This is a genomic window from Sphingosinicella sp. CPCC 101087 (assembly GCF_004151485.1).
In the GTDB taxonomy this organism is placed as follows: domain Bacteria; phylum Pseudomonadota; class Alphaproteobacteria; order Sphingomonadales; family Sphingomonadaceae; genus Allosphingosinicella.
Genome location: NZ_SBFF01000003.1, coordinates 115,344 through 171,601, shown reverse-complemented (window position 1 = coordinate 171,601; position 56,258 = coordinate 115,344). Strand labels below are relative to the sequence as shown.

Sequence of the window (56,258 nt, the reverse complement as noted above, 5' to 3'; positions counted from 1 at the left end):
AGCGGGTCCGACCCGCTCCAGCGCCAGCGCCAGGGTGAACACCTTCGAGATGGACTGGATCGAGAAGGGAACGTCGCAATCGCCGGCGCCGTGCACCTCGCCCGTCCCATCGGCGAAGGCGATTCCGAAGCGGTTCGGATCGACGTCAGCCAGCGCCGGAATGTAGGTGGCGACGCGGCCGCTGCCGCGAAGAGGCGCCGTCGCCGCCAGCACTTCGGCCAGCAGGCGGTCCATGTCCTCCGCGCCGGCCATCTATATGCGCTTAGGGTAAATGGGTCGGATGTCCGTCGGGATGTGGGCGGTCGCGGCAAGCACCGCATTCGCCTCGGCGTCAAGCCGGGCATAGCGTTCGAAGAAAGCGCGCGTGCCCTCATAATCGCCATTGCCCTGAAGCCGGACGAGATCGGCGACCAGGTCCCTGATGCCGCTCTCCAGCCGGTCGTAATCGATCCGGAAGCGCCGGGCCGAAGCGTCCCAGGCGAAGCCGCCTTTCTCGCGCAGATAGGCATATTGGACGGCGGCGCCGCGGCCGTGCGCCTCCTCGGTTCCGAAGCGGACGGCGCGGAAGATCCCCGCCAGATAGGTGGCGAGCGCCTGCTCGCGCTCGGCGGCCGGAAGCTCGCCTCGCTCCATCATGTAGAGGATGTTGTAGACGCCCATGACGTCGGCCTTGGCTTCCTCGCTGGCCGAATAGACGTCGCGCAGACGTTCGTTGACCGTGGTCTGTCGCCCGTCGACGGTAATGGTCCCGGGCCCGAGGCTGTGCGACAGCTCGTGGAACAGGGTCTCCATCGTCATATATTCGCGGGTCACCAGCGGCGCCTGGTCGGCGACGAGCACGAACTCGGCCATCGGCGCCAGGATGCGATCATATTTGGCGCCGAGCACGTTGGCCAGGATCACCTTCTTCGCGCCCTTCGTCTCCCGCACCCTTTCGTCATTGGGCAGGTTGAAGGCGACGGTCTGCACACCGGGCACATTGTCGCCGCCGCCATGGACCTGATCGGCGACCAGGATCGGCGAATCGAACTGCCGGTTGAAATTCTTGTAGCGGTCCTCGACCGGGAGGTTGCGCTCCATGTCGGGGAGCAAGGCCTTGTAATGGTCGAGCGCGGCGCTCTCTTCGGGATCCTTGACGGTGATGAAGGCCTCGAACGCGGTCTTCGTGCCGTGCAGGCGGTCGGTATAGACCTCATAGGGTCCGATCACCGGCTCGATCGGCGTCCCGCTTAGGTCCATCCAGGCGAGTTCGGATTCATAATAATCGTTGGTGCGGAAGGCCTGGGCGCGGAGCTGGAGGAAGCGGCTCAGACTTTCGTTGCTCGTCGTCTGCGCCGCCTGTTCAAGCAGGCGCGCCGCCGGCTCGAGCCATTCGCGATAGGCCTCGCTATAGGGTATGGCGACCAGCCGGTCGCCGTCGCGCCGCACCACCGTATAGGGGCTGGTCAGCGCCTCGCGCTGGTCGGGATGCGCGGCGAGATAGGCCTCGAACGTCTCGCGGGTCACGTCCTCGGGATAGAAGCCGGCCCCGGGCGGCGCCGGTTCCGAACCCCAGAAGGGATGATGTTCGGCGAGCGTGTCCCAAGGCCCGAAATGAAGATCGAACATGGCGAGCAAGGCGTCGCGATCGGCGCGCCGGCTGCGCTCGATCGCGGAGCGGATCTCGGGATTGCGGGCATGGACCTGGCGCAGATAGATTTCGCTCATCAGGTCGGCCGCCTGGATGAGCAGGTTCACGACCTGCCTTTCCTCGGCGTTGAGGAAGGCCACGTCCGGCTCCATCCTGATGTCGGCGAAGCGCGCCCGCTGGGCCGCAAGATCGTAGCCGGCCTCGGCGGCAGCGGCGGGTGCCGGTCCGGCGGGCGGCTGGGTCTGGTTCATTGCGCAGGCCGCGCTCGAAACCGCCAGCAACGCGATGGTCACCTTACGCATCGTCTCTCCTCGAATGGGTGCCGACGCCATAGCCCGGCACGGCGGCGATGGGAATTGCGTGGCATGCGGCGCCTGCGCTGCAGGATCGCGCTCCGGCCCTCAGATGTCCCAGCGGAAGGCGAGGCTCGTGTCTCCGTCCGCCTCGCCGTCGCCGCGGTATTGGCGCTCCACGATGAGGCCCTCGCCCTGGTCGTCCACGGCGACGACCGTGCTGCAGCGTGTGCCGTACAGCGGATGGCGGATGAAGATGGATGAAAGCGGCGGCTCGTCAGGCACGTCCGAAGGCGCAATCTCGGTTGCGTCGGCTGGCAGGCTATCGTCGCGGAGAAGGGCGAGCAGCGCCTCGGTCCCGGCATGGGGTTCATCGAGCCAGGCGCTCAGCCCTTCCTTCAGCCGCAGCGTCTTCGGCCAGGGCGCGTCGAGGGGTCCGTTGGAAAGGCCGTAGACGCCAGGTTCCAGCCGGCGACGAAGGGGCTCGGGACGATTGGTCAGGAAATCGGCGCGATCGCCGTCGGCCACGATCAGGTTGAACGGGTTGAAGGCCGCGAGTTCGTCCGTCCGGAGCTCGGCGAAGCGGCCCCGGCCGGCGAGCGGATCGCTGACCAGCGCACCGCGCGAAACCCGCTTGGGCTGCGGCGGACCGTAGCCTCGCAAGTTGGTCACCACGGCAAAGCGTCCCTGCTCCGAAACGCCCATCCAGCTGCCGCCGGATTGCAGGTCGCGACCGGCGATGATCCCGCTGCCGTCGTCCCAGCGCCCGAGGGGCGCGGCGGGACGGGCATGAAGCTCGTCGCGATTGCCGGCGGCCACGAGGTGCCAGCGCGGATGGGCTCGCCAGGCGAAGGCCAGGACACACATGAGTCGGCGCTAGCGCGAGATAGGGGAGGCGTGAAGGCGAAAGACGTTGCGGCGGAAAGGGGGAAGGGTCTCGGTCGGTCCGGCGAACGGGCCGCACGGGTCGGCCGTGGAAGTCGCCGCACTTGCGAAAGGGCTCCCCGCCGGCCGCAAAGCTCCGAATATCGCCTTTCCGGCGGAGACGCCTTGCGGCTCATTCCCTCCGGGGCTGGCCGGGCCTGATCGTCCAGGCCGGATCGCTGCGCAGCCGGCCGCCTTCCAGGAAGGCAGCCGCGGCCTCGGCATCGCCCTTCAACCGCCAATCGAGCCAGTCCACGGCGATTCGGGCATAGGCCCCGCCGCGCGGCTGGCGATAGGTGCCGCCATGGCCGGAAGCGTCATATGCCAGGACGACGGGCACGTGCCGGATCCGGCTGACATCGTCGACCGCGTTGGGATGGGCCACGTCATCCGGTCCGCCGGTCACGTAGAGGATTGGCCCGTGAATCTGCTGAAGCGAGGCCTTGGTGACCTCCACGCCTTGCGGGTGCGTGCCATCGTTGAGGGCCCCGCTGTTCATGATCAGGCTCGTGGTCACGCGCGGATCGCGGCTGGCGTCGAGCGCGAGCAGCCCTCCGCAGCTGTGTCCGGCGACGGCGATGCGCGTGGGATCGATCCGGCCCCGATAGGGGCTGTCGGTCCGGCTGTTCTCGTCGAGCGCCCAGTCGATCGCGCGGATCATCGCCCTGGTGTCGGTCTGCGGCCGCCAGACACCGTCCGGATCGTGCGGACGAGGCGTTTCGGCAGATGCGGGACGGGGCGCCCTCGCCGGCGGAGAGCCGATCGGCCCGACGGCGACCACGAGATAGCCGTGGGATGCGATTTCGGTCAGGAACTCGGCGGCGCTGTTGCCCAGATTGACGCAGCCGCCATTGCCCCAGACGAGCAGAGGGAGGCGGTCGCCCCGATCGAGGTTCGCGGGGCGATAGACGGTATGGGTGGGGAGGGTCGCTTCGGACACCATGATGGCGGGCGTCGGCCCCGAGCCGGCGGACTGCGGCTCGCCAGCCACGAGCAGGAATGCGGCGATCAGACTCTTCATCGGCAAATCCTCTCGAATGCGCTGCAGGGGCGGAGCGGCGGCGGCGGGCGGAAGCGGGTGAAGCGTCCCTCGCCCTCCCCGACCTTCTCGGCCAGGTCGTTGAGCCGCTCCGGGGACGCCGGCCAGCGATCAATGGCTATCCTGGTCTCGAGCGCCTCCAGGGCGGCGAGATGCTCCGCCGCGGCGAAGCCGCAATGTCCCGCGCGCCTCACCCAGGCTGCACGGAACATGTCCTCGCGGCCGGCGCGACGGACGATATCCCGATAGGCGGTCTGAAGGCGGGCCGAAGTCGCTCCGTCGCCGATCTCATGATAGCTCAGCACCGGGATCCGGAGCTGCCCGCTGGGAACGTAATTGTCCCGCATATAGGCAACGGCCACCGGGTCGGCGGCGATGCGGGGAGCGGCATTGAGTCGGTCCAGATCCGCTTCCAGATCGAGACCGGCCTCGCGATAGAGGGCGCTGACATGCGCGTAGCGCTCGCTGGCCCGAAGCTGGGCGCGGTAGTCGATGCCGCTATTCCATGAAAAGATGCCCCCCGCCCTCTTCTCCTGGTCCACACGCGGCAGGAAGGTTCCGAAGACGAAGGCGGCCGCGGCCTGCCTCTGCTGCTCGGCATGATCACCCTCGGCGGGCTCGCTCGCCCGGGGATCCGTCCAGTGCGGCAGCCCCGCCAAGGCTGCGGCCAGCGCGATCCGCGCCCGCCCCGCGGGCGTTCGCTGCGCCGCCTCGAGCGCGGCGCGCACCCGCGCGGCGTTCACCCTGTCGTCGTCGACCTCGACCAGCCGGATGTCGCTTTCGGGCGCGAGCAGGGTCTTGAACGCGAAAGCGCCATCGAGCGCCATGTTCATCATTCCGATCGAGCCCCCGATGGATCCGCACGAACTGAGTGCCCCGACGAAGCGGTCGGGGTGCCGTTCAGCGAGCGCGATCGTGATCAGGCCACCCATGGAGGCGCCCCAGGCGATGACCCGCCTGGGCGGTCCGAACCGCTCGCTCACCGCCTTCAGCGTCGCGATCTGGTCGGGCACGGCTTCCTCGACTGCCCATCCCGAGGCGGAATATTCGGTCCCCGCAAGCGCATATCCCCGGCGCAGCAGCAGCTCGCGGGTCCCGCGCGGTGCGGTAGCGACGGTGTCGCTGCTGCCATAACCGCGGCTCCACAGGAGCAAGGTCCCGTTCCAGTTCGCCGGATATTCCGCAGCCCATCGGCCCCCTGCCGGCGTCCGGCCCTCGGCGGTCGCGCTCTCGGTAGCCGGTTGGCTTCCTGCCAGCGCCATCAGGGCGAGGAGGAGGATCTTCATCGCTCCGCCGCACCGTATCGGGTGAGCTGCGGGTCGGGCGCGCAGCGGAACGAGCCCGCTTCGCTCGGATCGCCGCTCCCGTCATAGCGGGCGCTTTGCGGAAAGCGGCAGAGCGGCCGGGCGAACCGGGTTCGGCCATCCTCAATCTTCCGCGCGACGATGGTGTCCGGCGGACGACCCTGCTCCACCCACGCGATCAGCGCCCACAATATGTCCCGCGAGGGATCTCCAGACGCCGTCTCCTGTCCCGACCCGCCGAACTGGTCGGCGCCGGGGCCGCCGCGGCAATGAAGCATGCCCGGCGCGAGGAACAGCCTGACGGCTTCGGCCAGCGCTTCGACTCCGCCATTGGCGGCGGCCAGCGCCTGATAATAGTCGATGGTCGGGCCCGCCACGACCGAGGGATCCTGCCAGCCCTGATAGATGATCGCCTTGCCGCCAGCGGCGATGAAGGGCGCGATGTCGGTGCGGTCGGCCCGCAGCTCGGGCATGGTCCGGTAGACGGCTTCGAGGTCGCGGGTGCGCTGGAAGCGGTCCTCGTCCCACTCGGGATCGTCGTACACGGCATCCGCCCACATCGCCCGCAGCAGCGGCGAAGGCGGTCCGGGCCGGGTCCTGACCCCTGGGAACAGCCCGTCGTCCATCGGCCGCCCCTTCTCGTCGGGCATCGGCGCGATGATCGCCTGGAGCATGGCGAGCTTCTGCGGCGTGAGACAGCCCCTGGTCTCCTCCTCCGGGCAGAGCAGGGTCGTGGTGTCGAAGCTGCAGGCCAGAGGGTTGCCGATGATCCCGTCGCTCAGGCCGTCGGTCATGTCGCAGGCGCGCGTCGCCGCCGACTCGTAGAGGGCCCAGTCCGAATCGTTCAGCGCTGCTTGCGGCTGCCACTTCTGGAGCAGCGAGAACCACATCATCCTGATCGAGTTCAGCGGCATGTTGGGTCCGGGGGCGCCCGAGACTATGCCGTGATAATCGTCCGGATAGTTCTGCATCTCCTTGAGGCCCTGCCGCCCACCGCCCGAGCAGCCCAGGAAGTAGCGCCGGGTCGCCTCCCGACCGTAAAAGCGACGAACGAGCTCGCGCGCCGCCACGGTGGTGAGGTGCGTCGCCCGATGCTCGTAATCGACCCGGGCCTGCGGGTCGGCCATCCAGCGGTCGTTCGACGCCTTGTGCCCGCTGTCGGTGCTGACCGTGGCGAACCCTTCATTCGCGCGCCGGCTCATGTCTCCATAGTTGAAGAAGCCGGCAGGCCCGCCCACCCCGGCGGCCAGCAGCCGTCCGTTCCAGCGCGCCGGCAAGGGTAGCCAGAGCTCGAAGCCGATATTCTCCTCGATCACGCCCTCGACCCGGCAGAGCGAAACCTGGACGGAGGGCCATCTTTGCTCCGCCGCCGGCACCGGGGTCCAGCCACCCGCAGCCTGCACCTCGCTCGCCCGCACCACGGTCACCGACCCAGGATGCCGGCCTTCGAGACGGGAGCAGTCCTGGGCGGCGGCCGGCTCAGCGGCCGAAGCGAGCGCCAGGCCCGCCGCTGCCAGGATCGTCCCCGCCTTGAACCCGCGCATCAGAACCGGACCCCAGCCGTGACCGAGATCAGACGCGGGACGGGGTTGGACGACTGGGGGTCGTATCCCGTCGCGCTGTCGACGAAGGGAGGATCCTCGTCGAACAGGTTGCGCACGTCGATCGAGAAGCGGAACCGTTCGCTTATGTCCCATCCAAGGAACAGGTCGACCGTGTCATAGTCGCCGACCTGCTGGACCGGATTCACCGTCGTGTTGCGGTAGCCTGCGAGATGGTTCCACGTCACGCGCCCCTGGAATTCTCCCCAGCGGACGCCGAGATCCGCTTGAGAGCGGAACTTCTGGCTGAAATTGATCGTGCCGAGCACGTCGGAGGCCCCGACCCCCGGGACGGGCTCGAACTTGTAGCGCGTGAAATAGGTGCCCTGGGCGCCCACATCGAAGCCGACATCGCCCCATTCCCATTGATAGGTGAGGCCGAAATCGACTCCGCTGACCAGTGACCGACCCAGATTCTGCCGGCGACCATCGACGATGAACTGCACCAGCGACGGGTTGATCGCCGAGTTGATCGGCAGGCCGGAGTCGAGCAGGGCCTGGACCTGCTCGGGCGTCGGGTTCAGGGTCACGAACGACGCGTAGAGCGGATTGGTGAGTATCCCGGGCGTCCCGCGGAGCGCCTGGATCTGGTCCTTATAGTCGATGTCGAAATAGGTGGCGGTCGCGACCAGCCCGAGTCCCCGCGGGGCGAACTCTGCCCCCACCGACCAGGTCGTCGCCGTCTCGGGCTGAAGGTCCGGATTTCCGCCCGCAATGCCGATTCCGGTCAGGTTGCCGGCCGTGAACGGAAGCGTGTCGTAATAGAGACCGGCCCCGCCGCCGACCGTCGAAACCTCGGTGAAGGTCGGCGCCCGGAACGAGGTTCCGTACGTGCCCCGAAGCGTCAGGCTGCGGAACGGCCGGTAGGTCAGGCCGAGTTTCGGATTGGTCGTGTCTCCGAAGTCGCTGTAATGCTCGTAGCGCGCCGCCAGCGACAAGGAGAGTTCCTGCAGCCCGGGCCGCGCATTGGCGCTCCCGACGATGGGCACGAAGAGCTCGCCGAACACCGCCTTCACGTTTCTGGAACCGCTGTCGGCCGTGCTCGTCTGCGAAGCGCTGCTGCCCGTGATCAGGTCGGTAAAGGTGTATTCCTTCCGATATTCTCCACCCACTGCGAGGCGCACCGCTCCGCCGGGCAGGTCTAAGACCGACCCGTCGAGCTGGAGGTTCGCCACGTCGAGCCGGGTCCGGCCGGTGATGATGAAGAAGTTGTCGCGAATCCGCGCAAGCGTCTCGGGGTTGTTGAGACCGCCGAAGACGTTGAGGGCGGTGGCGGGATTGGTGTCTGCAAGCGCCGCGTTGAGCGCGGCATTGTTCACGCCGAGCCGCCGATCCGCCACGTCCTCGGATTCGCCGTGCGAGTAATAAACGGTTCCGACCCAGTCGGCGAACAGGTCCGCCTCGACGCCGCCCATGACGTTCCAGGATTCGCCGCGATAGGGATTGAGCGACAATCCCAGTTCCGGAACGAGCGAATAGGTCACGTTGACCGAAGTCGCGCCCGGCACCGGCGACACGAAGAACGGATTGGTGCTCGGCACGGTGGCCGTGAAGGTGTTGTTCGCCGGGATGATACCATCCCGGTAGGAATAGAATCCGTCAGCGAAGACCCGGATCCTCTCCCCGATGTCCTGGGATATCGCCGCGACGACGTTGATGCGTTCCTGGCTCGGAATGACCGCCGTCTCGTAGAAGCAGCGATTGGCCGTGCCCGCGACGAGGTCGCCCACATTGGCGGGCGAGACGCCGCCGCGCGGGATCGCATAGGTCGATCCGCCGACGCTGATCGTCCCCGGATTGCAGAAGGTGGGGCGGAGATCGCGCCCCCCGCGGAACCGGTTGTCCGCCTGGTAGAAGTCGAGGTCGTCCGACCACAAGGGCGAGTTGCGGGTATATTCGGCCGCAAGCATCACCGAGCCGCTGTCCCAGTCATAGCCGGCGATTCCCGCCAGCTGCTGCTCGTCATGGCCTTCTTCGGTGAAGCCGGACCGTGCCCGCAGCTCGATTCCGTCGAAATTCTTGCGCAGGATGAAGTTGACGACGCCGGCAATGGCGTCCGACCCGTAGATGGCCGAGGCGCCGTCGGCCACGACTTCGACCCGGGCCAAGGCGATGGCCGGCAGCACCGAGGGGTCGGTATATTGACCCTGCGTGCCCTGCGGCGGGAAGCGCTTGCCGTCGTAAAGGAGCAGGGTAGCGTTGGTGCCGATGCCGCGAAGGTTGATTCCGGCGCCGCGGGTCGCATTGGCCGCGCCGTTCTGAGCCGTCCCGCCCTGGCGGTTGGCGCCGAGGGAGACGACCTGCGGCACGCGGCGCAGAAGGTCGTTGGTCGAGAGAACCGGGGTCTGGGCGATCCGTTCCTGATCCACCGCGATGACGTTGGATCCGATCGCCTCGACTCCGCGGATTCGGCTGCCCGTGATGACGATCGTGCTGTCGTCCGTCGCAGCGTCGCCGGCCGGCCGGGCGGCCTCGTCGGCGGGCCGCGAAGGTTCCGGGGCCTGCGCCCAGCCGGCAGCGGCCGAGAGCAGCGCTATCGTCACGATCGACGAACGGACCGGCAAGCGGGTACGGCAGTTCGCGTAGCTCATTATTTCCTCCCCTTGATGTCCGCCCACCGAGCTCGCGTCGGCTTCCGGCGGCTGGACGGCGTTCAGGTTTCGGCTCGGGCGGCGGCCCTGCTTTTTCGAAGGCGGGGCGCCACGGACAGAAGGACGATGGCGCTGATCAGGATGATGGCGCCGATGAGCTCGGCCATCCGCGGCATCTGGAGCCCCCAGCCCGCCGCGAGCACGTATGCGGCGATGATTCCGGCCAGCAGGCTCGAGGCCCGCTCCAGCGGCACGCAATAGGCGTTCTCGTGCGGGTCGAGTAGGATGATGATGGAGAAGACGGACACGAAGGTCAGCGTCCCGGCGATCAGCACGAGCCACACGATGACCGGATCGGTCCAGACATGGATGAAGCCGAAGCCGAGTTCACCGGCCTGGGTGCCGAAGCCCGAGGCGGAGATCGCCGCCAGCGCCGCCACCGAGAGCGGGAGCGCGAAGACCTTCTCCTCGACGAAATAGCGGCGAACGGCAGCCGGATCCTGGCCCTTCGACACCCGGTTCATGACCGCGAGGCGCAGGAAGTAGCCGGCCGTGTAGACGATCACCGTCAGGATCGCCAACGGCGGGAGGTTCAGTCCGCCTCGGTCGCTAAGCGTGACGACCAGCGCGCCGGCGACCATCGCCAGGGCCGCCCAGCTCCACCAATGGACCTTGCGGCCGAACAGGAGGTCGATGATCGGCGCGATCAGCAGGATGTCGCCGCGCATCAGCAGCTGGATGAAGGGAATGCTGACCCCGGCGAAGGTGTAGGAAAGCGGTACGGTGAAGAGGATCATCGCCGTGCCGACGCCCGAAAGCAGGGTGTATCGGGTCGGGACCGGTATCCGCCGGCCAAGGATCCGGATGCCGTGCGCGTCGCGGTGCCAGCCCGACCACCAGATGAACAGGTAGGTCATCACCGTGTTGATGATCAGCGTCGCAGGGAGCGTCTCGAGACCGGTGAGCGGCCGTCCGAGCGTCTCGTGCGGGACGCTCGTGATCAGCTTCGTGACGATGACATTGGGCAGGTAGAAGAGGAAATAGAGGAAGACCCAGCCTTCCAGCGGGAAGCGGCGGATCGGGCTCATGATCCGGCCTCCAGCTCGACCATGTCGTCGCCGCTGCGATAGCGGGCGTTCAGCCCGGCCTCCTCCGTGACGGCCGCCATATAGTCGATGACAGCCTCATGGTCGGCGCTGCCGGACGGGGCGAATTGCGGGACGGCATCCCGCCCGATCACGACTGGCAGGAAACCGGCGCGGATGACGCGCCCCGCCGCCACTTCGAGCCGGGCCACCATCGAAAGCCGGGCCGCCTTCGGGAAATTGTAGAGGCTGTCGAAATCCGGCTCCCACTCCTCCGCCAGCGCCCTGATTTCCTGAAAGCTCTTGCTGGCCGCGTGGGCCGGATCCATCCGCAGGTCGGTGGCGAAGTTGCAAAGCGAGTAGAAGACGGGCTTGCCGTCGATGATCTCCGCGCCCTTGAGGATGTGGGCATGGTGGCCGAAGATGGCGTCGGCGCCGGCTGCGATCGCCGCCCTGGCGACGTCCCGCTGATAATCGGCGATCGTCGCCCGCACGAAATGGATGCCCCAGTGGTGCGAGACGATGACCAGGTCCGATTCGCGCTTCGCCGCCCGTATATCGTCTTCCATCGCCGCAAGGTCGGCCCGGTGGGGATAGCTGTGGATCCGCGCCGGCGTTCCCGGCTGATCATGCTCGATCTGTTCGTAGACGGTGAAGGCGCGCATCGGTGCGCAGCCCGGCCGGCGCTCATCCGCCCAGTAGCTCATCGGAAGGATGCTCGAATAAGCGAGGAAGGCGACGGTCGTGCCATCGTCGAGCGAGAGGCGGACCGGCCTGCGGGCGGCGGCGATGTCCGCGCCCGCGCCCACGACGCGCACACCCGCCGCGGCGAGATTGGAGAGGGTCTCGAAGAAGGCCTCGTTGCCCCAGTCGAGGCAGTGATTGCCGGCGAAGGAGACGACGTCGAAGCCCGCGCGGCCCAGCGCCGCCGCCCCGTCGGGTCGGGCGAGGACCGCATGCCGTGCCTGGGGGAGCCGGCCTCCACGCTCGGCGAAACTGGTCTCGAGCTGTCCGAACGTGACCGCCGCCCCGCGGAGCACGTCTCGCGTCGCGGCGAAGCAGGCGTCATAATCCTCGCGATCCATGGCGAGGTCGCCCGTGCCGAGAATGACGGCGCTCACCTCCGCGCCTCGAAGCGGATCGGGACCTCCAGCGCGCCGATCTCCGGGAAACGCGTCGGCTTTACCTCTCCGGCAAGAACGAAGCGGGGCGCAGCCTTCAGCAGTTCCTCGATCGCGACGATCAGCTCGAGCCGGCCCAAGGCGGTGCCGACACAGGTATGGGGCCCGCGCCCGAACGCCACCGATTCCTTCATGTTCGGCCGGTCGAGCCGGAACAGGTCGGGATCCTCGAAAACCGCCTCGTCGCGATTGGCGGAGGCATAGACCAAGGCGATGGGCTCGCCCTCGGGAATGAGGCGCCCGCCGATGTTGACGTCGCGCACCGCGGTTCGGGCAAATCCGCGATAAGGGGTATAAAGGCGAAGCAGTTCGTCGACGGCGGCCGGAATCAGGATCGGCTCGTCGCGGAGCCGGTCCTGCAGAGCCAGGTCCCGGCCGAGATGAACCGCGATCGATCCGACGACGACGGTCGGCGCGATCAGGCCGACGACGAGCACCTGGCGGATCGTGCCGACGATCAGTTCCTCGGGGAGCGGCTCTCCGTCGACCCGGACCGCGAGCAGGGCGCTGGCGGCGTCCTCGTCGACCGGCAACGGGTTGCGGCGGCGGTCCTCCACCACCGAGCGGGCCATCTGGTAGAGGAGCAGGCTGTTTTCCTGCGTCGCCTCGATGTCGTTGGACTGGACGGCGATATTGTAGCGCCGCCCGGCCTGGGTCAGGTCGGCCACCGCTTCCGCCTCGAGATTCATCCAGTTGGCGAAGACTTCCACCGTCATCGGCGCCGAAAAGTCGCCGCACACGTCGCCGCCGCCGGCCGCCACCATCCCGTCGAGCAGGCTGCGGCAGATCCTTCGGACGGCCGGCTCGAGCCGCGCCACCTTCCTTTCGGTCAGCAGCGGCGCCAGGGCCCGCCGGTACGGCGTGTGTTCCGGCGGATCGAGGTGAAGTGGTGGCCGCCGGCCGGTGAAGGCCACCTTCGGGACCACATTCTGTCGCGAGGTGATGAAGGTCCGCCAGTCCGAAGCCGCCTCGACCACGTCCTCGTGCTTCATCAGCGCCCAGAAGCCGCCCCACGCATCGCTGTGCGCGACCGGGCATTCGCTCCGCAGCCGTCGATACAAAGCGTGCGGACTGTCGAACGTTTCCGGCTGGATAGGGTCAAAGTCATGACTCATAACAATGTGGATAACGCGGAATGAAAGCGCTTTCAACAGGCTTTCTCTTTGATCGTGGCCGCGCCATATCCCTCGGATGGAAGACGGCATCCCGCCCCCTAAGATCAGCGACGTGGCCGCTCTTGCCGGAGTCTCGCCGGCAACGGTTTCACGATTCCTGAATCGTCCGGCGACGGTCGCGAGACTGACCTCCGAACGGATCCGGGCGGCGATCGCCGAGACCGGCTACCTCCCCAATCTCAACGCCGGCGCCCTCGCGTCGAAGCGGTCCCGTCTGATTGCCGCCTTCGTTCCCGAGATCGCCCAATCCGTCTTCAACGACACGATGGAGGCGATGATCGACGGCCTCGCGAATGAAGGGAACAGCGTCATGCTGGCGTTGACCGGGCCCGACAATCGCCGCCTCGAGTCGCAGATCAACGCTGCCTTGTCCTGGCGCGTCGACGCCATCATCCTCACGGGCATCGTCACCGACGAGGCGATGCGCGACCGGCTGAGGCGGCATCCGATCACGGTCATCGAGACCTGGGGCCTGCCGGAGGAACCGATCGACGTCGCCATCGGCTTCTCTCATGCGCGGGCCGGCGCGGAGATGGCGCGATTCCTGAGACAGCGGGGGTACAGGCGGCCCCATCTGGTCGTACCACGCTCTACCCGCTCGCAGCGCCGCGGCCGAGCCTTCGCCGAGCAGTGGATGATGGACGGCGGCGCGGAGCCGAGCAGCCTCGAGGTCGAGGTACCGACCCATTTCGGCCAGGGACGCCTCGCCTATCGGGGATTGGCAGACCTGCCGCACCGGCCGGACGTGGTGGTGTGCGGCTCCGACTGGATCGCTCAGGGGCTCATCGTCGAGGCCCAGGCCGCCGGGGTGAAGGTACCGGACGACGTCGCCGTCACCGGCTTCGGCAACCTGCGCCTCGCCGGGGACATGCGACCGACCATCACCTCGGTCGACGTCGATGGCAGCCGCGTGGCCGAGGAAGCGATGAAGGTGCTGCGCAAGCGCATGGCCGGCGAATCGCTCGAGGCGAGACGGATCGACGTGGGCTTCCGGATCATCGCGCGCGAGAGCGCCTGACCGTCCGCCGGCTCCGTGAGGCGGCTCGACAAGCGGAGCGCACGCCGCTAGCCGCTGATGAAAGCGCTTTCAGGAGCCCGTCCATGAATCTCACCCGGATCCTGGCCGAACATGTGGCGGGAACCGCCTACGACCAGCTTCCGCGCGCGACGGTGCACGCAACCAAGCGCGCCTTGCTCGACTCGATGGGAGTCATGCTCGCGGCAAGCGGGCTCGCCGAGGAAGCCCGCCCTTACCGGAGACTCGCGCTTGCGCAGCGCGGCCGAGGCCGAGCCCGTCTGATCGGAGGGGCGGCAAGCGTCCCGGTCGAAGCCGCCGCCTTGGCGAACGGCGCCCTCGCCCATGCGCTCGATTATGGCGATACGTTCGATGCGGGCCCCGCCCATCCCAATGCCGGCCTGGTCCCGGCACTGCTCGCTTTGGCCGAGAGCGAGGGGATCGGCGGCAAGACCTTCATCACCGCAATGGCGGCCGGGTGCGACCTTTGCTGCCGGCTTTCGCTGGCGGCGGTGCAGCCGCTGGACCGGAGGGGTTGGTACCCGCCGCCACTGTTCGGCCTGATCGGCGCGACCGCCGGCTGCGCGCGTTTACTCGGGCTGAGCGCGGAAGAGACCCTGCATGCGATCGGCCTGGCTTTGTGCCAGGCAAGCTTTCCCGGAGAGATCAAGCATGATGCGACCTCGCCGATTCGGGCGGTGCGCGAAGGCTTCGTCGCCCGCGCCGCAGTAACGGCGGTGGATCTGGCGAAGAACGGTGCCAGGAGCTTCCAGGCACCTCTCGAAGGGAAGAGCGGGTTCTTTGCGGCTTATGCCGGCGCTCCGCCCGATCCTTCTCCCCTGCTGGACGGGCTGGGAACGACCTTCCTCGGCGAACGTGTCAGCTTCAAGCCATGGCCTAGCTGCCGCGGCACCCACGCTTATATCCAGGCGGCGCTGGAGCTGAGGAAGCGGCCCGGCTTCGATCATGAGCGGATTTCGCGGATCGAAGTGATGGTGGGCCCCGTCCAGCAGATGCTGGTCACGCCGGCCGCGACCAAGGCCGCGCCGGTCACGTCGATCGACGCCAAGTTCAGCATTCCGTTCACGCTCGCGGCCGCCCTCGTCCACGGCTCGGTCGGGCTCGATTCGTTCTGCGCGGAGGCCCGCAACGATCCGGTCCTGCTCGCCTGCGCGCGCAAGGTCGTCGCGATCGACCATCCGGACTGGGACCATCGCCACGCCGCCTCGGGATCGGTGAGGATCGTCGCGGACGACGGCGCCGAGCACCAGCTGAACGTCGCTCACGCCGCCGGCCACCCCGAGGAACCCATCGGCGACGAGGCGCTGACCGCCAAGTTCGTGGACTGCGCCGCGCGGGCCGAGCGCCCGGTAACGGGCAGGCAAGCGCAGGTCATGGCGTCCCGCATCATGGAAGCCGAAACGCTCGCGGAGATGGGAGCCCTGCTCGACCCGGCATAACGCAAGGGCGAGCGGCGAAACGGTCGCTCTACCAGCCTGTGTCTCGGGTGAAATGGATGCCCCGCGTGGATTCGAACCACGATTGACGGATTCAGAGTCCGTAGTCTTACCATTAGACGACGGGGCAGCGAGCGCCGGGAGATAGGAAGGGACGCAGGGGCTGTCAACGCCGTGCGGCGGCGCAGAGGAGCGCGCCGGGCGCCTCCCTCGCCCCCCGCCTTGCCGGGAAAAGCGGCTTTGTATAGAAAGGTCACAAGTCAATGGACGGCCTTGGCCGTCTGAAACGAGAATATAAGAGAAGTCCGGTCATGCCGCAGCAAGCCGCAATGGCTCCGCAAGCGCCGGCTCCAGACCCGGCCGAGGCGGACCTCCCCAGCTCTTCCTTCCGCGGCCGCGGTGCCCGGCACACTTACGGCGCGATCGACCTCGGCACCAATAATTGCCGGCTCCTGGTGGCGCGGCCGAACGAGGCCGGGTTCACCGTGGTCGACGCTTTCTCGCGCGTGGTTCGGCTCGGCGAGGGCATGGCGACCAGCGGGAAGATCAGCGAGGCGGCCCAGGATCGGGCGGTGGCAGCGCTCGCCATATGCGCCGAAAAATTGAGGCGCCGACGGGTAAGCCTCGCCCGCTCGGTGGCCACCGAAGCCTGCCGGCGCGCGGTCAACGGCCGCCAGTTCGTCGAGCGCGTTCGGCGCGAAACGGGAATCTGCCTCGACATCATCTCGCCGGAAGAGGAAGCGCGGCTCGCCATGCTGGGCTGCCACCGGCTGCTCGAGCCCGGCGACGGGCCGGCGCTGATCTTCGACATCGGCGGCGGTTCGACCGAGCTGGTTCTGATCGACACCGATGGCGGCGATCCGCGGATCAAATGCTGGTGGAGCGCACCCTGGGGCGTCTATTCGCTCACGGAGAGCGAGGGCCGCGAATTCCCCACGAACGAGGAAAGGCTGGCGGCCTACGGGCGAATGCGGGAGCGCGTCCGCCATGCCTTCCGCCATTTCACCGAGCTGCTGCCGGCCAGCAAGGACGATATCAGGCTGATGGGGACCAGCGGGACGGTGACGACCCTGGCCAGCGTTCACCTTGCCTTGCCGAGCTACGACCGGCGAGCCGTCGACGGCCTGCGCATGCCCGCGGCGGCGATGCGCGAGATCAGCACCATGCTGTCGACGATGAGTCATGAGGAGCGGGCGCGTTTCCCCTGCATAGGCCACGAGCGCGCCGACCTGGTCGTCGCCGGCTGCGCCATCCTCGAGGCGATCATGGACATCTGGCCCGCCGAGACGCTGGGCGTTGCCGACCGCGGCATACGCGAGGGAATCCTGCGCTCGCTGATGGCGCGCGACGGCCACCCGATATGACCCGTGCCGGCGGGGGTCCGCGGACGAGGGTCAAGACCGCGAAGGGACGGCGCCTTTCCTCGACGCGCTGGCTCGAGCGCCAGCTCAACGATCCCTATGTGCGCCGCGCCAAGGCCGAAGGCTATCGCTCCCGGGCCGCCTACAAGCTGATCGAGCTCGACGAACGGTTCGGTTTCCTCCGAGGCGTCCGGAAGGTTGTCGATCTCGGCATCGCTCCGGGCGGCTGGACCCAGATCGTGCGCAGGCAGGCGCCGCAGGCCACGGTGGTCGGGATCGACCTGCTGCCGACCGACCCGATCGACGGCGCGACGATTCTGCAGATGGACTTCATGGACGAGACCGCGCCCGACCGGCTCAAGGAGGCGCTCGGCGGCCCGGCCGACCTGATCCTCTCCGACATGGCGGCGAACACCGTCGGCCATCCCCCCACCGATCATCTGCGTACGATGGGGCTCGTCGAGGCAGCGCTCGAATTCGCCGTGGAGGTGCTGCGCCCGGGCGGCGCGTTCGTGGCCAAGGTGCTCGCCGGCGGCGCCGATGCCGAGCTCGTCGCCGAACTGAAGCGGCGCTTCGCCACCGTGAAGCACGCCAAGCCGCCGGCCAGCCGCAAGGGCTCGTCGGAATGGTACGTCGTCGCGCAGGGGTTCAAGGCGTAACGCGCCGGTCCGGCTGATCCGAAGCTCTCAGATAGCTATTGGCGTGCCGCCTCCACCGCTTCCTTGAGCGCTTCGTAGCCGACCGCCCCCTGGAGCACCTGGTCGCCGATGACGAAGGTGGGCGTGCCGCTCGCGCCGATCGCTCGCCCAAGCTCGAAATTGCGCTCGAGCTCGGCCCGGAACTCGGCAGTCAGGGTCGCGCCGGGGACGCGGGCCGCGTCACGCGCGGCGGCGATACTCGGGCCGGTGGGGCGTCCGGCCGCGAACAGGGCATCGTGAAACGGTCTGAAGCGTCCGGCCTTGGCCGCGGCGAGGCTGGCGATCGCCGCCTCCTCGCTGGAAGGACCGAGCACCGGATATTCGCGCCACACCACCTTGAGCCGCGGATCCTCGCGAAGCAGCCGCTCGACGTCCGAGTTCGAAGCGCGGCAGAAGCTGCAGGCATAATCGAAGAATTCGACCAGCACGACATCGGCGTCGTCGGCGCCGGCCCAGGCGCCGTGGAACGGCGTCTCCAACGCCTCGCGGTTCCGGTCCACGGCCTGAGCCGACTCGCGCGCCCGCAGCCGGTCCATCGCCTCCGGCAGGACTTCGGGATGCTCGAGCAGGTAGGACCGGATGAAATAGCCATTCGCCGCGAGCATGATGCCGGCGCCAACCAGGATCCCGACTAATCCCGCCAGAAGAGGGATTTTCCAGCCGCCCCCGCCCGGCCGCTTGTCGTCGGTCATCAGCGGTCGCGCTGCCGCTGGACCTGGCTGCGGGACACCATCGCGATGTCCTGCGCCCGCAGCCAGTCGGGCGTGCCGACCGGTATGCCCATCAGCGCCTGCTCGGCATTGGCGAGCGCCAGCTGGGGCTGGCCGGTCAGGTTATAGCGCTCCGCGGTCGCGAGCGCAGCGCGCGCCTGGTCGCCCTCGCGGTCATAGACGATACCGAGCTGGTACCAGGCGAAGGGATTGTCGTTATCGCGCTGAACGGCGACCCTGAGCACGCGCTTTGCCTCCTCGAAATTACGCGGATCCTCGGTGGCGATCAGCGCATGGCCGAACAAGGCCGCGATGAGCGGCTGGTCGGGTTGGAGCGCCACGGCCTGTCGCAGCGATTCCAGCGCTTCGTCCGGATGGCCGGACTCGAGCAGGATCTGGCCCTTGAGTTCCAGGAAATAGGGATCGTTGGGTTTGGCGACCAGCAGGGCTTCGGATTCCTCGAGGGCGCGATCCGGATGAGCGGACCGGTGCCAAGCATAGGCTCGGGCATAGCGGGCCGGAATCGACTTGTCGCTCTCCGGATAGCGCGTCATCACGTTGCGAGGATCCTCGACAAAGCCGATGAGCTTGGCCCGGACGCGCTGGAATCTTTCCTCCTGCGCAGGATCGGGCGGCCGACCCCAGGCCGGATCCGACTCGTAGACGTTGGTCAGCATCGCGAGACGCTCGCTGTTCAGCGGGTGAGTCCGCGCATAGCCGTTGTCCTGCGGGATGTTCATGCGGAACTCCAGGTCCTGGAGACGCTCGAAGAAGGCCAGCGAGCCGCGGCCGCTGATCCCCGCCCGGCTGAGATACAAGGCGCCCGCCGCGTCGGCGGAGGATTCCTGCGTCCGCGAGAAAGCGAGGAAGCTACCCAAAGCGGCCTGCTGGCCGGCAGCGAGCACGCCCATTCCTGCCTCGCCCGCGCCCGCCGCCATCGCGGCCGCGCCGAGAATCAGCGACAGGATCATGATTCCCGTCGCCTGCTGAGCGCCTTCATTCAGCCGGATGATGTGGCCGCCGGTGATATGCCCGAGTTCGTGCGCGATCACGCCCTGCACCTCGTTGGCATTGTCTGCCGAGGTGATCAGCCCGGAGTGGATATAGACGGCCTGACCGCCGACGACGAAGGCGTTTATCTCCTGATTGTGGATGAGGACGATCTGGACGTTGCCGGGCTGCAGCCCGGCCGCCTCGATCAGAGGCCTCGACATGTCCCGCAGCAGCGCCTCGGTCTCCGCATCGCGCAGGATGGACTGGGCCGCCGCCGGACGGGCGACGGCGACGAAGCTCAGCGCGACCAGCATCAGCAGCCGGACCATGAACGACGCCGTCCCGCGCGCCGCGGCGCGGGGCCGCGGGAATGAAGCTCCAGCCATGTTGCGCGCTATCTTCGTCATCGCCTGAACCCGACATGAAAGGGCTTGGCCGCCGCACGACAGCGGGAGCCCGGGGCAGGAAGCGCCTCCAACGAGTCGCCCCTGGCCCCAGTTTCCCGGTTTTCGCCTATTTTCCGCGTCCCCGCCATCTCGGTTCGGCCCGCGGTTGCGGGCTTCCGTCCGCACGATTGCGAGAGTGAAGCGTCAGGCGCCGAACGTCCGCTGCCACCAGCCGCGGCGGGGCGATCCCCCTTCTCCTTCCGAGTCCTCACGCTCGTTGGTCTCGGCCGGCGTTGCCGGCTCCGGCTCGGGCGCGACGGGGGCCGGCGCGACCTTGCGGGGCGCGCGGGTGCGTCGGGCGGGGCTGCTGTCATTGGCAGCCTCCCGGGCGGCATCGGCCGCTGGCTTCGGCGCTTCGGGCGCCGGCGCCGGGCCTTCGGTTGCCGGCACCGGTCCATCGCCACCGGCCTCGGCAACGTCCGCGGTCTTGCGGCGACGCGTCCGCTTCGGCTTGGCCGCAGGCTCGGCCGCGGCCGCTTCCGGAGCAATCTCGGCTGCAACGGGCTCGGCGGCCGCAGGCTCGGTCGGGGCCGCGGACGTTTCCTCGGCGACCGTCTCTTCCGCTACCGCCTCGCGCTTGCGGGCACGCGGCCGGCGGCGCGTCTTCTTCGCGGGCTCGGCTTCCTCGATCGGCGCAGCATCCTCGACCGGTGCCGGCTCTGCCGGAGCTTCCTCGTCGGGCGCGGCCGCTGCCAGCGGCTCCCCGACGGGCATGGTCTCGTCTGCCGACGGCTCGCCTTCGCGATCCCGACGGCGGCCGCCGCGGCGGCCGCGCCGACGCCGACGGCGGCGGCCCTCCCGCTCCTCATGCGTTTCGGCCGAAGCTTTCGGTCCGCGCGGCGCGGCCTCCTCTTCGTCTCGTTCGTCTTCCGCTTCCGGCTCTTCTTCTTCCTCTTCCTCGGGAAGCTCCTCCTCGTCCTCGGCCTCGACCGGCGCGATCGGTACGGCACGCGGCCGTTCGGCCGGCGGCGGGCCGAGGGATTCGACGGTCATCCGCGCGCTCTCGAACGATTCCTCGATGAGCACCTCGATCGTGACGCCGTAACGACGCTCGACATCGACGATCTCGTCGCGCTTGCGGTTGAGGAGGTACACGGCGGCCTCGCGGCCGGCGCGCAGCACGATGCGCGAGCCACGGCCGCGCGCGGCCTCGTCCTCGAGCATCCTCAAGGCGGAAAGACCGGCCGAAGAAGCGGTCCGCATCAGGCCGGTGCCTTCGCAATGAGGGCACGGCCGCGTCGAAGCCTCGAGCACGCCGGTGCGCAGGCGCTGGCGGCTCATCTCGAGCAGGCCGAAGGAGGAGATTCGTCCGACCTGGATCCGCGCCCGGTCGTTCTTGAGCGCCTCCTTCATCGCCTTCTCGACCTTGCGGATATGCCCGCTCGATTCCATGTCGATGAAGTCGATGACGACGAGGCCGGCCATGTCGCGCAGGCGGAGCTGCCGGGCGATTTCGTGGGCCGCCTCGAGATTGGTCTGGAAGGCGGTCTGCTCGATATTGTGCTCTCGGGTCGAACGGCCCGAATTGATGTCGATCGAGACCAGGGCCTCGGTCGGGTTGATCACCACATAACCGCCCGATTTGAGCTGCACGACCGGCTGGTACATGGCGGAAAGCTGGTCCTCGGCGCCGTATCGCTGGAACAGGGGCACCGGGTCGACATATTGCTTCACCCGCCGGACGTGGCTCGGCATCAGCAGCTTCATGAAGGCGCGCGCGTCGCGATAGCCTTCGTCGCCTTCGACGATCACCTCGTCTATGTCGCGATTGTAGATGTCGCGGATCGCCCGCTTGATCAGGTCGCTGTCGAGATAGATCAGAGCCGGCGCCGACGAATGCAGCGTCTTGTCCCTGATCTCGTCCCAAAGCCGCGCGAGATAGTCGAAGTCGCGCTTGATCTCGGTCTTGGTCCGCGACAGCCCGGCCGTGCGGACGATCAGGCCCATCGTCGACGGCAGCCTGAGATCGGCCATGATCTGCTTCAGCCGCTTGCGGTCGGTACCGTTCGAGATCTTCCGGCTGATCCCGCCGCCATGGCTGGTGTTCGGCATCAGCACGCAATAGCGGCCGGCAAGGCTCAGATAGGTGGTGAGCGCCGCGCCCTTGTTGCCGCGTTCCTCCTTGACCACCTGGACGAGCAGGACCTGGCGGCGCCGGATCACGTCCTGGATCTTGTAGCGGCGGCGCAGCGCCTGGCGCCGGCGGCGCAGATTTTCGGCGGCGCTCTCCTCGGAGCCGTTCTCCGCTTCCTCGGCGGGAACCGGAGCCGCCGATTCCTCGCCGCCCTCCTCGTCGTCCTCCGCCGACATCGGAACGTCGTCGACCTCGACGAGCCCGCCTTCCCCGTCCTCCTCGCGCTCGATCTCCGCGGCGCGCAGCTGCGCCTCCTCGGCGGCATGCTCCGCCTCCTCGCGCAGGAGCGCTTCGCGATCTTCCTTCGGGATCTGGTAATAATCCGGATGGATTTCGGAGAAGGCCAGGAAGCCGTGGCGGTTGCCACCATAGTCGACGAACGCCGCCTGCAGCGACGGCTCGACCCGCGTGACTTTGGCTAGGTAGATATTTCCCTTGAGCTGCTTGTGCTCGGCGGACTCGAAATCAAATTCCTCGATTCGATTTCCCTTGATCACGGCCACACGGGTCTCTTCCGGGTGGCGCGCGTCGATCAGCATGCGCATGGTCATCAATGTCACTCCACGCGCTTGCCGCGGAACTTTCCGTTCCGCGGCATGCGCGCTCGAATATGGACGTCCGCGCGGCTGAAACGGGCCGCGCGTCGGATGTCCGGGTTGAAAGGTAGAATTTCGCATCTGCTGCGCGGGGCAGGCCGGTCGCTGGTCCTGATCGCCTTGCCGGCCGTCCGTCAGGCACGCCTCCGCCCGAGGGGCGGCGCGTCAGCGTGACGGAAGGATACCACATGCAGCGTCAACCTAAAGAAACCGGCGTCACGCCGGCGAATTCCCATCGCGGGGGCAAGTCCCGGCGCGATAGTCGGCTGCTAGCACTGCGGGGGGCCAGCGGCAACCGCCGCGGGCGGAAAAGGGCGCATTTTGCTGGACCGCACGGGCGCGCTGGCGGCAGGATGCACCGATGATGTGGTTGCTGACCCTGCTCGCCACGATGCTCGGCCCCGCCCTGATCGTCGGCGACGTCTATCCCGGCACGGGCGGGCAAGGCGGCGGCGTGACGATTGCGCTCGACCCGCCCGAGAAGCTCGCAAAGGCGCCGGCGGATGGGCCGCTGCCGGCCGTGACCCGCGCGCGCGGCGCCAGCCCGCCGCTCGTGGTGATCGATCCGGGCCATGGCGGGCGCGACCCCGGCGCCACCTCCCCCTTCGGCGGAACCCGGGAGAAGGACATCACGCTGGCGCTTGCGCGGGCGATCAGGGACGACCTCGCACGATCGGGTCGCGTGCGGGTCGCACTGACCCGCGACGGCGATTCCTATCTCGACCTGCACGATCGCTATGCCGTCGCTCGGCGGCTCGGCGCAGACCTGTTCATCTCGATTCATGCCGACGCCGCGCCCAGCAACGACCAGGCGCGCGGCGCGACCGTCTACACGCTTTCCGAAGTGGCCTCGGATCGCGAGGCGGCCTTGCTTGCGGCGCGGGAGAATGCGGCGGGCCTGATCGGCGGCGCACGGCTGAGCCCGGATCCGAACGTGAACCTCATCCTGATCGATCTCGCCCAGCGCGAGAGCATGAACGTCTCGGCCGACTTCGCCCGCTTGCTCCACCGCGAAGCGGCCCCGGTCTTCCCGTTCCGGCCCGACTGGCATCGATTCGCGGACTTCGTCGTCCTCAAGGCGCCGGACATCCCCTCGATCCTGTTCGAATCGGGCTACCTCACCAATGCGGTCGACTCCGCCTACGTCCAGTCGGAAGCGGGCCGCCGCCAGATCGCCGAGGGCATGCGCCGTGCCATCGAGGCGCATTTCGCGCGCCGGTTCCTGCCCGACGCATGACGGCGAGCGACCTTCCGGGGAGCGGCTCCCGGTGGAGCCGCGTGCCTGACCCTCATATTCGCCACAGGGCGCTTCACCCATGGCGCCCATTCCGCTAGAGCCGCCATCTCGATGAGTTCGGAACAAGCCTCGGAGCGTATAACCCTCAGGCGCGACTTCGGCCGGTTCGGGGGCGGCATGGCCGCTTTCGGCCAAGCGGTGCGCCGCGCCTGGAAGAAAAGATGGGTGAAGGTGCTGGCGGTGCTGCTGGCGCTGCCGATCCTCGCTTACTTCATGCTCTGGCTGCTCTTCGCGCGGGACCTGCCTTCGGCGGAGTCCCTGCTCACCTACGAGCCGGTGCTGCCGAGCTACGTCCGCGACATCAACGGCGAGCCGGTGCAGAGCTTCGCGCGCGAGCGCCGGGTACAGCTCGCTTATGAGGAGTTCCCGCGGCAGCTCATCAATGCCTTCCTCGCCGCCGAGGACCGAACTTTCTTCGAACATGAGGGGCTCGACTATCCCGGCCTGGCCGGCGCGGTCATCGACTATATCTCCAAGTCCGGCACGGGAGAGCGGGCGCGCGGCGGATCGACCATCACCCAGCAGGTCGCGAAGATATTCTTCGTCGGCGACGAATATTCGGTGACCCGCAAGATTCGCGAAGCCTTCCTCGCCCGCCGGATCGAATCGGTGCTCGAGAAGCAGCAGATTCTCGAGCTCTACCTCAACCAGATCTTCCTCGGACGGAACGCTTACGGCGTGCAGGCCGCCGCCCGGGCCTATTTCGACAAGGACGTTCAGGACCTCGGCCTGGCGGAGTCGGCCTATCTCGCCGTCCTCCCCAAGGCCCCGTCGAACTACGATCCCGTGCGCCACCGCGAGCGCGCGCTCGAGCGGCGCAACTGGGTGCTGTCCGAGATGGCTCGCAACGGCTTCATCTCGGCCGCCGAACGCGACGCGGCGGCCGCCGAGCCGCTTGCCACGGTCCGCGGCGGAAGCGGCAGCTTCGAGAATGTCGGCGGCTATTACATGGAGGAAGTGCGGCGCGCGCTGGTCGAGCGGTTCGGCGACAGCGCCGAGGATAGCCCGAACAGCGTCTATGCCGGCGGTCTGTGGGTCCGCACCGCCTATGACCCTCGGATGCAGGAGGCGGCCGAAAACGCCCTGCGCGACGGCCTGATGCGGTACGAGCGAGGCCGCGGCTGGCGCGATCCCGGCCTCACCGTCGACATGGCGCGCGACTGGCGCTCCCAGCTCGCGGGCGCTCCGTTCGGGGTCGGCTATGACGACTGGCGGGCGGCAGTGGTGCTTTCCAAGGAAGGGAGCAGCGCCACGATCGGCTTCACGGACGGAAGCACCGGGACGCTTCCTGCCTCTCTTGCGTCGATGCCGCGCCGCGGCGGCGGCGGGCCGGCCTTCGCCGCGCTCGACCCCGGCGACATCATCGCGGTCGAACAGGAAGGTAATGCCTGGGCGCTGCGCACCGTTCCGGAAGTCTCGGGAGCGATCGTCGTCGAGGAGGTGGGCTCCGGGCGCATCCGCGCGATGCAGGGCGGGTTCGATTCGCGTCTCTCGGACTTCAACCGGGCCACCCAGGCGATGCGCCAGCCCGGGTCGACCTTCAAGCCGATCGTCTATTCCGCCGCGCTCGACAACGGCATGACGCCGGCGACGCTCATCGTCGACGGTCCGTTCTGCACCAATCAGGGCACGCCGACCGCGAAATGCTTCCGCAACTTCTCGGGGGGCTATGCCGGCCCGCAGACGATGCGCTGGGGCCTGGAGCAGTCGCGCAACCTGATGACGGTCCGGACCGCCAACCAGATCGGCATGAACCAGGTGGTGCGCCGGGCGCAGCAGATGGGCGTCGGCGACTATTCGCGAATCCCCTATCTCCCGATCGCCCTCGGCGCCGGCGACACGACGGTGATGCGGATGGTGAACGCCTTCGCCATCTTCGCCAATCAGGGCCGCGCCCAGACGCCGACCCTGATCGACTACGTCCAGGATCGCCACGGCAAGGTGATCTGGCGCGCCGACACCCGCCCGTGCGAAGGCTGCAATCCCAAGAATGCCGACGGGACCTTCGGGGACTGGGACGGTCGGCCGATGCCGAGGCCGCCGCTGCGCACCCGTCAGATCGTCGATCCGATGACGGCCTATCAGGTCGTCCACATGCTCGAAGGAGTCGTCCAGCGCGGCACGGCGACGAGCCTGCGCGACCTCAACCGGCCGCTGTTCGGCAAGACGGGCACGACCAGCGGGCCGACCAACGTCTGGTTCATCGGCGGATCGGCCGACATCGTCGCGGGCGTCTATATGGGCTTCGACCAGCCCCGTCCGATGGGCGGCTATGCCCAGGGGGGCACGCTGGCCGCGCCGATCTTCCGCCAGTTCGCCCGCATCGCCTTCGAAGGCATGCCGGTCGTACCCTTCCGGGCGCCGCAGGGGGTCAGGATGGTGCGGATCGATCGGCGCTCGGGTCGGCGGGTGTTCGGCGAATGGCCCGGAACCGATCCGCGTGCAGCCGTCATCTGGGAAGCGTTCAAGCCGGAGAGCGAACCGCGGCGCACGGTGGCGCGCGACGAGATCGACTATGCCGCGCAGGCGCGGACCCGCCGGGCCGCCGCCCGGTCGGATGCGCCGCGCGACAGCGACTTCTTGCAAAGAGAGGGCGGGATTTACTAGGTCCGCACGCAGGCGCGGACCGTATCCCGGCGCAGGCCGGGATCCAGTCCCGAACAAACAGCTTCTGAGCCCCGGCTTTCGCCGGGGTACAGTCCTTTGGAGACCATGACATGCGCGCGGAAGCGCAAGCCTCCATCGACCAGATAAGGTCGGCCCTCGACCTGCTGCGCCGGTTCCTCGACTGGGACCAGGCGCTGAGGCGTCTGGACGAGCTCAATGCGCGGGTCGAGGACCCGACCTTGTGGGACGATCCCAAGGCGGCCCAGGACGTGATGCGGGAGCGGCGGCGCCTCGACGAGGCGATCGGCGCGACCCGCTCGATCGAGCAGGACCTGGCCGACACGGTCGAGCTCATGGAGCTGGCCGAGGCAGAGGGCGACGAATCTCTCGTCGACGATGCGGTGAAGTCGCTTGCCTCGCTGGCCGAGCGCGCCGAGCGCGACAAGGTCGCTGCTCTGCTCGCGGGCGAAGCGGATGCCAACGACGCCTATATCGAGGTCAATGCGGGCGCTGGAGGCACCGAAAGCCAGGATTGGGCCGAGATGCTCCAGCGCATGTACACGCGCTGGGCCGAGCGGCACGGCATGAAGGTCGAGCTGGTCGACTATCATGCCGGGGAGCAGGCGGGCATCAAGTCGGCCACCCTTCTGGTCAAGGGCGAGAATGCCTACGGCTATGCCAAGACCGAAAGCGGTGTTCACCGGCTGGTGCGGATCAGTCCCTATGACTCGAACGCCCGCCGCCACACCAGCTTCTCGAGCGTCTGGGTCTATCCGGTGATCGATGACGATATCGATATCGAGGTCAATGAAGGCGACCTCAAGATCGACACCTATCGTTCCTCCGGCGCCGGCGGACAGCATGTGAACACGACCGACAGCGCGGTCCGGATCACCCACCTGCCTTCCGGGATCATCGTCGCCTGCCAGAACCAGCGCTCGCAGCACAAGAACCGGGCCGAGGCGATGAAGATGCTGAAGGCTCGGCTCTACGAGGCCGAGCTGCAGCGGCGGGAAGCTGAGGCGAGCGCCGAGCATGCGGCCAAGTCGGACATCGGCTGGGGCCACCAGATCCGATCCTACGTGCTCCAGCCCTATCAGCTGGTGAAGGACCTGCGGACCGGCGTCACCTCGACCGCGCCCGCGGACGTGCTCGACGGCGACCTCGACCGGTTCATGGCGGCGGCATTGTCGCAGCGCGTGACCGGCGAGAAGGTCGAAGTGGAAGATGTCGAATAAGCGCGGAATGATCGCTCGAAGCGCTCTCCCCCACGGCCGGGGATCCAGGCTCTTCGCGCTGCTGTTCCTACCCTTTCTCCTGCTCGGCGCCTGCGGCGAGCCGGCGCCGGAGCCCTCGCCTTTTCCCGAACCGCAGCGGCCGGTCGCGCCGATCGTCTCTTCCCGCTATCTCAACGAGGACGCCCGCGACAGTATCGGCGAGTTCGAGGCGGTGATGCGCCTCGCCGAGATCCGGCCCGGAATGTCGATCGCGGACATCGGCGCCGGCGAAGGCTATTATACCGTGCGCCTGTCGCCGATGGTCGGCCGCGACGGTCGCGTGCTCGCCGAGGACATCGTTCCGGCGACCATCCAGGAGCTGGGCGAGCGCGTGCAGCGCGAGCGGCTCGACAACGTCGCTCTGAAGCTGGGGCAAGCGAACGACCCGCAACTTCCCGATGCCTCGTTCGACCGGATCCTGATGATCCACATGTACCACGAGATCGCCCGGCCCAGCGAGTTTCTGTGGCACCTGCACGACGACCTGACTCGCGACGGAAGCGTCATCGTCGTCGACGCCGACCGGCCCACCGACCGGCACGGCACGCCGCCGCGCCTGCTGGTCTGCGAGTTCAACGCCGTTGGCTACGAGCTCACCCGGTTCGACCGGCTGCCCGATACCGAGACTTATTTCGCCGCCTTCAAGCGCCACGGCCCCAAGCCCGAGCCGTCGGAGATACGAACCTGTCCGGCCTAGGATCGGCGCGCTGAATTCGGGACGCCCGCAGGCTGGCGCCGACCGCGCCCGCGCGCCATAAGACCCCCATGCGCGCCTATCTCGACCTGTTGCAGCTGATTCTCGAAACCGGGGTCGAGCAGAAGGACCGCACCGGCGTCGGGACGCTCAGCCGGTTCGGGCACCAAATGCGATTCGACCTCGCCGACGGGTTCCCGCTGCTGACCACCAAGAAGCTGCACCTGCGCTCGATCATCGTCGAGTTGCTGTGGTTTCTCCGCGGCGACACCAACGTGCGCTGGCTGCAGGAGCAACGGGTCAGCATATGGGACGAATGGGCCGACGAGACCGGCGACCTGGGCCCGGTCTACGGCAAGCAATGGCGCCGCTGGCAGGCGCCGGACGGGCGGGAGATCGACCAGATCACCAATCTCGTCGACCTGATCAGGCGCGATCCGGCCTCGCGCCGCCAGATCGTCACCGCCTGGAATCCCGCCGAGATCCACCTCATGGCCCTGGCGCCATGCCACTGCCTGTTCCAGACCCAGGTGGCGGACGGCAAGCTCCACCTCCAGCTCTACCAGCGCAGCGCCGACGTCTTCCTCGGCCTCCCTTTCAACATCGCGAGTTACGCGCTCCTGACCCACATGCTCGCCCAGCAATGCGGACTGGAACCCGGCACGTTCGTCTGGACCGGCGGCGACTGCCACCTCTACCTCAACCATCTCGACCAGGCGCGAGAGCAGCTCGGCCGCGAGCCGCGGAGTCTGCCGAAGCTGACCCTGCTGCGCCACCCGGGCGGAATGGACCAATATGCGCCGGAGGATTTCGAGATAACGGAATATGATCCGCACCCGCACATCAAGGCCGAGGTAGCGGTCTGAAGCCGGAGATCGTCTTCTACCTGGCCCGCGCGGACAATGGCGTCATCGGCAAGGACGGGTGCCTGCCCTGGCGCCTTTCGGCCGATCTGAAGCGATACAAGCAGCTGACGATGGGCAAGCCGATGGTGATGGGCCGGCGGACCTTCGAGAGCCTGGGCGGGCCGCTGCCCGGCCGACGCCACATCGTGTTGACTCGCTCGCCCGCCTGGTCGGCCGAAGGCGCCGAGGTCGCCCGCGACAAGGCTCAGGCGCTCGCTCTCGCAGGCGATGTCCCTGAAATTGCCGTCGTCGGGGGTACCGAGATCTTCGCCCTCTTCCTGCCCGAAGCCGACCGGGTCGAGCTCACCGAAGTCCATTTCGACGCCCAGGGCGACACCTTCATGCCCTCTTTCGATCCCGATCAGTGGACCGAAACCTGGCGGGAGGATCATTCCGCCGGAGACGGCCACCCCGCCTTCAGCTTCGTCCGGCTCGAACGCCGCCGCTAGGCATTTCGCGGTACCCTTTCTATAGCCGGTCCATGGAGCGCCTGCATGGGAGCTCGGCGGTTCCGACCCAGCTTCGCGGCGGGATCGTCGCGCTGGGCAATTTCGACGGTTTTCACCGCGGTCATCAGGCCGTGGTCGGGCGCGCCGTGAATCGCGCCCGGGCAGAGGGGCGGCCGGCGCTGGTCGCCACCTTCGATCCGCATCCCATGCGCTTCTTCCGGCCGGAATCGCCCTGGTTCCGGCTGACGACGCTCGAGCAACGCGAGCGCCTGCTCCTCGCCGCCGGCGTCGATGCGATGCTGGTCTTCGAATTCGATGCCGAGTTCGCCGACGTCTCGCCGCCCGACTTCGTCACCGAATGGCTGGGACGGCGGATCGGCGCGGCCGGTGTCGCCACCGGCGAGGACTTCACCTTCGGCAAGGCCCGCGGCGGCGACATCACGCTGTTGAAGATGCTCGGCCGCGCCAACCGGATCTCGGTTGAATCGGTGGCGCCGGTCACCGAGGATGACCGCCCGGTCTCCTCCACCTGGATCCGCGAAGCCCTGCATGCCGGCGACTGCGAGACGGCAACGCGCCTGCTCACCCGCCCCTTCACCATCGAAGGCGTGGTCGAGCACGGCGACAAGCGCGGCCGCGTGCTCGGCTACCCGACCGCCAACATTGCCCTGGGTCACTATCTGCGGCCGCGCTTCGGCATCTATGCGGTACGCGGCCGGCTGGATGATGGGCGCCTGATCGAGGGAGTCGCCAATCTCGGAACGCGGCCGATGTTCGATCCGCCGCGCGAGCTGCTCGAACCCTATTTCTTCGACTTCGAAGAAGACCTGTACGGCCGCAGGGTCGAGGTCGAACTCGTCTCCTTCATCCGCGATGAAATGATGTTCGGCGACCTGGACGCGCTGAAGGCGCGAATGGCCGAAGATGCCCAGGAGGCAAGGCGGCGGCTGGCGGGCTGAGCGCCCCGCCGTGGCACGCGAACTGGACCTGAGCAGGCGCCGCCGCTAAGCCCGCCGCCGATGTCCGAAAAACCCGACTACCGCGACACGGTCTTCCTGCCGAAGACCGATTTCCCGATGAAGGCCGGCCTCGCCCAGAAGGAGCCGGCTATCCTGGCGCGCTGGGCCGAGACGAAGCTGTACGCGCAGCTGCGCAATCTGCGCGCCGGCCGGACGCGCTTCATCCTCCACGACGGCCCGCCTTACGCCAATGGCGACATCCATATGGGCCATGCGATGAACAAGATCCTGAAGGATCTGGTCGTCCGCTCGCAGTCGCTGCTCGGCAAGGACGCCCCCTATATTCCCGGCTGGGACTGCCACGGCCTGCCGATCGAATGGAAGGTCGAGGAGCAATATCGCAAGAAGAAGCTCGACAAGGACGACGTGCCCCGGGCGCAGTTCCGGGCCGAATGCCGGGCCTATGCCGAGAAATGGGTTGAGGTGCAGTCGGAGCAGTTCCAGCGGCTCGGCGTCCAGGGCGAGTGGGACGATCCCTATCTGACGATGAAATACGAGGCCGAGGCGAAGATCGTCGAGGAGCTCATGAAGTTCGCCGAGAGCGGCCAGCTCTATCGCGGCGCCAAGCCGGTCATGTGGAGCCCGGTCGAGAAGACCGCCTTGGCCGAGGCCGAGGTCGAGTATGAGGAGATCGTCTCGACCCAGATCGACGTGGGCTTCGAGATTGTCGAAGCGCCCCAATTCCCAGAATTGGTTGGCGCACTCGCCCTGATATGGACAACCACTCCCTGGACGATCCCGGTCAACCAGGCGATCGCATACGGCCCGGATATCGAATACGCGCTGTTTGAGATCAAGAGCGGGGAGCTCTCGGCGCACCCCCAGCTTGCGGGGCTGAGTGGCAAGCGCCTCGTCGTTGCGAAGGAACTCGTGCCTTCGTTTCTCAAACGTCTCGCCCCGACGGTGGAGGACAACAGCGATCTGGTTCACTCCTATTTCGGAGCAGGGCATTTCGACGGAGCGGTCGCTCGTCACCCGATGCATCATCTCGGCGGCTTCTTTGCCAAGCCCCGCCCCTTCCTGCCCGGCGACCATGTCACCACCGATGCCGGCACCGGGCTCGTCCACATGGCGCCCGACCATGGCGAGGAGGATTTCCTGGTCTGCAAGGCGGCGGGGATCGATCCGGTGTTCGCGGTCACCGACGACGGCCGCTATCGCGAGGACTGGCTGTGGCTCGGCGGCCAGGGGAGCGTCATCAACAACAAGTTCAACGCACCGGACGGACCGATCAACTCGGACCTGCGCGAGGCCGGCGCGCTGCTTTCCGCCTCCGCCGACTTCCGCCACAGCTACCCGCACAGCTGGCGGTCCAAGGCGAAGATCATCTACCGCTGCACGCCGCAATGGTTCATCTCTATGGACAAGCCGCTGGCGCAGGGGAATGACGCGGCGGTGTCCCCGGCGACGGAGTCACCGCTGGCCGGATTTCCGCGGCGGGTGAGCAACAGCCCGGAACCGCTTCCCGACAGCCCCGACCCCAACCCCTCCCCTCAGGGGGAGGGGCTTACTCTGCGGGGAACGGCGCTGGCGGCGATCGACGAGACGCGGTGGGTGCCGGGCAAATCGAAGAACCGCATCCGCGCGATGGTGGAGGGGCGGCCGGACTGGGTGATCAGCCGCCAGCGCGCCTGGGGTGTTCCGATCGCGCTCTACGTGGACCGCAGGACCGGCGACTATCTGCGCGATCCCGCCGTCAACAGCCGGATCATCCGCGCCTTTCACGAAGGCGGCGCCGATGCCTGGTTCCAGGCCGACCATCAGGCCCTGCTCGGTAACGGCTATCGGCTCGAGGATTACGAGCCGGTCAACGACATTCTCGACGTCTGGTTCGACAGCGGATCGACCCACAGCTACGTGATCGAGGCGCGCTACGGCGAAAACGTGCGCGCCGACGTCTATTGCGAGGGCACCGACCAGCATCGCGGCTGGTTCCAGTCGTCGCTGCTGGAAAGCTGCGGCACGCGCGGACGCGCGCCATATGCGTCCGTCCTCACTCACGGCTTCGCGCTCGACGCGCAAGGCCGGAAGATGTCGAAGAGCGTCGGCAACGTCGTCGATCCCCTCGCGGTGATGCGCGACAATGGCGCGGACATTCTTCGCCTGTGGGTCGCTTCCACCGACTATTTCGAGGACGTGAAGATCGGCAAGGAGGTGCTCGCCACCACCACCGACGCCTATCGCAAGCTTAGGAACACCTTCCGCTACCTGCTGGGCGCGCTCGAAGGCTTCGGCGCCGACGAAGCGGTTGCGATCGAAGCGATGCCCGAGCTCGAACGCTGGGTGCTGCACCGGCTGGCCTCGCTGGGGGCGGAACTCGGGGAAGCCATCGAGGCCTTCGAGTTCAACCGCTACGTCCGGCTGCTCATGGGCTTCGCCAATGACGAGCTGTCGGCCTTCTTCTTCGACATCCGAAAGGACGCACTCTATTGCGACGTCGGGCCGATGCTGCCGCTCGGCAGCGCCAAGCGGCGCGCCTACCGGACGGTCCTCGACCATGTGTTCCACGCCCTGGTGCGTTGGCTGAGCCCTGTGTTGTGCTTCACCACCGAGGAGGTGTGGACGACGCGCTATCCCCAGGGGGAATCGGTCCACCTGCTCGAATGGCCGGAAGTGGATCCGGCCTGGCGCGACGAGGAACTGGGCCGGAAATGGGACCTGATCCGTGCCAGCCGCGAGCGGGTGACCGAGGCGATCGAGCCGCTCCGGCGGGAGAAAGTGATAGGTTCGAGCCTGGAAGCCAGGATCCTCTATCCCGATCTGGCACTCGACATCACCGACGAGGCGCTTGCCGATCTTGCGGAAATCTACATCGTGTCGGAAGTGATGCCAGGCCAGAGCGACAGGATCGAAGTGACGAGGACCGACCGTCTCAAATGCGGCCGCTGCTGGCGGCATTTGCCCGAAGTGACCGAGGATGGCGCCTTGTGCGGCCGGTGCGACGGGGTGGTGAATGGCTGAGCCGTCCCGCCAGGCGCCGGTCGAGCTTCGCCTCCGCCGCAACCGAGCCACCGCCTTCGTCATCGCCTTCCTGGTCTTCGTCTTCGATCAGGCGACGAAATGGGTGGTGACGTACCCGCTCAACCTCGCAGGTCAGCCGGACCTCGAGATCAAGATCACGTCCTTCTTCAACCTGCGCTGGGTGGAAAATCGCGGCGTGTCGCTCGGCCTGCTCAGCGCCGGCAGCGAGATGGGACGCTGGCTGCTGGTGGCGATGACCTCCGTGATCGCCCTGCTCGTCGCCGCCTGGATGTGGCGCGAGCGGCGGCGCGACGATTCGACGGCGCTCGCGCTGATACTCGGCGGCGCGCTCGGCAACATTCTCGATCGGGCGCGTTTCGGCTTCGTCGTCGACTTTGCGGACCTTCACTTCGGCGAATGGCGGCCCTTTTTGGTCTTCAATGTCGCGGACGCTGCCATTACCATCGGGGTGCTGCTTTTGCTTGTCCGGGCGCTGCTGATGCGCGATGGGAAGGCGTCGAAAAAGGAAGCCTGAAAATGCGTCTGTCTCACCTGGTCATGGCCGGCTCCGCCGTCCTCCTCCTCGCCGGCTGCGGCGGCGGCGGCCCGTTCAGCCGCGACCGCCCCGACGAGTTCGCGGTGAGCCGCAACGCACCTCTGGTGGTTCCGCCCGATTTCGCTCTCACGCCGCCCGCTCCGGGCGAAGCCGACGTCGGCAGCGACGTTCGCGCCCAGGCGCTTCAGGCCCTGTTCGGCGGTCCGCAGGCGCGCAGCGCGGTCGAAAGCGAGATGCTCGAGGCCGCCGGCGCCGACGAAGCCGTGCTCGGCGCCCGTTCCGTGGCGGGCGACCCGGAAACCCGGGTCGTCAATCGCGGCACGCTCGTCCAGACCATCGCCCAGCTTCCCGAGGGCGACGGCCAGGAAGCCTCGGTCCAGATCCCCAACTGATTCATTTCGGGCGGCGGCTTGGCCGGAAGGCCGCTTCAGAAGCTGAGGCGGCCGTAGAGCGCCAGCGCGGCATCCTGGCCGGGCGTCCCCGCCAGGCCGGTATCGACATAGCGCAGACCGACGCGCGCCCCCGAAAGGCCGCCGATCCGAAGGTGATGCTCGACTCCGAGCGTCCAGGTCCAATAGTCGCCGAAGCGGCCCCAATCCTGGCGGCCGGCCGAAGCGGTGAAGCTCCACGGACGGAAGGGGATCGTGACGTCGAGCTGACCGAACAGATAGAGCATCTCCTCGTCGCCGATGGCTTCCTGGCTCGGCGCATATTTCGCGCCCGCGGTCGCATAGAGCGGGCCGATCAGGTAAGAGAGCGAGGCATAAGGCTCGACATAATCGGTGGGGCCTTCGCCCCCGGCAAAGACATAGTAAAGCGCGCCGGCATCCACCTCGAAGCCGCCGCCGAGCCGGCCGCCATAGCCGACATAGAGATCGAATTGGGCATCCCCGAGATCGCCGAAACCGGGATCGCGCTGCCTGAAGCTGTCCGTTCCCTTCAGTGTCGTCCCGCGCGCTCCGGCATAAATGCCGCTGCCATGGGTCAGGTTGACCGTCGCCTGCGCCGCCGGATCCTCGTCGGAGCGCGATATGCCTCGAAAGCGATAATCGGTCATCAGCTCGAACTCGGCACGGACGTCGATGCCTCCGGGCGCGACGCCGAGCGGCGCCTCGGTGGCCTCGTCCTGCGCCCATGCCGGCGCGGCAGCGATGAGAGCGACGGCTGGGAAGATTTGTCTAAGCATCGAAACTCCTCAAGGAACCCGCTCCCAGTGCAGCAAGTGCGGTCCCGGCGTTAGCGCTTCCTTAGCGGCCGGGCGTTAGCCTCGCACGCCATGACGCATCAGGCGCCCTTCCCCTCCGCCGCACCCGGAGCCGATCCGGGCCGGCAGGTGGCCCAGCTTCGCGAAGCATTGCGATTGGTAGAACGAATCGCCGGCCGCAGCGATGCCGCGGCGGGCGACGCCCGACTGGACGAAGCCGCACGGGTCAGCGCCGCCTACGACCGCGCACTGCCGATCGTGCAGCGCCGTTTCGACGCGCTCGCGGGCGAGGCCACGGCCTGGGCAGCCGCGGGCGTGGAAGCCCTGCTTGCCGCCGCCGGAACTTCGGCGCCGCGCGCCGCGGCGGCGCGCCTCGCCGCCCGAATCGACGGGGCGCTGGTCGAGATGGCCGGTCTGCTCGCCGACGCCGATCATTGATCCTTTCCGATTCGCGCCGCGTCGGCCGGTTCGGCAGGCGGTGCGGGCACGGGCCATTCCTTCACCCTGATGTCGCGCTGCGGGAACGGGACGCTCACGCCGTTCTTCTGGAACGATTCCCACACCCGGTTGAGGATGTCGGATCGGACGTTGCCGAGACCCGCCTCCGGATCGCGTATCCAAACGCGGATCTCATGCTCTATCGAATTGTCGCCGAAGCCGGTCATCCACGCGACGGGCTTGGGGCTTTCGAGCACCCGCGACGCGGCCATCGCCGCTTCGATCATCAGGCGCTGGGCCAGCTTGACGTCGCAGTCGTAGGCGACGGAGACCGGGATGCTGATCCGGACGTCGCGGGTCGAATAGGACCAGTTGACGACTTCCTCGGTCATCAGGATCTCGTTGGGGATCAGATATTCCTTGCCCTCGCGGGTAACGATCGAGACCGCCCGCACACCGATCTTGCTGACCGAGCCGAACGTCTCGCCGACCGAGATCACGTCGCCGGGCTTGATCGATCGGTCCATCAACAGGATGATTCCCGCGATCAGGTTGCCGATCGTCTTCTGCAGGCCGAAGCCGACGGCGAGGCCCAGCGCGCCCGAGAAGACGGCGAGCGCGGTGAGGTCGATTCCAACGAGGTCGATTCCGACGAAGAAGGCCAGCGTGATGATGGCGATGGCCGCGAGCTTCTGCGTGAGGAGCCGCTGGGTCGGGTCGAGGCTGCCCGCGCCCTGAATCAGGTGCCCAACCAGCCGAATGGCGAGCCGCACGAGCACGTAGATGGCCAGGATGGCGAAGGCGAGCTGGACGATGACGAGGAGAGACAGGCGCCGCCGGCCGATGGTGAACGCGACGTGGTCCAGGGCGCTGGCGATAGGATCGAGACCGCCGACCGAGCCCGCGAGGATGGCGACGAACAGGAAGGCCGACAGCAGCAGCGCCACCCATCGCAGCAGATTGAGCCCGCGTCCGATCTGACGCACGGCCAGAGCGGCAGAGAGCGCTGCGGTGAGGCCGAGGAGAAATGTCGGCAGAGGCGGCCAGTCGTGGATGCCGAGCGCGATCGACGCGGTCAGCCAGACGATGAGGTAGCGCAGCACCGCGCATAAGCGCGGCACGAGGCCTTCGGCGGGGGCTCCGCTCTTCCGCTCGAACAAGTGCACGAGCTTCGGCCCGGCCCACTTGCCCGCCGCCCATCCGAAGAGGAGGGCGGCAGCGATGACCGATGCCGCCATGGCCAGCGCAATGAGGTCCGGAGCTTCCGGAAGGACGATACCCAGGTCCGCGGCCAGGCTCGTCATCACCCTGACGGATAGCTCGCCAGGCCGGCAGATAGGTCGTCTATGAGGTCGTCCGGATCCTCCAGCCCGATATGGAGGCGGATGATCGGCCCCTCATATTCGGTCCGGGTCGCGGTCCGTACCGGATCGGCCGGTACCACCAGGCTTTCGTAACCGCCCCAGCTGTAGCCGAGCCCGAACCGCTTCAAGGCATCTATGAGGGTCACCCGAGCCGCTGCACCGCCGCCTTTGAGGACGACCGAGAACAAGCCGGAAGCACCGGTGAAGTCGCGCGCCCAGAATTCGTGGCCCGGGCATTCATCGAGCGCCGGATGAAGGACTCGCGCCACCTGTGGCTGCTCCCGCAGCCAGCGCGCGACTCGCAGCCCGTTTTCCTGATGCTGCCTCAGCCGAAGGGCGAGCGTGCGCAGGCCGCGCAGCGCCAGCCATGCGTCGTCCGGCCCGGCGGTCTGGCCCAGGACGCGCCGGGTCTGGTCGAGCCGCGCGGCGAGGTCCGACTTCACGGTGACCGATCCGAGCATCACATCGGCATGGCCGCCGATATATTTGGTGCAGGCGAGGATGGAGATATCGACTCCGGCAGCGATGGCAGGGAAGAAGAATGGCGTCGCCCAAGTATTGTCGATCAAAGTGACGAGCCCCCGTTCGCGGGCGACGGCGCAGATGGCCGGCACGTCCTGTACCTCGAACGTGTAGGTGCCGGGACTTTCGAGGAAGATGGCCCGGGTGCGTTCCCCGACCAGGTCGGCGATGCCGGCGCCGATCATCGGGTCGTAATAGCGGGTCGAGACGCCGAACCGCTTGAGCACCGATTCGCACAGGGCCCGCGTGGGGCCGTACGCGCTGTCGACCATCAGGAGCTCGTCACCGGCTTCGAGCACGGTCAGCAGGGCGGCGGCGACTGCCGCGGAACCGGAAGGAAAGATCCGGGTCATCGACGCGCCCGGTTCGAGCTCGGTCAGCGCGTCGCACAGCGCCCAGGTGGTCGGCGTGCCGCTACGGCCGTAATGCAACGTCCCGTCGCGCGGCGGGTTCGCCGCTTCCATCGCCTCGACACTGTCGAACAGGATGGTGGACGCCCGATAGACCGGCGGGTTGACGATGCCGTTCGTATATTCGGGCCGCCGCCCGGCCTCGACCAGCCTGGTGTCCGGCTTGCCTTCGCTCATGCTACTCCCTTCGCCTTCGGCGTGTCGGGGTCGGCGCCCCATTCGGACCAGCTGCCGTCATAGAGCCGGACGTCCTGCTTGCCGAGCAGATGCGCGCCGAACAGCAGGACGGCCGCGGTAACGCCCGACCCGCAGGTCGTCACCATAGGCTTGCCGAGATCGACCCCGGCGGCATCGAAGGCCGCGCGCAGCGCCTCGTCCCGCTTCCAGCTATTGTCGGCATTGAACAGGCTCGCCTGCGGCAGGTTGCGCGATCCCGGAATGTGGCCCGAAGCGAGGCCGGGCCGCGGCTCCGGCTCGGCGCCGGCATAGCGCTCGGCGGAGCGGGCGTCGACGATCTCGTGGCTGCCCGCGTCGACAAGCTGGAGCAGATCGGATTTTGAAGCGACCGTCGTCTCGTCGAACCTCGCGCTGAAGTGGCCGTGGCGATGAGCCTTGTGCCCGCTTTCCACCGGCCGGCCTTCGGCAGTCCATTTCTGGAATCCGCCATCGAGCAGAGCGACGTGATGGGCACCGAAGGCCCGCAACATCCACCAGAGCCGCGCTGCGCTGTGCAGCGGCGAATTGTCGTAGACGACGAAGCGGGCGCCATCGCGAGCACCCAGCGACTGCATCCGGCTGACGAATTTGTGGGCCGGCGGAAGCATATGAGGGAACGGGCTGTCGGCGTCGCTCACCTCGTCCAGGTCGAGGAACAGGGCGCCCGGAACGTGCGCCTGTTCATGCTCGGCCCGCGCATCCCGGCCGGAACCGGGCAGGAAGAAGCTGGCGTCGATGATGCGCAGATCTTCGGCGCCGAGCTCTCGTTCGAGCCACTCCGTCGAAACCAGGGAATCCATTCACACCTCCGGCGTCTGCGGGACCACTAACGTCATTCTCCCCCGGAAGGGAATCCCTGGGATCGTCGTGCGGACGGACCGCAGGAAGTCTCTCAGAGAATGCCCGGAAACGCCCCGCCGTCGATCAGGATGCTCTGGCCGGTGATGTAGCCGGCATCGGCCGAGCAGAGGAAGGCGCAGGCGGCGCCGAACTCGGCCGGCCGTCCGAAGCGGCCGGCCGGAATCGAGCGCTCGCGCTGCCCGCGGATCTCGTCGGCGCTGCGGCCGCTCTGCCGCGCCTGATCGTTCATCAATGCCGCGATCCGGTCGGTGTCGAACGCGCCGGGCAGGAGATTGTTGATCGTTACGTTCGAGCGGGCGACCGAGCGGGCGACGCCGGCGACGAAGCCGGTCAGCCCGGCGCGGGCGCCGCTGGACAGGTCGAGTCCGGCGAGCGGCGCCTTTACCGAACCCGAGGTGATGTTGACGATCCGCCCGAAACCGCGCTCCGCCATCCCGTCGACGACGGACTGGATCAGAGCGATCGGCGCGATCATGTTCGCCTCGAGGCCGGCGATCAGCGCGTCGTGATCGACCTTCCGAAAGTCGCGCGGCGGCGGCCCGCCATTGTTGTTGACGAGAATGTCCACCTGCGGAAGCGCGCCGATCAGCGCCTCGCGCCCTTCGGCCGTCGAGACGTCGGCGGCGACGGCGAGGATCTCGGTCCCCGTGGAAGCGGCGATCTCGTCGCGCACGCGGGCGAGCCGTTCCGGATCGCGACCGTTGACGACGACCCGCACTCCGGCGCGCGCCAGCGCCTCGGCGCAGGCGCGGCCGAGGCCGCGGCTGGAGGCGCAGACGATCGCGTTTCGGCCGGATATTCCGAGATCCATCGTCATCGATTCCGGATGAAGGCCCGCACGTCCTCGCTCAGCTTCACTCGGTCTTCGTCGCGCACGTACATCATGTGACCAGACCCATAATATTCCCAATGGATCCGATCCTGCGGGATTCCGGTCCGGCTCAGCGCATATTCGGCGGCGAAGAAGGGCGTGGCGAAATCGTAATAGCCCTGGCCGACGAACACGCGAAGGCCGCTATTCTCCCTCAGCGCGCGGCCGATATAGGGCGCGACGTTGACATAGACGTCATTGTCGCGGCCGCCGCCGAGCCGCCAGTCCCAGGGGCCGACCGAGCCGATGGTGACGTAGGAGCGGTCGGTCCTGAACTCCAGCACCTCGCGCACATGCTGGTTGATCGCGGCGGTGTAGCCGGCGTCGATTCCGAAGAAACTGGGATCGTTGTCCGGAGTCTCGCCGGCATTGTCATAGTCCCGGCCGGTGTAGCGGCTGTCGAGCCGGCCGATGGTGACGCCCCGGTCGCGCAGCAGCTCCTTGTAGAAACGGGACGGCGTGACGCGCAGGTCGGCCTGCTCGAGATAGGTCTCGGAAAGGCCCGTGAAGCGGGCCAGCTCACTCCGGACCGAGGCGCGTTCCTCGGCGCCCAGGGCGGCACCCTGGAGCAGGGCATGGGCATAAGGGCCGGTCGCGAAGCGACGCGCCTCCTCCACGAACTGCTCGACCGACGGCGCCTGAGCCTTGCCGTGATAGAGCGCGGTCGCCGCCATCGAGGGCAGATTGAGGATGTGGGTCATCTCGTTGCCCGGCGTGTCGGCGCCGGCGCCGAGATCGAGCACCGTGGAGATCAGGATGATACCGTTCAGGCTGACATCGTTATAGGCGCCTTCCAGCTGGTTGAGGACGGCCGCCGTGCGGGTCGTGCCATAGCTCTCGCCGCCGAGATATTTGGGCGAGTTCCAGCGGTCATTCTCGTTCAGCCACAGCCGGATGAACTGGGCGATCGAGCGGGCGTCCTTGGTGACGCCCCAATAATCGGTCGGATCGGTCTCCCCGAGCGCGTGACTGAACCCGGTGCCGACCGGATCGATGAACACGATGTCGGTGACGTCGAGCAGGCTCTCGGGATTGTCGACGATCGGATAAGGCGGCGCCCCGTCGTCCGTGCCGTCCGAGGGGATGGCGACGCGGCGAGGGCCGAAGGCGCCCATGTGGAGCCACACCGATCCCGAGCCGGGCCCGCCATTGAACAGGAAGGTGACGGGCCGGCTGGAGTCGCGCGGCTCGCGCACATAGGAGACCGAGAAGATCGACGCACGGGGCGTGCCGTCTTCGGCGCGCAGGAAGGTTTCGCCCGTGGTGGCGGTATAGGAGATGCGCTGCCCTCCGAACGTGCCCGAATGGCGCGTGACCGAGACGACCGGCTCGCGATCGGCAGGGGGGCCCTTGGCCTTCTCGGCGGCGGGAGGTTCCTGCGCGGCGACGGCGCCCGTGAGGCCGGTCGCAAGGGCGAGCATGAGCAGGGCGGAAAGACGGCGTTTGATCAAGGCTGATTCCCCCGGGAAAGTCGGACCGCCGATCCTATGGCACGTCCACCGCCGGGGCAAAAGCCGTTCAGGCGCCGGTGACGGCGGTTCGCGGCAAGGGGCGCCGGAGATAGAATTCGCTGTAATAAGCGGAAGCGAAGGCGGCCGCCGGCGTCGCGACGATCGCTCCGAGGAGGCCGAAGGCGAGCGCGAAGGCCAGCGTGAAGAAGATCAGCAGCACCGGATGGAGCTGCATCCTGGCGCCCCGTATCTTCGGGGCGACGACGCTGCCGAGTATCTCGTTGCTGACGAGATAGAAGAGGGCGACCCAGACGGCGGTCAGCGGACCGAGGGTGAGCGACAGGATGACCGGCGGCACCGCCATGACATAGCCGCCGATTCGCGGGATGAAATCGGCGAAGAAGGCGAGTGCCGCCCAGACCAGGGCGCCGGGAATCTCCATCGCGGTCAGGAAGGCAAAGACCGCCACCGCCTGGATGGCTCCGACCACCAGGCTCGCCTCCGTCCAGCCGATCACCGCCGTGCTGGCGCGGCGATAGGCGCGCATGCCGGCGCGGCGATGGGCGAGCGGAAGGCTGGCATAATAAGCCCGGATCATCGGCCGCGGATCGACAACGATGTAGGCGACGGTGGTGAAGAAGATCAGGGTGAAAGCGAGACCGGCAAGCAGCGACAGCGAGATGCCGCTGACGCCGCGGAACAGCTCCAGCGCACTTGGCCCGGCTTCGGCGGCGGCGCCGTTGCCGCCGATGAACGGCTGCAGATCGGGATAGCGGTCGAGCAGCGAGGCCATCTGCGCCTGAAGGCTCGCAACGAAGGCCGGAAGCTCCCGCGTGAGGAGGAGAAGCTGGCTCACCATCGGCGGGATCACCAGCGCGCCCAGCAGCCCGATCGTGGCGAAGAAGAGGAGGAGCGTGAGCAAGGCTGCCCATCGGCGCTCCAGGCCGCGGCGGATGAACCAGTTGACCGCTGCCGAGAGGGCGATCGCGACCACCACCGCGAAGAACAGCATCAAGAGCGCCGTGACGACCTTCTGCATGAACCAGAGCAGCACCACCGCCGCGCCCGCGGCCAGCGCGAGTCCCAGCCAGGAGGAAAAGACGGCGCCTCGTCGCGTGAAGATCGGCGGCGATTCCATCCCATTCCCCTAGCCGAGGCCGATGGCCCCGCCAATGCGGAGGTCATGACAGGGAGCTGCCGAATGGCTAGAGCAGCCCCATGGACCTGACCCATCTCGGCCGGACCAGCGCACTGCCCGCCTCCCCCGAGGAGGCGAAGCTCGATTACGTCCCCAATCCGCGACTGGGACACCCCTATCTGGTGCGGTTCACGGCGCCCGAATTCACCTCCCTCTGCCCGGTCACCGGACAGCCGGATTTCGCCCACATCGTCATCGATTATGCTCCCGCCGAGACGATCGTCGAATCCAAGTCGCTGAAGCTGTTCCTCGCCGCCTTCCGCAACCATTGCGGCTTCCACGAGGCTGTGACGGTCGGCATCGCCGAACGCCTCCAGGCAGAAATGAAGCCCCTGTGGCTGCGCATCGGCGGCTATTGGTATCCGCGGGGCGGGATGCCGATCGACGTCTTCTGGCAGTCCGGCGAGCCTCCCGCCGGCCTATGGATCCCGGATCAGGGCGTACCGGCCTATCGCGGCCGGGGCTGATCTGCCGCCATGCGAATCGCCATCATGGGGGCCGGGTCGGTAGGCTGCTATATCGGCGCCGCATGGGCCGCCGCCGGACTCGACGTCGTGCTGATCGGCCGCCGGAGCGTCAGGGACGAAATCGCCGCCAACGGCCTGACCGCCACCGACAGCGAAGGCCGGCGGATCGAAGCGCGGCCGGACGAGGTCGAATTCTCTACCAATCCCCGCGCGATGGCCAAAGCCGACCTGGTCGCCTTGTGCGTCAAGAGCCACGCCACCGATGAGGCGGCGAAGGAGATCAGAAAGCATGCGCGGCGCGACGCGGTACTGATCAGCTTCCAGAACGGCATCGGCAATGCAGACCGGCTGAAGTCGGCGCTTCCCGCATTCACCGTGCTCCGGGGCATGGTTCCGTTCAATGTCGCGCGGCTCGGCAATGGACGCTGGCACAAGGGCGTCACGGGAATGCTCTGGGCGGAGGACCATCCGGCGACTCGCGGCCTTGCCGAAGCTTCAGGCCACGGCCCCGGCGCGCTGCGATTATCCAACGACATGATCGGCGTTGCCTGGGGAAAGCTGCTGATCAACCTCAACAATGCGGTCAACGCGCTGTCGGGCCGGACCCTGCTCGAGCAGTTGGGCGAGCGCGGCTATCGCCGGATCGTGGCGGCTTCGCAGGTCGAGGCGCTCGAACTGCTCGAAGCAGCGGGAATCCGCCCTGCCCAGATCGGACCGTTTCCGCCCAAGCTGCTGCCGCACGTTATCGCCGCGCCGGACTTCCTGTTCCGCCGGGTCGTCCTCAAGACCCAGAAGATCGACGCCCGCGCCCGTTCCTCGATGGCCGACGATTTCGCTGCCGGCCGGCCGACCGAAATCGATTGGCTCAACGGCGAAGTGGTCGCGCTCGCCAGGCGTCTCGGCCGCCGCGCCCCGGTCAACGAGCGGATCGTCGCCCTGGTCAAGCAGGCTGAGGCTGGAGTCGAGAGAAGCTGGAGCTCCGACGAATTGCGCGAGCATGTGCTGGAGGGGCGCGCCCTCCCCGGCTTCGGCTACTAGCCCGGCGCACCATCACTTAGTTCCGTCGTTCCGACATCGGTCGGGACGACGGAACCGAGATCCGAGTCAGGTCAGCCCCGGGTCAGCTCGACGCCGATGAAGGCCGGCGGCGTATTGCCGCGCCGCACCAGCAACAGCACCGTGTTCCGGCCGGCGCGGCGCGCGGCCGCGATCACCTGGGCGGCCGCCTCGGGAGTCGGCGTCACCGTCTGATTGATCGACAGGATGACGTCGCCAGCGCGGATGCCCTTCTGGCCGGCATCGCTCTCCGGATCGACCGCGGCCACAACGACTCCGCGCAGGCCGGGCTCCGAAATCTGCAGACGCCGGGCGATGTCGGGGGTCAGGGTCTGGACGCTGAGGCCGAGGCTGCCCTGGGTGGAACGTTGCCCGGCGGACTGCTCATCCTCCTTGCCCGGCTCGGGAACCGAAGGCTCGTCCGGCTCGAGATTGTTGAGCCGCGCGAGTTCGTCCTCCGTCGGGCGTTCGGCAATGGTGACGGTCACGGTCCGACGCTGGCCATCGCGAATGAGCTCGAACGGGACGCGCGAACCGACCGGTTGGCGGGAGACGAGATAAGCGAGCGTCTGATCGGGCGTGACGGGCTGGCCGGCGACGCTGATCACAACATCGCCCTGACGAACGCCGGCGCGATCGGCGGGCCCGCCGGGCGTTACCGTCCGGATCAGTTCGCCGCGGTTGCGATCGATGCCGAGTGCCGCAGCGACTCCCTCATCTATCGACTGGAGCCCGACGCCGACATAACCGCGCCGCACGCGTTCGCCCTGGCGCAGCGCCTCGACCACCGGGCGGACCTGCTCTGCCGGAATCGCAAAGCCGATGCCGACATTGCCGCCGGTGGGCGAGATCAAGGCCGTGTTGATGCCGATGACGTTGCCGTTGAGATCGAACATAGGCCCGCCCGAATTGCCCGAGTTGATCGAGGCATCGGTCTGGATGTAGCGATCATAAAGGCTGGCGCCGATATTGCGGTGGACGGCCGAGACGATGCCGGCGGTCACGGTGCCGCCGAGGCCGAACGGGTTGCCGATCGCCACCACCCAGTCGCCGACCCGCACCTGGGTCGAATCGCCGAAACGGACGAAGGGTAGCGGCTGGTCCGCATTGACCTTCAGGACGGCCAGGTCGGAAAGCTCGTCGCGGCCGACGACCTCCGCTTCATATTCGGTCCGGTCCGCCAGCGTGACGGTGATCTGCTCGACGACGGCGTCCGACCGGGCCGGCGCGACGACGTGATTGTTGGTCACGATATAGCCGTCCGGAGAAATGATGAAACCGGAGCCCAAGGATCCGCCGCGCTGGGTGACGGAGCCGTCACCTTCGCCCTCCGGGATCGGCGCGCCGAAGCGGCGGAAAAATTCTTCCAGGCCCGGCGGCAGCCGGCGCTGCTGAACCTGCACGCTCTGCCGGGTGGAGATGTTCACGACGGCAGGCTGGAGGCGCTCAGCCAGGTCGGCGAAGCTCATCGGCGCCCCAGGCCGCGGCGTCGCCGCCGCAATGGCTCCCGGCTCGTTCTGCGCCGTCTGCGCGCCGACGGGATTCAGGGTCAGCGTCGTCGCGGCTCCGCCCAGAAGAATGGCCGCTGTGACTCCATAGACGTAACGCACGTGTGCGATCTCCTTCTCCGTCTCGGCCGGGCCGCCGGGAAACGGCGGTCCGGCCGACTTGGCTTCTCAGGCTAGATGGGGTGGCTGAACGGAAATTGAATGACCCGTTCGGCCGCCCCTCAACGCGGGCCGGTAAACTGCCGGAGATACTCATTATCCGGCGAGAGGATGATGTTGGTCCGGCCGCCCTGTGCGTCCCCGTTGCTGAGGAAGCTGGCTTCGTAGGACTGCATGGCGCGGTAGAAATCGTAGAAGGCCGGATCCTGGCTGAACGCTCCGGCATACGTCGCCGCGGCCTCGGCGTCCGCCTCGGCGCGGATGATCTGCGCCTGCTTCAGCCCCTGGGCCTGGATGGATCGCGCCTCCTGCTGGCGCGCCGTGCGCATCCGCTCGTAAGCGGATTCGAGCGGCGTGCCGTCGGGAAGGTCGGCGCGCTTGATGCGTACGTCGACGATCTGCGCTCCATATTGGACGGCGACCCGATTGAGCGCGTTCTGGATATTGTCCATCATCTGCCCGCGCTCCGGGCTGAGCAGGGCCGCGAACGGCCGCCGACCGAGCTCGTTGCGCAAGGCCGAGCCGAGAATCGGGCGAAGCTGCTCGCTGACATTCTGCTCGGACCGCGCCGCGATATACATTCGCAGCGGATCGACGATCCGATAGCGCGCATAAGCGTCGACCTGCAGCCGCAACTGGTCGGTCGAGAGAACCTGCTGGTTTTCCATCTCGATCGACTGGATGCGCTTGTCGATCCAGACGATCCGATCGACGAAGGGCAGGCGCGCGGTAAGGCCCGCGCCGCTGGCGCCGAACATCTCGTTGGGACGGTAGCGGTTGAGGATCCGCTCCGGCTCGCCGAACCTGACGATCACCGCCTGCTTGGTTTCGGGCACGATCGCGAAGGTGCTGCCGATCACCACCAGCAGCAGAATGGCGACGAAGATCAGCGCGATCGGGTTCCTGACGATCGGGTTCATTGCGCCTGCTCCGCCTGCGGCTGCTGTTGCGGCCGGGACTGCCGCCGCTGCACTTCGGGCAGCGGGAGATAGGGTGTCACGCCCGGCGCCTCGATGATGGTCGTGTCGACTCGGGAGAGGATCCGCTCCATCGTCTCGTAATACATGCGTCGCCGGGTCACTTCGGGCGCGGCGCGGAATTCGGCATAGACCTTCTCGAACGCGGCGGCGTCGCCCTGCGCCTTGGCGGTGATCTGGAGCGCATAGGCGCGTGCGTCGTTCATGTAGCTCTGCGCCTGTTGCTGCGCGGCGGAGACCTGCAGGAAGGCCTCGTTCACCGCTGCCGGCGGAACCGACTGGTTGATCGCCACGCCCTGGATCCGGACGCCGGCGCCATAATCGTCGAGCAGCTGCTGCATGTTCTGCTCGACGCTCTGCTCGACGTCCGACCGGCCGGCGCCGATCGCGTCGTCGAGCGAGACCCGCGCGACGACGGCGCGCATCGCGCTTTCGGCGACCTCGCGGATCGTCTGCTCCGGCTCGGCGATCTGGAAGAGGAAGCGCTGCGGATCCTTGATGTTCCAGCGCACCGAGTAAGCGAGATCGATGACGTTCTGGTCGCCGGTCAGGATCAGATTCTCCGTTCCCGTATTCTCGGGAATGGTGATGGTGCGGATATTCTCGACGTCGAGCTTCTCCACTCGGCCGATCGGCGCCGGCCAGGTGAAGCCGATGCCGGGCTGAATGGTGCGGCTATATTCGCCGAGAAAGGTGACGACGCCGCGTTCCTGCGGGCTGATCCGGTGCACGCTCGTGAACAGGACCCACAGAATGACGAAGGCGACGAGCCCGTACAGCCAATAAGGCCGCCCGTCCTGCGGCGGGAACCCCCGGCCGAAGCGCGCGCGGCTCTTTTTCAGGAACTCGTCCAGCGAGGTGACGTCGCCGCCGCCGGGCTTGCGCCGGCGGGGCGGCTGGCCCCAAGGGTTGCGCGGCCCGTCGCCGCCGCCGCCCTCGTCGCCTCCGCCCCCGGAGCCCCAAGGGCCTCGATTGTCGCTGAGGACGGCGTTGGAATCGATAGCGGATGCCGCCGGCCGAAGGGCCGGAATCCACTTATGCCTGAAGCGCATCCATTGCGCGCCCCACCCGAAAGGTCTTTTCATGTCGGCCTCTATATAAACCCGATCTGCGGAAAAACAGTGCCAAGCGGCCGAACAATGCCTTATCGCCGGTTTCGATGAGCGAAGAACAGGATCCGATAAGGGCCGCGCTGGCCGACATAGGCGGCATCGGCGGGCGGCTGGTGATGACCCGCTTGAAGGAGAAAGTGGCCACCATCGTGGTCGACGCGACCGGCCTGTCGGCGGAAGACCGTGCCGCGCTCGAGCGGCAGGTGCGTGCGCGAATGATCGCCGTGCCCGGCATTGACGACACGCGGGTGGCGATGACGACCGAGCGCGTGGAACGCACGATCATCGCCGTCGGCAGCGGCAAGGGCGGGGTCGGCAAGTCGACCGTCGCGGCCAATCTCGCCGTCGCGCTGGGGCGGATGGGAAAGAAGGTGGGCCTGGTCGATGCCGACATTTACGGGCCGTCGCAGCCGAGAATCATGGGCCAGTCCGGCCGCCCCGAGCTGGCCGGCGAGCAGATCGTGCCGCTCCCGGCTCACGGCGTTCGGATGCTGTCGATCGGCCAGCTGATCGAGCCCGGCACGGCGGTGGCGTGGCGTGGGCCGATGACCGCCAGCGCGCTTTCCAACCTGATGGAGGGCGACTGGGGAGATTGCGAGATACTGGTCGTCGACATGCCGCCCGGCACCGGCGACGTCCAGATGACCCTGACCCAGAAATGGAAGCCGGCCGGCGCGGTTATCGTGTCGACGCCGCAGGATCTCGCCTTGATCGACGCAACCCGCGCGATCGACATGTTCCGCAAGATGGGCGTGCCGATCATCGGCCTGATCGAGAATATGGCCGGCTACCAATGCCCCCATTGCGGCGAGATCAGCGATCCGTTCGGCACCGGCGGTGCCGAAGCGGCGGCGAAGGTCATGGACATACCCTTTCTGGGCCGAATCCCGCTGCGCCTGTCGATCCGGCGCGCCTCCGACGCGGGTCAGCCGCCAGCGGCGGGCGAGGGTGAGGAGGCGGACCTGTTCCGGGCGATCGCGGGGCGGCTGGCGGAGCAGGTGCGCCAAACCGGCGGCGGCGCGCGCCCCTGAACCAAGCAGGGTCAGCCGGCGCTTGGCTCCATCGGCGTCTGCTGCGGTTCCGACCGGTCGAGCAGTTCGTCGAGGGTGGCGCTGAGACGGTCGGCGGCAATCGGCTTCACGATCAGCGGCGCGTCGGCGAAGCGCCCATCGGGATCCACCATCTCATAGCCCGTGCAGGCGACGAAAGGCACGCCGCGGCGGCTCAATTCCTCGGCGATTCCATGCGCCCAGCGGCCCTGGAGGTTGATGTCGAGGATCGCAGCGTCGAGGTGCACACCGCTCGACACCAGGTCCTGAGCCTGCTCCAGGGTCGTTGCCGGCCCGACGACGGACCAGCCGAGTCGGGTCAACTCGTCGACTAGAGCGAGGGCGACGAGTTCTTCGTCCTCCACCAGCAGGACGCTACGCGGGCGGGAGGATCGCTCCCCTTCCCCAATGCCAGGTTTTGCCTCATCCATGCGCCGATTCTTAGCATCCGATCGAAGCCGCGTCTGCTCCATGGATCAAGTTTTCTGGACGAAGCGATGGCGACGCGGCAGGAGCGTTGCGACGGCTGGAGCCCGACTGCCCCCCGGCCGTTGACGCGCCTGGGGTCCATGCCCGCCGAATCGCTCCCCCATCTCGCTCGGGAGCGCTGAAAGAAGGAAGCCCGATGCCGCTGACCCGTGACCAGGACATTTACGACCTCCTCGCCGAAACCCGGACGATCGCGATGATCGGCGCCTCCGACCGGCCCGACCGGCCCAGCTACGGCGTCATGGCCTATCTGCAGAGCCGGGGCTATCGCGTGCTCCCGGTCAATCCGCAAATCACCGGCGAGCATGTCCATGGCGAATATGTCTGGCGCGAGCTTTCCCAGATCGGAGAGCCGATCGACATGGTCGACATTTTCCGGCGGCCCCAGGCTGCCGGCGAGGCGGTGGACCAGGCGATCGCCGCCGGCGCCAAAGCGGTCTGGCTTCAGATCGGCGTGATCAACGAGGAAGCCGCTCTGCGCGCCGAGGCGGCCGGGCTGAAGGTCGTCATGGATCGGTGCCCGAAGATCGAGATACCGCGTCTCAACGTGCCGCCCGTCGGCTGACCGGCGCGCCGGAGCTCAGCTCGGCCATCCGGGTATGGCGATCCGCCTCGGAGGGGTCCGGCATAAGGAAGCGCACCCGGCGATTCGCGAAATCGAACGATACCCGGTCGAAGAGCTGGAGCGCGTCCATCCCGAGCATGATGGCCGGGCGGTCGGTCAGGTTCAGATGGTGGAACGGATGGACCTCGGCAAACGCCACTGGCAGGTTGGTGATGCCCGCGTCGCCGAGCCGCAATTCCCGGGCGATGCCATATTCGGCCATGATCGCGTTGCCGGTGACGCTCACCAGCTCGATAGGCCGAAGCGGACCCAGCCGGCCGCGCCGCTCGAGCGCCCGGCGTAGTGCATTATTGCCCACCGTCACCTGCGATCCGGTGTCGACGATGACCCAGACCCGCTGACCGTCGAAAGAGGCGTCGACCAGCATGAGATGGCCGTAGCGGCTACGCGCGGTGATGACGATCGTGTCGCCGGACCAGCGTTCCTCCCGCCGGCGCGACGGCATGACCTTCATCTCCTGCCGGACGAAATCCAGGATGACGCGCTGCGACTTCAGGCTGTCGATGCCCAGCAGGCCCTCGGCCCCTAGGTTGGCGCGGGAGAGGGCCGGAGCATGGATCGCCTCGACCGTGCGGCGGCCGATCCCGAGCTTCGGGATGACGACCGTATCGACGCGGCTCGATTCCGTCATGCTGTACATGGTCGCGGCCCTGCCCGCATCGAGGCCCAGCCTTTGTGCCAGCTCGCGCGAGATGACGGTGCGTTCCGAGCCCGTATCGACGATGAAGCCGAAGGGGCCGCTCTCGCCGATGCTGACCGGGACGGTCATGCGCGCCGTATGGTCGGTGCCGACGTCGAGCGTCTCGGCAATGCTCGTGGCCGTGGTGGGCGCGGGCGCCGCAATCTCCACCGCAGGCGCCGCTTGCCGGGCGCTCGCCGGGATCAATGCCGACTGGGCGACCAGCGCAGCCGTAAGCCACTTCAGACGCATCCTCATCCCTCCGCGGCGCATGATAGCGCCGAAAGGGGAGGAATCATACCAAAGCCATGGCCCGTCCACGGAGCCGCTCGACGGCGGCCTGATGGATGCCCGGCGTCGAGGCAAGGACCCCGAACGCTTCGCCCGATGCGGTGTTGAAGGCGAGCGGCTGACCGAGCACGCCGGTCACGGTCGCGCCGGCCTCCTCGGCGATCAGGGCAGCGGCGGCTATATCCCATTCGAACCCCCAGCGGAGGGTGGCGACCAGGTCGGCCTCTCCCGACCCGACCAGGGCGATCCGCAGCGCTATCGAATTGGGTCGCTCGACGGCGACAAGATCCCGGTCAGCCTCGGGAAGCTGGTCCGCGGGCACACGAGCCCCGGCGAGCGTCTGGCGCGGACTGACTCGAAGCTTCTCGCCGTTGCGCCAGCTCCCTTGCCCCCGAGAAGCGGTCCACAGCTCGTCGCGCAACGGCGCCGAGAGCACGCCAAGGACCGGCACGCGGTCCTCGACCAGCGCCACCGAGACGCACCAGCCCGGCCGTCCGCGCAGATAGTCGCGGGTGCCGTCAATCGGGTCGATCACCCAGAGCCGGCGCCGCTCGATCCGGTCCGACAGGTCGAGAGTCTCTTCCGAAAGCCAACCGGCCTCCGGGTCGAGCGCGCCCAGCCGTTCGCGCAGGAAGGCGTCGACCTCGAGGTCGACATCGCAGACGGGGTGGCCGGGCACCTTCTCCCAAGTCGCGTAATCGGTGCCGCAGCGGCCGGCGGCGATTCGCCCGGCCTCGGCCGCAATCCTCGCAACTTCATCCAGCTCCAGATGAGTCCGAACCCTATTCACCGGCGACCATCATTCCTTCCACGCGCAAGGTCGGAACATTGACCGACCGACGATGTTCCAGATCGCTGGCGGCCGCGAGGTTGCGGTACATTTCGAGGAGATTGCCGGCGATGGTGATCTCCGCCACCGGCGTGGTGATCTCGCCATTCTCGATCAGGAAGCCGGAGGCGCCGCGACTATAGTCGCCGGTGACATTGTTGACGCCCTGCCCGATGAGCTCGGTGACGTAGAGGCCGCGCCGCACGTCGGCCATCAGCTCGGCCGGGGTCGCTGAGCCCGGCTCGAGATGCACGTTGGTGGCGCCTGTGCCCGGGGCGCCACCGATGCCGCGGGTGGCGTGGCCGTTCGTCTCGAGCCCGAGCTGCCGTGCCGAGGCGCTGTTGAGCAGCCAGCCGGTCAGGCGGCCCCCGTCGATGAGCTTCGACGGCCGGGTCGCGACACCCTCGCCGTCGAACGGCTTGGAGCGCAGGCCGCGCGGCCGGTGCGGATCGTCGACGATGGTCAGCGATTCGGGAAAGAGCAGCGACTCTTCATGGCCGATGAGGAAGCTCGTCCGACGCGCAACGGTGGGTCCGGCCATCGCCGACAGCAGATGGCCGACCAGGCTGCCGCCGACCCGCGGATCGAACAGTACCGGCAAGGTGCCGCTGGGGACCTTGCCCGGGCGGAGACGCTTCAGCGTCCGCTCGGCGGCCAGACGGCCCAGATCATCGGGACCGTCGAGGTCGGCATAATGGCGAACGCTGTGGCTGGCATGATCGCGCTGCATGTCCGCGCCCGTTCCCGCGATGACGCTGACGCCCGCGCTGTAGCCGCTCGACGTGTAGCCCCGGACGAATCCGTGGCTGGTCGCCAGCGCCACCACGGTTCGGCCGGCGCTGAGGCCTGCCCCTTCGCTGTTGGTGATGCCGACGACCGAGCGCGCCGCTTCCTCCATCGCCAGCGCCCGGGCCTTGAGCTCGGCGGGCGAGGGATCGGCGCCGTCGTCGGCCTCCAGATCGCCGACACCGCCGCGATAGAGCTTCTCCTCCGGGGCCAGGCCGGCAAAGGGATCTTCCGGCGCCTCGCGCGCCATCGCCGCCGCTCGCTCGACCAGGGCCGACAGCGTTTCCTGAGACAAGTCCGACGAGGAGACGCTGGCCGAGCGGCTGCCGACGAACAACCTCAGGCCGATCTCCTCACCCTCCGAGCGTCCGACATCCTCGAGCGCGCCGAGGCGCACCTGAACCCCCGTCGAGGCTTCGCCGATATAGAGAACGTCGGCGGCGTCGGCTCCGGCCGCGAGCGCGGCCTCGACCAGGGCGGCGGCGCGCCCTTCGGCTTCGGAAACAGTGAGCATGGGAGGGCGCTTAGGCGATCCCCCTTCGCGAGTACAGGGAGGGTGAAGTTGACGAAGTTGACACTCCTCACGCGTGCGCGCACTCCCGCGCGCGTAGCCGCAGTCAGCTCGCAGGGGGCGACCGCCGGTGCCTCAGCCCGCTGTAAGTTATCGTTGCGGCCTGCCGTCTCCCCGGCGAGGCCGGAGATGAAGCGGACGCCATGTCAAAGAGCCGCCCCCTCACCCGAAGGGCGTGTCCCCGATAAGCACAAGAGGGGCGAAATAGCAAGAACAAAGTGAGAACATTCTTGCAGGGCCGCAGCTCACCGGACCGGCGGATCGACGATCTCGATGAGCTCGATCGTGAAGAAGAGGGTCGCGCCACCCGGAATCGGGCCTCGGCCGAGCGGGCCATAAGCGAGATGCTGGGGAATGGCGAACTCGAAGCGATCGGCGACCGCCATGAGCGGCACGCCTTCCTGCCAGCCCCGGATCAGACGCGGCAGCGGGAAAGTGGCCGGTTCGCCGCGAGCCACCGAGCTGTCGAACTCGGTTCCATCGACCAGGGTGCCGACATAATGGATGGTGACCGTGTCGGTCGCCGCGGGCCGGCGCCCGCCGGGCTGGCCCTGCGCCACCTGCCGATAGCGCATTCCCGAGGCGGTGGTCCGCCAGCCTTCCTCCGGCTTCAGGTTCCAAAGGGCGAGCGACTGAGCGTTATGCCAAGCGGCGTCATTGGTCCCGGGCGCCTGGGCCGAAGCGGCCGCGGGGATCAGGAGCAAGGCGAGCGCGAACAGGGGCTTCATTCGAATGTGTTTCCTTTCGGGCGATCGGCCGGGGCGGCCCGGCCGGGAAGACGTCAGGCCGTGCCGACGACAAAGCAGGCGAGAAACATCAGCAGGCCCGCAAAGCGGTTCGAGCGAAACTTGGCGAGCGCATCGGCGCCGTCCTCCGCCTTCAGCGTCGCAATCTGCCAGAGGAAGTGAAGGGCGATCGGGAGAAGGCCGAGCAGGGCCAGCTCCTCCTGCCGGACCTGGCGGAACGCCGCTGCCCAGAGCAGCAGGGCGAGCGCGTAGCAGACCGCCACACCCAAGCGGGCGTGGCGGCCGAGTGCCCGAGCCGACGAGCGCACGCCGACCAAGGCGTCATCCTCCAGGTCCTGAAGGGCGTAAATCGTGTCATAGCCGATCACCCAGAGGATCGAACCGGCGTAAAGGAGCAGCACAGGAAGGCCCAGCGCGCCCATCACGGCCGCCCAGCCGACCAAGGCAGCCCAGGAGAAGACCAGGCCGAGCCAAGCCTGCGGCCACCAGGTGATCCGCTTCATGAAGGGATAGAGCGCCACCGGCGCGAGGCTGGCCAAGGCGACGAGTTGAGCGAATCGGCCGAGTTGCAGCAGGACGAGCAGCCCGATCAGGCTGACGGCGACGAGCAGCAGCCAGGCGCCCTTCAGCGAAACCCGCCCGCTCGCCAGCGGCCGCAGCCGCGTGCGCTCGACCTGCCGGTCGAGATCGCGATCCACGATGTCGTTATAGACGCAACCGGCGCTGCGCATCGCCCAGGCGCCGAGCGCCAACCAGGCGATCAGCGCCCAGCCCGAGGCGCCCTCGACCCGCCCTTCCATCCCGGCCAGGGCCACCGCCCAAGCCCCGGGCCAGAAGAGCAGCCAGGCGCCGATCGGGCGGTCGAGCCGGATGAGCGACGCATAGGGACGCGCTGCGTTCGGCAGCGCCCCGATCAGGCCGCGCTGCTCGCTGTCCGGCACGATGTCGGTGTCGACGGCCATGCTCATCCCTGCTCCTTATCGCCCGCGCGGAGGGACAGGAAGCCCGCGCCTGTCGGGGCGCCAGCAAAGGGGCACGGGCATTCTTCGCTTGCCCGACGGCGCGGAAGGCGCTTTCGACGGCTTCAGTCGCCGTCACGCCGAAGAGGTCCACAGATCATGCCCGCGACACCCGCCTGGCCCCCGTCGAGCCTGCCACGCCTGTTCGTCGACGAGCCGCTCGCGCAAGGCGCAGTGGTGACGCTGGACGGAGGAGCCGCCAACTATCTCGCCAACGTCCTTCGCCTGCAGCCGGGCGCGCAGGTGAAGCTGTTCGACGATCGCACGGGCGAATGGCTCGGCAAACTGACCGAGGCGGGACGCAAGAAAGTGACGATGATCGTGGGCGCCCATCTGCGGCCGCGCGAGCCGGTGCCCGACCTTTGGCTGCTCTTCGCGCCGATCAAGCGGGGCCGGATAGACTGGCTCGTCGAGAAAGCCACCGAGCTGGGCGCGGCACGGCTCGTGCCGGTAACGACTCAGCGGACGGTGGTCGAGCGTCTGAACCTGGAGCGGCTGCGGGCGCACGCCGTCGAGGCGGCCGAGCAATGCGACCGCACCGCTTTGCCGGAGCTTGCCGAGCCCGTGAAGCTCGAGCGGGCGCTGAAGGACTGGCCGCAAGGCCGCGCGCTGCTGTTCGCCGACGAAGCCGGCGGCGCGCCGCTGGTCGAAGCCGCGGCGCCCGGTCCGGCCGCCATCCTGATCGGGCCCGAAGGCGGATTCACGGCGAACGAGCGCGAGGCGATTCGCGCGCTTCCCCAGGCCCGGCCGGTGTCGCTGGGGCCGCGCATCCTGCGGGCAGACACGGCCGCCGCCGCGTCGATCAGCCTGTGGATGGCGGCGGCCGGCGATTGGCGGGGCTAGCGGCCGCCGTGCCGGTTCGCTTCTCACCATGCCGCGGACTGCGGCGCGTACGGGAATAGCTCGTCCAGCGGGCGATCGCGACGGGGGATAAGGTCAGCTTATCCCGTTGCCTATCGAAACCGGCTGGCGGGGGGTCATGCCCCTCGCTAAGGGGCCGCGATGACCACGCGAACCGGCCCGCTGAAAGGCGATCACCCCGTCCAGAGTCGCGACGACTTGCTGGCCGTATTCCGCGGGGGCGAGAAGCCGGTCGAGCAGTGGCGGATCGGCACCGAGCACGAGAAGTTCGTCTATCGCCGCAGCGATCATCGCGCCTTGTCCTATGACGAGCCGGGCGGCATCCGGGACCTGCTCACCGCCATGACCGAATTTGGCTGGCAGCCGGTCGAGGAGAACGGCAAGATCATCGCGCTCACGGGACCGGACGGCGCCGTCAGCCTAGAGCCGGCCGGGCAGCTCGAACTGTCCGGGGCGGCTCGCGAGCATCTCCACGAAACCTGCGCGGAGGCCGGGCGGCAC

At 67.8% G+C, this 56,258-nt stretch carries 50 protein-coding genes and 1 tRNA gene (2 of these 51 cut by a window edge); 21 read left to right on the top strand and 30 right to left on the bottom strand.

The window, feature by feature from the left end; translation table 11 throughout:
- The 10 genes from EKM57_RS06075 to EKM57_RS06030 all read right to left on the bottom strand — a co-directional run.
- On the bottom strand, window positions 1-252 hold the beginning of the coding sequence (locus EKM57_RS06075) for a glutaminase (protein WP_206185313.1). The gene continues 684 nt to the left of window position 1, outside the view; 252 of the gene's 936 nt are visible here — the first part of the coding sequence; its start codon is at window positions 250-252; its stop codon lies off the left edge, out of view.
- Window positions 253-1,932: a hypothetical protein gene (locus tag EKM57_RS06070; protein ID WP_129791592.1), complete on the bottom strand. Its 1,680-nt coding sequence runs from the start codon at window positions 1,930-1,932 to the stop codon at window positions 253-255.
- Window positions 1,933-2,031: 99 nt separating this feature from the next.
- Window positions 2,032-2,790 carry an NRDE family protein gene (locus EKM57_RS06065; protein WP_129791591.1) on the bottom strand — a complete coding sequence of 253 codons (759 nt, stop codon included), beginning with the start codon at window positions 2,788-2,790 and terminating at the stop codon, window positions 2,032-2,034.
- Between the two features lie 190 nt (window positions 2,791-2,980).
- The gene (locus EKM57_RS06060; protein ID WP_243450911.1) at window positions 2,981-3,868 is read right to left on the bottom strand and encodes a hypothetical protein; all 888 of its coding nucleotides are present in this window, start codon (window positions 3,866-3,868) and stop codon (window positions 2,981-2,983) included.
- A complete protein-coding gene (locus EKM57_RS06055; protein WP_129791590.1) occupies window positions 3,865-5,172 on the bottom strand; it encodes a prolyl oligopeptidase family serine peptidase in 1,308 nt (435 codons plus the stop codon). The genes EKM57_RS06060 and EKM57_RS06055 overlap by 4 nt, the downstream gene beginning before the upstream one ends.
- Complete coding sequence (locus EKM57_RS06050) at window positions 5,169-6,734, bottom strand: tannase/feruloyl esterase family alpha/beta hydrolase (RefSeq protein ID WP_129791589.1); 1,566 nt, start codon at window positions 6,732-6,734, stop codon at window positions 5,169-5,171. Before EKM57_RS06050 ends, EKM57_RS06055 begins: the two co-directional genes overlap by 4 nt.
- Window positions 6,734-9,382, bottom strand: coding sequence for a TonB-dependent receptor (locus EKM57_RS06045; protein WP_243450910.1), 2,649 nt, complete (start codon window positions 9,380-9,382; stop codon window positions 6,734-6,736). Before EKM57_RS06045 ends, EKM57_RS06050 begins: the two co-directional genes overlap by 1 nt.
- A 62-nt stretch (window positions 9,383-9,444) precedes the next feature.
- Window positions 9,445-10,470, bottom strand: coding sequence for a hypothetical protein (locus EKM57_RS06040; RefSeq protein ID WP_129791588.1), 1,026 nt, complete (start codon window positions 10,468-10,470; stop codon window positions 9,445-9,447).
- Window positions 10,467-11,588, bottom strand: a complete 1,122-nt coding sequence (locus EKM57_RS06035) for a CapA family protein (RefSeq protein ID WP_129791587.1) — start codon at window positions 11,586-11,588, stop codon at window positions 10,467-10,469. Before EKM57_RS06035 ends, EKM57_RS06040 begins: the two co-directional genes overlap by 4 nt.
- Window positions 11,585-12,763, bottom strand: coding sequence for a cytochrome P450 (locus EKM57_RS06030; RefSeq protein ID WP_129791586.1), 1,179 nt, complete (start codon window positions 12,761-12,763; stop codon window positions 11,585-11,587). The genes EKM57_RS06035 and EKM57_RS06030 overlap by 4 nt, the downstream gene beginning before the upstream one ends.
- A 76-nt stretch (window positions 12,764-12,839) precedes the next feature.
- Between EKM57_RS06030 and EKM57_RS06025 the strand changes: the two genes are divergently transcribed.
- Together EKM57_RS06025 and EKM57_RS06020 are read left to right on the top strand one after the other, a co-directional pair.
- Window positions 12,840-13,841 carry a LacI family DNA-binding transcriptional regulator gene (locus EKM57_RS06025; protein ID WP_129791585.1) on the top strand — a complete coding sequence of 334 codons (1,002 nt, stop codon included), beginning with the start codon at window positions 12,840-12,842 and terminating at the stop codon, window positions 13,839-13,841.
- Window positions 13,842-13,924: 83 nt separating this feature from the next.
- Window positions 13,925-15,298: an MmgE/PrpD family protein gene (locus EKM57_RS06020; protein ID WP_129791584.1), complete on the top strand. Its 1,374-nt coding sequence runs from the start codon at window positions 13,925-13,927 to the stop codon at window positions 15,296-15,298.
- A 53-nt stretch (window positions 15,299-15,351) separates the two neighbouring features.
- Here the strand turns inward: EKM57_RS06020 and EKM57_RS06015 are convergent.
- Window positions 15,352-15,425 (bottom strand) — tRNA-Gln (locus EKM57_RS06015).
- A gap of 181 nt (window positions 15,426-15,606) precedes the next feature.
- Here EKM57_RS06015 and EKM57_RS06010 point away from each other — a divergent pair.
- Both EKM57_RS06010 and EKM57_RS06005 read left to right on the top strand, forming a co-directional pair.
- Complete coding sequence (locus EKM57_RS06010; protein WP_129791583.1) at window positions 15,607-16,659, top strand: Ppx/GppA phosphatase family protein; 1,053 nt, start codon at window positions 15,607-15,609, stop codon at window positions 16,657-16,659.
- Entirely contained in the window at window positions 16,656-17,315 is a 660-nt protein-coding gene (locus EKM57_RS06005; protein WP_129791582.1) for an RlmE family RNA methyltransferase, read from the top strand. The genes EKM57_RS06010 and EKM57_RS06005 overlap by 4 nt, the downstream gene beginning before the upstream one ends.
- Window positions 17,316-17,350: 35 nt before the next feature.
- On the opposite strand, the gene EKM57_RS06000 is transcribed toward EKM57_RS06005, so the two are convergent.
- The 3 genes from EKM57_RS06000 to EKM57_RS05990 all read right to left on the bottom strand — a co-directional run bounded on the left by EKM57_RS06000 (window position 17,351) and on the right by EKM57_RS05990 (window position 22,188).
- On the bottom strand, window positions 17,351-18,046 hold the full coding sequence (locus EKM57_RS06000; RefSeq protein ID WP_129791581.1) for a DsbA family protein: 696 nt from the start codon (window positions 18,044-18,046) through the stop codon (window positions 17,351-17,353).
- The gene (locus EKM57_RS05995; protein ID WP_129791580.1) at window positions 18,046-19,386 is read right to left on the bottom strand and encodes a M48 family metalloprotease; all 1,341 of its coding nucleotides are present in this window, start codon (window positions 19,384-19,386) and stop codon (window positions 18,046-18,048) included. The genes EKM57_RS06000 and EKM57_RS05995 overlap by 1 nt, the downstream gene beginning before the upstream one ends.
- 261 nt (window positions 19,387-19,647) lie before the next feature.
- Window positions 19,648-22,188: a ribonuclease E/G gene (locus EKM57_RS05990; RefSeq protein ID WP_206185312.1), complete on the bottom strand. Its 2,541-nt coding sequence runs from the start codon at window positions 22,186-22,188 to the stop codon at window positions 19,648-19,650.
- A gap of 406 nt (window positions 22,189-22,594) precedes the next feature.
- Between EKM57_RS05990 and EKM57_RS05985 the strand changes: the two genes are divergently transcribed.
- The 10 genes from EKM57_RS05985 (at window position 22,595) to EKM57_RS05940 (ending at window position 34,390) form a co-directional block, all read left to right on the top strand.
- Window positions 22,595-23,470, top strand: coding sequence for an N-acetylmuramoyl-L-alanine amidase (locus tag EKM57_RS05985; RefSeq protein WP_129791579.1), 876 nt, complete (start codon window positions 22,595-22,597; stop codon window positions 23,468-23,470).
- Window positions 23,471-23,581: 111 nt separating this feature from the next.
- Window positions 23,582-26,137 carry a PBP1A family penicillin-binding protein gene (locus EKM57_RS05980; protein WP_129791578.1) on the top strand — a complete coding sequence of 852 codons (2,556 nt, stop codon included), beginning with the start codon at window positions 23,582-23,584 and terminating at the stop codon, window positions 26,135-26,137.
- Window positions 26,138-26,247: 110 nt separating this feature from the next.
- Window positions 26,248-27,375, top strand: a complete 1,128-nt coding sequence (prfB, locus tag EKM57_RS05975) for a peptide chain release factor 2 (protein ID WP_129791577.1) — start codon at window positions 26,248-26,250, stop codon at window positions 27,373-27,375.
- Window positions 27,376-27,382: 7 nt separating this feature from the next.
- Entirely contained in the window at window positions 27,383-28,111 is a 729-nt protein-coding gene (locus tag EKM57_RS05970) for a class I SAM-dependent methyltransferase (protein ID WP_129791576.1), read from the top strand.
- Between the two features lie 68 nt (window positions 28,112-28,179).
- Window positions 28,180-28,974: a thymidylate synthase gene (locus EKM57_RS05965; protein WP_129791575.1), complete on the top strand. Its 795-nt coding sequence runs from the start codon at window positions 28,180-28,182 to the stop codon at window positions 28,972-28,974.
- Window positions 28,971-29,462 (top strand): dihydrofolate reductase, encoded by a 492-nt coding sequence (locus EKM57_RS05960; protein WP_129791574.1) that lies wholly within the window; start codon window positions 28,971-28,973, stop codon window positions 29,460-29,462. The genes EKM57_RS05965 and EKM57_RS05960 overlap by 4 nt, the downstream gene beginning before the upstream one ends.
- A gap of 32 nt (window positions 29,463-29,494) precedes the next feature.
- Entirely contained in the window at window positions 29,495-30,421 is a 927-nt protein-coding gene (locus tag EKM57_RS05955) for a bifunctional riboflavin kinase/FAD synthetase (RefSeq protein WP_129791573.1), read from the top strand.
- A gap of 60 nt (window positions 30,422-30,481) precedes the next feature.
- The gene (ileS, locus tag EKM57_RS05950) at window positions 30,482-33,442 is read left to right on the top strand and encodes an isoleucine--tRNA ligase (protein WP_129791572.1); all 2,961 of its coding nucleotides are present in this window, start codon (window positions 30,482-30,484) and stop codon (window positions 33,440-33,442) included.
- Complete coding sequence (lspA, locus tag EKM57_RS05945) at window positions 33,435-33,977, top strand: signal peptidase II (protein ID WP_129791571.1); 543 nt, start codon at window positions 33,435-33,437, stop codon at window positions 33,975-33,977. The genes ileS and lspA overlap by 8 nt, the downstream gene beginning before the upstream one ends.
- Window positions 33,978-33,979: 2 nt before the next feature.
- Window positions 33,980-34,390, top strand: a complete 411-nt coding sequence (locus tag EKM57_RS05940; protein WP_129791570.1) for a DUF3035 domain-containing protein — start codon at window positions 33,980-33,982, stop codon at window positions 34,388-34,390.
- A gap of 35 nt (window positions 34,391-34,425) precedes the next feature.
- On the opposite strand, the gene EKM57_RS05935 is transcribed toward EKM57_RS05940, so the two are convergent.
- Complete coding sequence (locus EKM57_RS05935) at window positions 34,426-35,184, bottom strand: TorF family putative porin (protein WP_129791569.1); 759 nt, start codon at window positions 35,182-35,184, stop codon at window positions 34,426-34,428.
- A gap of 90 nt (window positions 35,185-35,274) precedes the next feature.
- Between EKM57_RS05935 and EKM57_RS05930 the strand changes: the two genes are divergently transcribed.
- The gene (locus EKM57_RS05930; protein WP_129791568.1) at window positions 35,275-35,640 is read left to right on the top strand and encodes a hypothetical protein; all 366 of its coding nucleotides are present in this window, start codon (window positions 35,275-35,277) and stop codon (window positions 35,638-35,640) included.
- Here the strand turns inward: EKM57_RS05930 and EKM57_RS05925 are convergent.
- From EKM57_RS05925 to EKM57_RS05900, 6 genes are all read right to left on the bottom strand, one after another.
- Window positions 35,634-36,944: a mechanosensitive ion channel family protein gene (locus tag EKM57_RS05925; protein ID WP_243450909.1), complete on the bottom strand. Its 1,311-nt coding sequence runs from the start codon at window positions 36,942-36,944 to the stop codon at window positions 35,634-35,636. The two genes, EKM57_RS05930 and EKM57_RS05925, sit on opposite strands and share 7 nt — an antisense overlap.
- On the bottom strand, window positions 36,944-38,113 hold the full coding sequence (metC, locus tag EKM57_RS05920; RefSeq protein ID WP_129791567.1) for a cystathionine beta-lyase: 1,170 nt from the start codon (window positions 38,111-38,113) through the stop codon (window positions 36,944-36,946). Before metC ends, EKM57_RS05925 begins: the two co-directional genes overlap by 1 nt.
- Window positions 38,110-38,952 carry a 3-mercaptopyruvate sulfurtransferase gene (gene sseA, locus EKM57_RS05915; protein ID WP_129791566.1) on the bottom strand — a complete coding sequence of 281 codons (843 nt, stop codon included), beginning with the start codon at window positions 38,950-38,952 and terminating at the stop codon, window positions 38,110-38,112. Before sseA ends, metC begins: the two co-directional genes overlap by 4 nt.
- A 92-nt stretch (window positions 38,953-39,044) precedes the next feature.
- Entirely contained in the window at window positions 39,045-39,830 is a 786-nt protein-coding gene (locus EKM57_RS05910; protein WP_243450908.1) for an SDR family oxidoreductase, read from the bottom strand.
- Window positions 39,827-41,305 (bottom strand): S10 family peptidase, encoded by a 1,479-nt coding sequence (locus EKM57_RS05905; protein WP_129791804.1) that lies wholly within the window; start codon window positions 41,303-41,305, stop codon window positions 39,827-39,829. Before EKM57_RS05905 ends, EKM57_RS05910 begins: the two co-directional genes overlap by 4 nt.
- A gap of 97 nt (window positions 41,306-41,402) precedes the next feature.
- On the bottom strand, window positions 41,403-42,473 hold the full coding sequence (locus tag EKM57_RS05900; protein ID WP_129791565.1) for an AI-2E family transporter: 1,071 nt from the start codon (window positions 42,471-42,473) through the stop codon (window positions 41,403-41,405).
- Window positions 42,474-42,553: 80 nt separating this feature from the next.
- Here EKM57_RS05900 and queF point away from each other — a divergent pair, with 80 nt between their 5' ends.
- Both queF and EKM57_RS05890 read left to right on the top strand, forming a co-directional pair.
- Complete coding sequence (gene queF / locus EKM57_RS05895) at window positions 42,554-43,000, top strand: preQ(1) synthase (protein ID WP_129791564.1); 447 nt, start codon at window positions 42,554-42,556, stop codon at window positions 42,998-43,000.
- Between the two features lie 9 nt (window positions 43,001-43,009).
- Entirely contained in the window at window positions 43,010-44,038 is a 1,029-nt protein-coding gene (locus tag EKM57_RS05890) for a 2-dehydropantoate 2-reductase (protein ID WP_129791563.1), read from the top strand.
- 71 nt (window positions 44,039-44,109) lie between these two features.
- Here EKM57_RS05890 and EKM57_RS05885 read toward each other — a convergent pair whose 3' ends face one another.
- The 3 genes from EKM57_RS05885 to hflK form a co-directional block, all read right to left on the bottom strand.
- Complete coding sequence (locus tag EKM57_RS05885) at window positions 44,110-45,666, bottom strand: Do family serine endopeptidase (protein WP_129791562.1); 1,557 nt, start codon at window positions 45,664-45,666, stop codon at window positions 44,110-44,112.
- A 119-nt stretch (window positions 45,667-45,785) separates the two neighbouring features.
- The gene (gene hflC, locus EKM57_RS05880) at window positions 45,786-46,643 is read right to left on the bottom strand and encodes a protease modulator HflC (RefSeq protein WP_129791561.1); all 858 of its coding nucleotides are present in this window, start codon (window positions 46,641-46,643) and stop codon (window positions 45,786-45,788) included.
- Complete coding sequence (hflK, locus tag EKM57_RS05875; RefSeq protein WP_243450907.1) at window positions 46,640-47,785, bottom strand: FtsH protease activity modulator HflK; 1,146 nt, start codon at window positions 47,783-47,785, stop codon at window positions 46,640-46,642. The genes hflC and hflK overlap by 4 nt, the downstream gene beginning before the upstream one ends.
- A 74-nt stretch (window positions 47,786-47,859) precedes the next feature.
- Here hflK and EKM57_RS05870 point away from each other — a divergent pair, with 74 nt between their 5' ends.
- On the top strand, window positions 47,860-48,843 hold the full coding sequence (locus EKM57_RS05870; RefSeq protein WP_129791560.1) for an Mrp/NBP35 family ATP-binding protein: 984 nt from the start codon (window positions 47,860-47,862) through the stop codon (window positions 48,841-48,843).
- An 11-nt stretch (window positions 48,844-48,854) separates the two neighbouring features.
- On the opposite strand, the gene EKM57_RS05865 is transcribed toward EKM57_RS05870, so the two are convergent.
- Window positions 48,855-49,226 (bottom strand): response regulator, encoded by a 372-nt coding sequence (locus EKM57_RS05865; RefSeq protein WP_206185311.1) that lies wholly within the window; start codon window positions 49,224-49,226, stop codon window positions 48,855-48,857.
- Between the two features lie 260 nt (window positions 49,227-49,486).
- Between EKM57_RS05865 and EKM57_RS05860 the strand changes: the two genes are divergently transcribed.
- Entirely contained in the window at window positions 49,487-49,915 is a 429-nt protein-coding gene (locus tag EKM57_RS05860) for a CoA-binding protein (protein ID WP_129791558.1), read from the top strand.
- Here EKM57_RS05860 and EKM57_RS05855 read toward each other — a convergent pair.
- The 5 genes from EKM57_RS05855 to ubiA all read right to left on the bottom strand — a co-directional run bounded on the left by EKM57_RS05855 (window position 49,893) and on the right by ubiA (window position 54,845).
- Complete coding sequence (locus EKM57_RS05855) at window positions 49,893-50,906, bottom strand: retroviral-like aspartic protease family protein (protein ID WP_165357207.1); 1,014 nt, start codon at window positions 50,904-50,906, stop codon at window positions 49,893-49,895. The two genes, EKM57_RS05860 and EKM57_RS05855, sit on opposite strands and share 23 nt — an antisense overlap.
- A 43-nt stretch (window positions 50,907-50,949) precedes the next feature.
- Window positions 50,950-51,735 carry a 3'(2'),5'-bisphosphate nucleotidase CysQ gene (locus EKM57_RS05850; RefSeq protein ID WP_243450906.1) on the bottom strand — a complete coding sequence of 262 codons (786 nt, stop codon included), beginning with the start codon at window positions 51,733-51,735 and terminating at the stop codon, window positions 50,950-50,952.
- On the bottom strand, window positions 51,728-53,074 hold the full coding sequence (locus EKM57_RS05845; RefSeq protein ID WP_129791556.1) for a TldD/PmbA family protein: 1,347 nt from the start codon (window positions 53,072-53,074) through the stop codon (window positions 51,728-51,730). The genes EKM57_RS05850 and EKM57_RS05845 overlap by 8 nt, the downstream gene beginning before the upstream one ends.
- 302 nt (window positions 53,075-53,376) lie before the next feature.
- Complete coding sequence (locus EKM57_RS05840) at window positions 53,377-53,859, bottom strand: FKBP-type peptidyl-prolyl cis-trans isomerase (RefSeq protein ID WP_129791555.1); 483 nt, start codon at window positions 53,857-53,859, stop codon at window positions 53,377-53,379.
- A gap of 53 nt (window positions 53,860-53,912) precedes the next feature.
- Window positions 53,913-54,845, bottom strand: coding sequence for a 4-hydroxybenzoate octaprenyltransferase (ubiA, locus tag EKM57_RS05835; protein ID WP_129791554.1), 933 nt, complete (start codon window positions 54,843-54,845; stop codon window positions 53,913-53,915).
- 150 nt (window positions 54,846-54,995) lie between these two features.
- Between ubiA and EKM57_RS05830 the strand changes: the two genes are divergently transcribed.
- Both EKM57_RS05830 and EKM57_RS05825 read left to right on the top strand, forming a co-directional pair.
- Entirely contained in the window at window positions 54,996-55,739 is a 744-nt protein-coding gene (locus tag EKM57_RS05830) for a 16S rRNA (uracil(1498)-N(3))-methyltransferase (RefSeq protein ID WP_129791553.1), read from the top strand.
- Window positions 55,740-55,898: 159 nt separating this feature from the next.
- Window positions 55,899-56,258, top strand: the beginning of a protein-coding gene (locus tag EKM57_RS05825; RefSeq protein ID WP_129791552.1) for a glutamate--cysteine ligase. 1,014 nt of this gene lie beyond the right edge of the window; the window shows 360 of its 1,374 coding nt (coding positions 1-360); the start codon lies at window positions 55,899-55,901; its stop codon lies off the right edge, out of view.

What these genes read in the sequence shown, in the direction of transcription:
- EKM57_RS06070 (WP_129791592.1), bottom strand. Translation starts at nt 1,932, where the DNA reads ATGCGTAAGGTGACCATCGCGTTGCTGGCGGTTTCGAGCGCGGCCTGC.
- EKM57_RS06065 (WP_129791591.1), bottom strand. Translation starts at nt 2,790, where the DNA reads ATGTGTGTCCTGGCCTTCGCCTGGCGAGCCCATCCGCGCTGGCACCTC.
- EKM57_RS06060 (WP_243450911.1), bottom strand. Translation starts at nt 3,868, where the DNA reads ATGAAGAGTCTGATCGCCGCATTCCTGCTCGTGGCTGGCGAGCCGCAG.
- EKM57_RS06055 (WP_129791590.1), bottom strand. Translation starts at nt 5,172, where the DNA reads ATGAAGATCCTCCTCCTCGCCCTGATGGCGCTGGCAGGAAGCCAACCG.
- EKM57_RS06050 (WP_129791589.1), bottom strand. Translation starts at nt 6,734, where the DNA reads ATGCGCGGGTTCAAGGCGGGGACGATCCTGGCAGCGGCGGGCCTGGCG.
- EKM57_RS06045 (WP_243450910.1), bottom strand. Translation starts at nt 9,382, where the DNA reads ATGAGCTACGCGAACTGCCGTACCCGCTTGCCGGTCCGTTCGTCGATC.
- EKM57_RS06040 (WP_129791588.1), bottom strand. Translation starts at nt 10,470, where the DNA reads ATGAGCCCGATCCGCCGCTTCCCGCTGGAAGGCTGGGTCTTCCTCTAT.
- EKM57_RS06030 (WP_129791586.1), bottom strand. Translation starts at nt 12,763, where the DNA reads ATGAGTCATGACTTTGACCCTATCCAGCCGGAAACGTTCGACAGTCCG.
- EKM57_RS06025 (WP_129791585.1), top strand. Translation starts at nt 12,840, where the DNA reads ATGGAAGACGGCATCCCGCCCCCTAAGATCAGCGACGTGGCCGCTCTT.
- EKM57_RS06020 (WP_129791584.1), top strand. Translation starts at nt 13,925, where the DNA reads ATGAATCTCACCCGGATCCTGGCCGAACATGTGGCGGGAACCGCCTAC.
- EKM57_RS06010 (WP_129791583.1), top strand. Translation starts at nt 15,607, where the DNA reads ATGCCGCAGCAAGCCGCAATGGCTCCGCAAGCGCCGGCTCCAGACCCG.
- EKM57_RS06005 (WP_129791582.1), top strand. Translation starts at nt 16,656, where the DNA reads ATGACCCGTGCCGGCGGGGGTCCGCGGACGAGGGTCAAGACCGCGAAG.
- EKM57_RS06000 (WP_129791581.1), bottom strand. Translation starts at nt 18,046, where the DNA reads ATGACCGACGACAAGCGGCCGGGCGGGGGCGGCTGGAAAATCCCTCTT.
- EKM57_RS05995 (WP_129791580.1), bottom strand. Translation starts at nt 19,386, where the DNA reads ATGGTCCGGCTGCTGATGCTGGTCGCGCTGAGCTTCGTCGCCGTCGCC.
- EKM57_RS05990 (WP_206185312.1), bottom strand. Translation starts at nt 22,188, where the DNA reads ATGACCATGCGCATGCTGATCGACGCGCGCCACCCGGAAGAGACCCGT.
- EKM57_RS05985 (WP_129791579.1), top strand. Translation starts at nt 22,595, where the DNA reads ATGATGTGGTTGCTGACCCTGCTCGCCACGATGCTCGGCCCCGCCCTG.
- EKM57_RS05980 (WP_129791578.1), top strand. Translation starts at nt 23,582, where the DNA reads ATGAGTTCGGAACAAGCCTCGGAGCGTATAACCCTCAGGCGCGACTTC.
- prfB (WP_129791577.1), top strand. Translation starts at nt 26,248, where the DNA reads ATGCGCGCGGAAGCGCAAGCCTCCATCGACCAGATAAGGTCGGCCCTC.
- EKM57_RS05970 (WP_129791576.1), top strand. Translation starts at nt 27,383, where the DNA reads ATGATCGCTCGAAGCGCTCTCCCCCACGGCCGGGGATCCAGGCTCTTC.
- EKM57_RS05965 (WP_129791575.1), top strand. Translation starts at nt 28,180, where the DNA reads ATGCGCGCCTATCTCGACCTGTTGCAGCTGATTCTCGAAACCGGGGTC.
- EKM57_RS05955 (WP_129791573.1), top strand. Translation starts at nt 29,495, where the DNA reads ATGGAGCGCCTGCATGGGAGCTCGGCGGTTCCGACCCAGCTTCGCGGC.
- ileS (WP_129791572.1), top strand. Translation starts at nt 30,482, where the DNA reads ATGTCCGAAAAACCCGACTACCGCGACACGGTCTTCCTGCCGAAGACC.
- lspA (WP_129791571.1), top strand. Translation starts at nt 33,435, where the DNA reads ATGGCTGAGCCGTCCCGCCAGGCGCCGGTCGAGCTTCGCCTCCGCCGC.
- EKM57_RS05940 (WP_129791570.1), top strand. Translation starts at nt 33,980, where the DNA reads ATGCGTCTGTCTCACCTGGTCATGGCCGGCTCCGCCGTCCTCCTCCTC.
- EKM57_RS05935 (WP_129791569.1), bottom strand. Translation starts at nt 35,184, where the DNA reads ATGCTTAGACAAATCTTCCCAGCCGTCGCTCTCATCGCTGCCGCGCCG.
- EKM57_RS05930 (WP_129791568.1), top strand. Translation starts at nt 35,275, where the DNA reads ATGACGCATCAGGCGCCCTTCCCCTCCGCCGCACCCGGAGCCGATCCG.
- EKM57_RS05925 (WP_243450909.1), bottom strand. Translation starts at nt 36,944, where the DNA reads ATGACGAGCCTGGCCGCGGACCTGGGTATCGTCCTTCCGGAAGCTCCG.
- metC (WP_129791567.1), bottom strand. Translation starts at nt 38,113, where the DNA reads ATGAGCGAAGGCAAGCCGGACACCAGGCTGGTCGAGGCCGGGCGGCGG.
- sseA (WP_129791566.1), bottom strand. Translation starts at nt 38,952, where the DNA reads ATGGATTCCCTGGTTTCGACGGAGTGGCTCGAACGAGAGCTCGGCGCC.
- EKM57_RS05910 (WP_243450908.1), bottom strand. Translation starts at nt 39,830, where the DNA reads ATGACGATGGATCTCGGAATATCCGGCCGAAACGCGATCGTCTGCGCC.
- EKM57_RS05905 (WP_129791804.1), bottom strand. Translation starts at nt 41,305, where the DNA reads ATGCTCGCCCTTGCGACCGGCCTCACGGGCGCCGTCGCCGCGCAGGAA.
- EKM57_RS05900 (WP_129791565.1), bottom strand. Translation starts at nt 42,473, where the DNA reads ATGGAATCGCCGCCGATCTTCACGCGACGAGGCGCCGTCTTTTCCTCC.
- queF (WP_129791564.1), top strand. Translation starts at nt 42,554, where the DNA reads ATGGACCTGACCCATCTCGGCCGGACCAGCGCACTGCCCGCCTCCCCC.
- EKM57_RS05890 (WP_129791563.1), top strand. Translation starts at nt 43,010, where the DNA reads ATGCGAATCGCCATCATGGGGGCCGGGTCGGTAGGCTGCTATATCGGC.
- hflC (WP_129791561.1), bottom strand. Translation starts at nt 46,643, where the DNA reads ATGAACCCGATCGTCAGGAACCCGATCGCGCTGATCTTCGTCGCCATT.
- hflK (WP_243450907.1), bottom strand. Translation starts at nt 47,785, where the DNA reads ATGAAAAGACCTTTCGGGTGGGGCGCGCAATGGATGCGCTTCAGGCAT.
- EKM57_RS05870 (WP_129791560.1), top strand. Translation starts at nt 47,860, where the DNA reads ATGAGCGAAGAACAGGATCCGATAAGGGCCGCGCTGGCCGACATAGGC.
- EKM57_RS05860 (WP_129791558.1), top strand. Translation starts at nt 49,487, where the DNA reads ATGCCGCTGACCCGTGACCAGGACATTTACGACCTCCTCGCCGAAACC.
- EKM57_RS05855 (WP_165357207.1), bottom strand. Translation starts at nt 50,906, where the DNA reads ATGCGTCTGAAGTGGCTTACGGCTGCGCTGGTCGCCCAGTCGGCATTG.
- EKM57_RS05845 (WP_129791556.1), bottom strand. Translation starts at nt 53,074, where the DNA reads ATGCTCACTGTTTCCGAAGCCGAAGGGCGCGCCGCCGCCCTGGTCGAG.
- EKM57_RS05840 (WP_129791555.1), bottom strand. Translation starts at nt 53,859, where the DNA reads ATGAAGCCCCTGTTCGCGCTCGCCTTGCTCCTGATCCCCGCGGCCGCT.
- ubiA (WP_129791554.1), bottom strand. Translation starts at nt 54,845, where the DNA reads ATGAGCATGGCCGTCGACACCGACATCGTGCCGGACAGCGAGCAGCGC.
- EKM57_RS05830 (WP_129791553.1), top strand. Translation starts at nt 54,996, where the DNA reads ATGCCCGCGACACCCGCCTGGCCCCCGTCGAGCCTGCCACGCCTGTTC.